Source organism: Pseudomonas putida (assembly GCF_022627325.1).
GTDB classification, from domain to species: Bacteria; Pseudomonadota; Gammaproteobacteria; order Pseudomonadales; family Pseudomonadaceae; genus Aquipseudomonas; species Aquipseudomonas putida_X.
In genome coordinates, this window is the sequence record NZ_JAETZZ010000007.1 from 168367 (window position 1) to 223852 (window position 55486).

55 protein-coding genes (2 of these 55 running past the window's edge) are annotated in these 55486 nt (G+C 63.1%); 26 read left to right on the forward strand and 29 right to left on the reverse strand.

Going from position 1 to position 55486, the window contains the following annotated elements; all coding sequences use genetic code 11:
• Window positions 1-888, reverse strand: partial view of an L-cystine transporter gene (locus JNA92_RS13175; RefSeq protein ID WP_241805064.1) — the 5' portion only. The gene continues 504 nt to the left of window position 1, outside the view; the window shows 888 of its 1392 coding nt (coding positions 1-888); it begins with the start codon at window positions 886-888; the stop codon falls past the left edge of the window.
• A gap of 241 nt (window positions 889-1129) precedes the next feature.
• Here JNA92_RS13175 and JNA92_RS13180 point away from each other — a divergent pair, with 241 nt between their 5' ends.
• Window positions 1130-2185: a haloacid dehalogenase-like hydrolase gene (locus JNA92_RS13180; protein ID WP_241805065.1), complete on the forward strand. Its 1056-nt coding sequence runs from the start codon at window positions 1130-1132 to the stop codon at window positions 2183-2185.
• Between the two features lie 126 nt (window positions 2186-2311).
• Here the strand turns inward: JNA92_RS13180 and ilvD are convergent, their stop codons facing one another.
• Window positions 2312-4153 (reverse strand): dihydroxy-acid dehydratase, encoded by a 1842-nt coding sequence (ilvD, locus tag JNA92_RS13185; RefSeq protein WP_016393334.1) that lies wholly within the window; start codon window positions 4151-4153, stop codon window positions 2312-2314.
• Window positions 4154-4632: 479 nt separating this feature from the next.
• Here ilvD and mgtE point away from each other — a divergent pair, with 479 nt between their 5' ends.
• Complete coding sequence (gene mgtE / locus JNA92_RS13190; protein ID WP_241805066.1) at window positions 4633-5688, forward strand: magnesium transporter; 1056 nt, start codon at window positions 4633-4635, stop codon at window positions 5686-5688.
• Between the two features lie 39 nt (window positions 5689-5727).
• Here mgtE and JNA92_RS13195 read toward each other — a convergent pair whose 3' ends face one another.
• A complete protein-coding gene (locus JNA92_RS13195; protein ID WP_046787023.1) occupies window positions 5728-6924 on the reverse strand; it encodes a class I SAM-dependent rRNA methyltransferase in 1197 nt (398 codons plus the stop codon).
• Window positions 6925-7133: 209 nt separating this feature from the next.
• On the opposite strand from JNA92_RS13195, the gene JNA92_RS13200 reads away from it, so the two are divergent.
• Both JNA92_RS13200 and mutM read left to right on the forward strand, forming a co-directional pair.
• Window positions 7134-7952 carry an HDOD domain-containing protein gene (locus tag JNA92_RS13200; RefSeq protein ID WP_241805187.1) on the forward strand — a complete coding sequence of 273 codons (819 nt, stop codon included), beginning with the start codon at window positions 7134-7136 and terminating at the stop codon, window positions 7950-7952.
• Between the two features lie 3 nt (window positions 7953-7955).
• Complete coding sequence (gene mutM / locus JNA92_RS13205; RefSeq protein ID WP_241805067.1) at window positions 7956-8768, forward strand: bifunctional DNA-formamidopyrimidine glycosylase/DNA-(apurinic or apyrimidinic site) lyase; 813 nt, start codon at window positions 7956-7958, stop codon at window positions 8766-8768.
• A gap of 58 nt (window positions 8769-8826) precedes the next feature.
• On the opposite strand, the gene JNA92_RS13210 is transcribed toward mutM, so the two are convergent.
• From JNA92_RS13210 to JNA92_RS13230, 5 genes are all read right to left on the reverse strand, one after another.
• Window positions 8827-9078 (reverse strand): YfhL family 4Fe-4S dicluster ferredoxin, encoded by a 252-nt coding sequence (locus tag JNA92_RS13210; RefSeq protein ID WP_009683359.1) that lies wholly within the window; start codon window positions 9076-9078, stop codon window positions 8827-8829.
• A gap of 107 nt (window positions 9079-9185) precedes the next feature.
• Window positions 9186-9665 (reverse strand): pantetheine-phosphate adenylyltransferase, encoded by a 480-nt coding sequence (coaD, locus tag JNA92_RS13215; RefSeq protein WP_039601221.1) that lies wholly within the window; start codon window positions 9663-9665, stop codon window positions 9186-9188.
• Between the two features lie 111 nt (window positions 9666-9776).
• Window positions 9777-11375, reverse strand: coding sequence for a GMC family oxidoreductase (locus JNA92_RS13220; RefSeq protein WP_241805068.1), 1599 nt, complete (start codon window positions 11373-11375; stop codon window positions 9777-9779).
• A gap of 42 nt (window positions 11376-11417) precedes the next feature.
• Complete coding sequence (locus JNA92_RS13225; protein WP_241805069.1) at window positions 11418-11903, reverse strand: twin-arginine translocation pathway signal protein; 486 nt, start codon at window positions 11901-11903, stop codon at window positions 11418-11420.
• Between the two features lie 10 nt (window positions 11904-11913).
• Window positions 11914-13344 (reverse strand): coniferyl aldehyde dehydrogenase, encoded by a 1431-nt coding sequence (locus JNA92_RS13230; RefSeq protein WP_241805070.1) that lies wholly within the window; start codon window positions 13342-13344, stop codon window positions 11914-11916.
• Window positions 13345-13495: 151 nt separating this feature from the next.
• On the opposite strand from JNA92_RS13230, the gene JNA92_RS13235 reads away from it, so the two are divergent.
• Entirely contained in the window at window positions 13496-14161 is a 666-nt protein-coding gene (locus tag JNA92_RS13235) for a TetR/AcrR family transcriptional regulator (protein WP_241805071.1), read from the forward strand.
• A gap of 35 nt (window positions 14162-14196) precedes the next feature.
• A complete protein-coding gene (locus JNA92_RS13240) occupies window positions 14197-15051 on the forward strand; it encodes a sulfurtransferase (RefSeq protein WP_241805072.1) in 855 nt (284 codons plus the stop codon).
• Window positions 15052-15060: 9 nt separating this feature from the next.
• On the opposite strand, the gene JNA92_RS13245 is transcribed toward JNA92_RS13240, so the two are convergent.
• The 6 genes from JNA92_RS13245 to JNA92_RS13270 form a co-directional block, all read right to left on the reverse strand.
• Window positions 15061-16053 carry a hydrolase gene (locus JNA92_RS13245; protein WP_241805073.1) on the reverse strand — a complete coding sequence of 331 codons (993 nt, stop codon included), beginning with the start codon at window positions 16051-16053 and terminating at the stop codon, window positions 15061-15063.
• Window positions 16054-16124: 71 nt separating this feature from the next.
• Window positions 16125-17519, reverse strand: a complete 1395-nt coding sequence (locus JNA92_RS13250; RefSeq protein ID WP_241805074.1) for a M16 family metallopeptidase — start codon at window positions 17517-17519, stop codon at window positions 16125-16127.
• On the reverse strand, window positions 17516-18856 hold the full coding sequence (locus JNA92_RS13255) for a M16 family metallopeptidase (protein ID WP_241805075.1): 1341 nt from the start codon (window positions 18854-18856) through the stop codon (window positions 17516-17518). Before JNA92_RS13255 ends, JNA92_RS13250 begins: the two co-directional genes overlap by 4 nt.
• An 84-nt stretch (window positions 18857-18940) precedes the next feature.
• Window positions 18941-19543, reverse strand: a complete 603-nt coding sequence (rsmD, locus tag JNA92_RS13260) for a 16S rRNA (guanine(966)-N(2))-methyltransferase RsmD (protein WP_241805076.1) — start codon at window positions 19541-19543, stop codon at window positions 18941-18943.
• Entirely contained in the window at window positions 19543-21027 is a 1485-nt protein-coding gene (locus JNA92_RS13265) for a M16 family metallopeptidase (RefSeq protein ID WP_241805077.1), read from the reverse strand. Before JNA92_RS13265 ends, rsmD begins: the two co-directional genes overlap by 1 nt.
• Entirely contained in the window at window positions 21020-22375 is a 1356-nt protein-coding gene (locus JNA92_RS13270; protein WP_241805078.1) for a M16 family metallopeptidase, read from the reverse strand. The genes JNA92_RS13265 and JNA92_RS13270 overlap by 8 nt, the downstream gene beginning before the upstream one ends.
• Window positions 22376-22607: 232 nt before the next feature.
• Here JNA92_RS13270 and ftsY point away from each other — a divergent pair, with 232 nt between their 5' ends.
• The 4 genes from ftsY (at window position 22608) to rpoH (ending at window position 26826) form a co-directional block, all read left to right on the forward strand.
• The gene (gene ftsY, locus JNA92_RS13275) at window positions 22608-24170 is read left to right on the forward strand and encodes a signal recognition particle-docking protein FtsY (protein WP_241805079.1); all 1563 of its coding nucleotides are present in this window, start codon (window positions 22608-22610) and stop codon (window positions 24168-24170) included.
• Window positions 24167-24838, forward strand: coding sequence for a cell division ATP-binding protein FtsE (gene ftsE, locus JNA92_RS13280; protein ID WP_241805080.1), 672 nt, complete (start codon window positions 24167-24169; stop codon window positions 24836-24838). The genes ftsY and ftsE overlap by 4 nt, the downstream gene beginning before the upstream one ends.
• On the forward strand, window positions 24835-25860 hold the full coding sequence (ftsX, locus tag JNA92_RS13285; protein ID WP_241805081.1) for a permease-like cell division protein FtsX: 1026 nt from the start codon (window positions 24835-24837) through the stop codon (window positions 25858-25860). The genes ftsE and ftsX overlap by 4 nt, the downstream gene beginning before the upstream one ends.
• A 111-nt stretch (window positions 25861-25971) precedes the next feature.
• Window positions 25972-26826: an RNA polymerase sigma factor RpoH gene (gene rpoH, locus JNA92_RS13290; protein WP_012312302.1), complete on the forward strand. Its 855-nt coding sequence runs from the start codon at window positions 25972-25974 to the stop codon at window positions 26824-26826.
• Window positions 26827-26937: 111 nt separating this feature from the next.
• On the opposite strand, the gene mtgA is transcribed toward rpoH, so the two are convergent.
• A complete protein-coding gene (gene mtgA / locus JNA92_RS13295; RefSeq protein ID WP_241805188.1) occupies window positions 26938-27648 on the reverse strand; it encodes a monofunctional biosynthetic peptidoglycan transglycosylase in 711 nt (236 codons plus the stop codon).
• A gap of 64 nt (window positions 27649-27712) precedes the next feature.
• Here mtgA and JNA92_RS13300 point away from each other — a divergent pair, with 64 nt between their 5' ends.
• The 4 genes from JNA92_RS13300 (at window position 27713) to trmB (ending at window position 29969) form a co-directional block, all read left to right on the forward strand.
• Window positions 27713-28084 (forward strand): DUF423 domain-containing protein, encoded by a 372-nt coding sequence (locus JNA92_RS13300; RefSeq protein ID WP_241805082.1) that lies wholly within the window; start codon window positions 27713-27715, stop codon window positions 28082-28084.
• Between the two features lie 103 nt (window positions 28085-28187).
• Window positions 28188-28388: a sulfur carrier protein ThiS gene (thiS, locus tag JNA92_RS13305; RefSeq protein ID WP_012312305.1), complete on the forward strand. Its 201-nt coding sequence runs from the start codon at window positions 28188-28190 to the stop codon at window positions 28386-28388.
• 54 nt (window positions 28389-28442) lie between these two features.
• A complete protein-coding gene (locus JNA92_RS13310) occupies window positions 28443-29237 on the forward strand; it encodes a thiazole synthase (protein WP_008092966.1) in 795 nt (264 codons plus the stop codon).
• Between the two features lie 9 nt (window positions 29238-29246).
• Window positions 29247-29969, forward strand: a complete 723-nt coding sequence (gene trmB, locus JNA92_RS13315; RefSeq protein WP_241805083.1) for a tRNA (guanosine(46)-N7)-methyltransferase TrmB — start codon at window positions 29247-29249, stop codon at window positions 29967-29969.
• Between the two features lie 167 nt (window positions 29970-30136).
• On the opposite strand, the gene JNA92_RS13320 is transcribed toward trmB, so the two are convergent.
• From JNA92_RS13320 to JNA92_RS13360, 9 genes are all read right to left on the reverse strand, one after another.
• A complete protein-coding gene (locus tag JNA92_RS13320) occupies window positions 30137-30463 on the reverse strand; it encodes a DUF3392 family protein (RefSeq protein WP_241805084.1) in 327 nt (108 codons plus the stop codon).
• 9 nt (window positions 30464-30472) lie between these two features.
• Window positions 30473-31660 (reverse strand): radical SAM family heme chaperone HemW, encoded by a 1188-nt coding sequence (hemW, locus tag JNA92_RS13325; protein WP_241805085.1) that lies wholly within the window; start codon window positions 31658-31660, stop codon window positions 30473-30475.
• The gene (gene rdgB, locus JNA92_RS13330; RefSeq protein ID WP_046787037.1) at window positions 31657-32253 is read right to left on the reverse strand and encodes an RdgB/HAM1 family non-canonical purine NTP pyrophosphatase; all 597 of its coding nucleotides are present in this window, start codon (window positions 32251-32253) and stop codon (window positions 31657-31659) included. The genes hemW and rdgB overlap by 4 nt, the downstream gene beginning before the upstream one ends.
• Window positions 32250-32684 (reverse strand): DUF4426 domain-containing protein, encoded by a 435-nt coding sequence (locus tag JNA92_RS13335; RefSeq protein ID WP_241805086.1) that lies wholly within the window; start codon window positions 32682-32684, stop codon window positions 32250-32252. The genes rdgB and JNA92_RS13335 overlap by 4 nt, the downstream gene beginning before the upstream one ends.
• 22 nt (window positions 32685-32706) lie before the next feature.
• Entirely contained in the window at window positions 32707-33327 is a 621-nt protein-coding gene (gene metW, locus JNA92_RS13340) for a methionine biosynthesis protein MetW (protein ID WP_241805087.1), read from the reverse strand.
• Window positions 33328-33334: 7 nt separating this feature from the next.
• Window positions 33335-34474 carry a homoserine O-succinyltransferase MetX gene (gene metX, locus JNA92_RS13345; protein ID WP_241805088.1) on the reverse strand — a complete coding sequence of 380 codons (1140 nt, stop codon included), beginning with the start codon at window positions 34472-34474 and terminating at the stop codon, window positions 33335-33337.
• An 88-nt stretch (window positions 34475-34562) separates the two neighbouring features.
• The gene (locus JNA92_RS13350; RefSeq protein WP_012312312.1) at window positions 34563-35153 is read right to left on the reverse strand and encodes a YggT family protein; all 591 of its coding nucleotides are present in this window, start codon (window positions 35151-35153) and stop codon (window positions 34563-34565) included.
• Window positions 35154-35163: 10 nt separating this feature from the next.
• A complete protein-coding gene (gene proC, locus JNA92_RS13355) occupies window positions 35164-35982 on the reverse strand; it encodes a pyrroline-5-carboxylate reductase (RefSeq protein WP_241805089.1) in 819 nt (272 codons plus the stop codon).
• 38 nt (window positions 35983-36020) lie between these two features.
• On the reverse strand, window positions 36021-36707 hold the full coding sequence (locus JNA92_RS13360; RefSeq protein WP_241805090.1) for a YggS family pyridoxal phosphate-dependent enzyme: 687 nt from the start codon (window positions 36705-36707) through the stop codon (window positions 36021-36023).
• 65 nt (window positions 36708-36772) lie between these two features.
• Here JNA92_RS13360 and JNA92_RS13365 point away from each other — a divergent pair, with 65 nt between their 5' ends.
• Window positions 36773-37771 (forward strand): type IV pilus twitching motility protein PilT, encoded by a 999-nt coding sequence (locus tag JNA92_RS13365; protein ID WP_241805091.1) that lies wholly within the window; start codon window positions 36773-36775, stop codon window positions 37769-37771.
• 35 nt (window positions 37772-37806) lie between these two features.
• On the opposite strand, the gene JNA92_RS13370 is transcribed toward JNA92_RS13365, so the two are convergent.
• Window positions 37807-38433 (reverse strand): C40 family peptidase, encoded by a 627-nt coding sequence (locus JNA92_RS13370; protein ID WP_241805092.1) that lies wholly within the window; start codon window positions 38431-38433, stop codon window positions 37807-37809.
• 176 nt (window positions 38434-38609) lie between these two features.
• Between JNA92_RS13370 and JNA92_RS13375 the strand changes: the two genes are divergently transcribed.
• Window positions 38610-39029 carry an NINE protein gene (locus JNA92_RS13375; RefSeq protein WP_241805093.1) on the forward strand — a complete coding sequence of 140 codons (420 nt, stop codon included), beginning with the start codon at window positions 38610-38612 and terminating at the stop codon, window positions 39027-39029.
• A 43-nt stretch (window positions 39030-39072) separates the two neighbouring features.
• Here the strand turns inward: JNA92_RS13375 and JNA92_RS13380 are convergent, their stop codons facing one another.
• From JNA92_RS13380 to JNA92_RS13390, 3 genes are all read right to left on the reverse strand, one after another.
• Window positions 39073-39771 (reverse strand): SPOR domain-containing protein, encoded by a 699-nt coding sequence (locus tag JNA92_RS13380; protein ID WP_241805094.1) that lies wholly within the window; start codon window positions 39769-39771, stop codon window positions 39073-39075.
• 1 nt (window position 39772) lies between these two features.
• Window positions 39773-41509: an arginine--tRNA ligase gene (gene argS / locus JNA92_RS13385; RefSeq protein WP_241805095.1), complete on the reverse strand. Its 1737-nt coding sequence runs from the start codon at window positions 41507-41509 to the stop codon at window positions 39773-39775.
• Between the two features lie 223 nt (window positions 41510-41732).
• Complete coding sequence (locus tag JNA92_RS13390; protein ID WP_241805099.1) at window positions 41733-43952, reverse strand: primosomal protein N'; 2220 nt, start codon at window positions 43950-43952, stop codon at window positions 41733-41735.
• Between the two features lie 167 nt (window positions 43953-44119).
• Here JNA92_RS13390 and rpmE point away from each other — a divergent pair, with 167 nt between their 5' ends.
• The 3 genes from rpmE (at window position 44120) to JNA92_RS13405 (ending at window position 46607) form a co-directional block, all read left to right on the forward strand.
• The gene (gene rpmE, locus JNA92_RS13395; protein WP_039603147.1) at window positions 44120-44335 is read left to right on the forward strand and encodes a 50S ribosomal protein L31; all 216 of its coding nucleotides are present in this window, start codon (window positions 44120-44122) and stop codon (window positions 44333-44335) included.
• Between the two features lie 2 nt (window positions 44336-44337).
• A complete protein-coding gene (locus JNA92_RS13400) occupies window positions 44338-45159 on the forward strand; it encodes a thermonuclease family protein (protein ID WP_241805101.1) in 822 nt (273 codons plus the stop codon).
• A gap of 179 nt (window positions 45160-45338) precedes the next feature.
• Window positions 45339-46607: a malic enzyme-like NAD(P)-binding protein gene (locus JNA92_RS13405; protein ID WP_241805102.1), complete on the forward strand. Its 1269-nt coding sequence runs from the start codon at window positions 45339-45341 to the stop codon at window positions 46605-46607.
• 176 nt (window positions 46608-46783) lie between these two features.
• On the opposite strand, the gene JNA92_RS13410 is transcribed toward JNA92_RS13405, so the two are convergent.
• A complete protein-coding gene (locus JNA92_RS13410; protein ID WP_241805103.1) occupies window positions 46784-49237 on the reverse strand; it encodes a penicillin-binding protein 1A in 2454 nt (817 codons plus the stop codon).
• 179 nt (window positions 49238-49416) lie between these two features.
• On the opposite strand from JNA92_RS13410, the gene pilM reads away from it, so the two are divergent.
• The 7 genes from pilM to JNA92_RS13445 form a co-directional block, all read left to right on the forward strand.
• Window positions 49417-50265: a type IV pilus biogenesis protein PilM gene (gene pilM / locus JNA92_RS13415; protein ID WP_241805104.1), complete on the forward strand. Its 849-nt coding sequence runs from the start codon at window positions 49417-49419 to the stop codon at window positions 50263-50265.
• Entirely contained in the window at window positions 50265-50801 is a 537-nt protein-coding gene (locus JNA92_RS13420; protein WP_241805105.1) for a PilN domain-containing protein, read from the forward strand. The genes pilM and JNA92_RS13420 overlap by 1 nt, the downstream gene beginning before the upstream one ends.
• On the forward strand, window positions 50798-51814 hold the full coding sequence (locus JNA92_RS13425) for a pilus assembly protein PilP (RefSeq protein WP_241805106.1): 1017 nt from the start codon (window positions 50798-50800) through the stop codon (window positions 51812-51814). The genes JNA92_RS13420 and JNA92_RS13425 overlap by 4 nt, the downstream gene beginning before the upstream one ends.
• A complete protein-coding gene (locus JNA92_RS13430; RefSeq protein WP_241805108.1) occupies window positions 51738-53006 on the forward strand; it encodes a type IV pilus secretin PilQ in 1269 nt (422 codons plus the stop codon). Before JNA92_RS13425 ends, JNA92_RS13430 begins: the two co-directional genes overlap by 77 nt.
• A 4-nt stretch (window positions 53007-53010) precedes the next feature.
• Entirely contained in the window at window positions 53011-53529 is a 519-nt protein-coding gene (aroK, locus tag JNA92_RS13435) for a shikimate kinase AroK (protein ID WP_241805111.1), read from the forward strand.
• A gap of 94 nt (window positions 53530-53623) precedes the next feature.
• Window positions 53624-54721, forward strand: a complete 1098-nt coding sequence (gene aroB / locus JNA92_RS13440; RefSeq protein WP_241805113.1) for a 3-dehydroquinate synthase — start codon at window positions 53624-53626, stop codon at window positions 54719-54721.
• Window positions 54722-54736: 15 nt separating this feature from the next.
• Window positions 54737-55486, forward strand: the 5' portion of a protein-coding gene (locus tag JNA92_RS13445; protein WP_241805115.1) for an SPOR domain-containing protein. The gene runs 843 nt beyond the window's last position; the window shows 750 of its 1593 coding nt (coding positions 1-750); it begins with the start codon at window positions 54737-54739; its stop codon lies off the right edge, out of view.

The window sequence follows — 55486 nt, forward strand, 5'->3', positions numbered from 1 at the left end:
GACCTTGCGGAAGAAGCGCAGCGGGCTGACGCCGGTGGCGGCGAGGATGATGCCGTGCACCACGAACATCAGGCCCAGGCCGATGTACGACACCACCACGAAGCTGCCCAGTTTGAGGATGTCATCCAGGTTGGAGCTGGCCACGACCTTGGTCATCAGCGCCAGCACGCCATAGGGGGTGAGCTTCATCACTACGCGCACCAGGCGCATCACCCAGGCTTGCAGGGTGTCGATGGCCGACAAGGCCCGCTGGCCCTTTTCGGCATCGTCCTTGATCAGCTGCAACGCGGCCAGCCCGACGAACACGGCGAAGATCACCACGCTGATGATCGAGGTCGGTTTGGCCCGCGCCAGGTCGCCTACCGGGTTGCTGGGGATGAACGACAGCAGCAATTGCGGGATGTTGAGGTCGGCGACCTTGCCCGCGTAATCGCTGTGGATAACGTGCATGCGTGCACTTTCCTGGGCACCGGCGACCAGGCCTTCGGCGCTCAGGCCGAACAGGTTGGTCAGGACGATGCCGATCAGCGCAGCGATGGCGGTGGTCAGCAGCAGGGTGCCGATGCTCAGCACGCTGATGCGGCCCAGTGAAGAGGCATTGTGCAGGCGGGCCACGGCGCTGAGGATCGAGGCGAAGATCAGCGGCATGACGATCATCTGCAGCAAGCCGACGTAGCCGTTGCCGACCAGGTCGAGCCAGCCGATGGTGGCTTTGAGGACCGGGTGGCCTGCACCGTAGATCGTGTGCAGGACCAAGCCGAAACCTACGCCCAGTGCCAGGCCCAGCAGGACTTTCTTGGCCAGGCTCCAGTCAGTATGGCGAGTTTGCGCCAGGCCCAGCAGCAAGGCCAGGAACACCAGCAGGTTGAGAGACAGCGGCAGGTTCATTGAAGCTCCAGGAAAAAGCAGAAGAGGCATCGCCTCTGTGAGCGATTGCGAACGGAAATGCTAACAGCCTGAAAACAAACGAATTTATACCCAAAAGTAATTGGATTAGTCGTTTATGGAATAACAGGCTGTCGCTAATAGCAATGAACACGACGTTTACCATTGTGTGAACGTCGTAGTGAAAGGGGGCACGGGTGGATTGTTGGTCTAGTTTTTCCCGGTCACTTCAGGAGATTGATATATGAAGTTTGCTCCGAAAGCCTGGGCCATCGGTTTGTCCCTGCTGTTCAGTATCGAAAGCGGAGCCACCGAGCTCAAGCATTGGCCAGCCGAGGCGGCCAAGCAGCTCGACGCGATGATCGCCGCCAATGCCAACAAGGGTAACTACGCGGTGTTCGACATGGACAACACCAGCTACCGCTACGACCTTGAGGAAGCCTTGCTGCCGTTCATGGAAAACAAGGGCCTGCTGAGCCGTGAAAAGCTCGACCCTTCACTCAAGCTGATCCCGTTCAAAGACACCGCAGAGCACAAGGAAAGCCTGTTCAGTTATTACTATCGCCTGTGCGAAATCGACGACATGGTCTGCTACCCGTGGGTGGCTCAGGTGTTCTCGGGCTTCACACTGAAAGAGCTGAAAGTGCAGGTCGATGAGCTGATGGCGTCTGCCAAACCTGTCCCCAGCACCTACTTTGACGGTGACCAGGTAAAAGCCATCGAGGTGCAACCCCCCAAGGTCTTCGCCGGCCAGGCCGAGCTTTACAACAAGCTGATGGAAAATGGCATCGAGGTGTATGTCATTTCGGCCGCCTCCGAAGAGCTGGTACGCATGGTGGCGTCCGACCCCAAGTATGGCTACAACGTGAAACCGCAGAACGTCATTGGCGTCAGCCTGCTGCTCAAGGACCGTACCAACGGCCACTTGACCACCGCACGCAAGCAGATCAGTGAAGGCAAGTACGATGCGACGGCCAACGCTGGCCTGGAACTGACCCCCTACCTATGGACGCCGGCGACATGGATGGCGGGCAAGCAAGCGGCGATCCTCACCTACATCGATGAGTGGAAGAAGCCGGTGCTGGTGGGGGGTGATACCCCGACCAGTGATGGCTACATGCAGTTTCATGGCGTGGACGTTGGCAAGGGCGGCATCCACCTGTGGATAAACCGCAAGGCCAAGTACATGGACCAGTTGAACGGGATGATCGCCAAAAACGCGGCGGCCCAGGCCAAGGCGGGGTTGCCGGTGACAGCAGACAAGAATTGGGTGGTGGTCACACCGGAGCAGATTCAGTAGGCCATTGGGGCTGTGCAACGCCTCGCCGGCAGGCCAGCGCCCCATACCTGTGGGCGCTGGCCTGCCAGCGATGGGCCGCAGAGCGGCCCCAAATCGCTTGACTGACTCGTATCAGCGCTCAGGGCCTCACAGCCCTTCCAGCATCGCCTTGTTGCGCACCGCACCCTTGTCGGCACTGGTCGCCAGCAGGGCGTAGGCCTTCAGCGCGGTGGTCACCTTGCGTGGGCGCACTTCGGCCGGTTTCCAGCCTTTCTTGTCCTGCTCCACGCGGCGCGCAGCCAGCTCTTCATCGCTGACCTGCAGGTTGATCGAACGGTTGGGGATGTCGATCAATACCTTGTCGCCGTCACGTACCAGGCCGATCGCGCCGCCAGCAGCGGCCTCGGGCGAGGCGTGGCCGATCGACAGGCCCGAGGTACCACCCGAGAACCGGCCATCGGTGAGCAACGCACAGGCTTTACCCAGGCCTTTGGATTTCAGGTACGAAGTCGGGTAGAGCATTTCTTGCATGCCCGGGCCGCCTTTCGGGCCTTCATAGCGGATGATGACGATGTCACCAGCCTTCACTTCGTCGGCGAGGATGCCGCGCACGGCGCTGTCCTGGCTTTCGAAGATCTTGGCGTTGCCTTCGAACACATGGATCGACTCATCGACACCTGCGGTTTTCACCACGCAGCCATCCAGGGCGATGTTGCCGTACAGCACGGCCAGCCCGCCTTCCTGTGAGTAAGCGTGTTCGAAGCTGCGAATGCAGCCGTTTTCACGGTCGTCGTCCAGGGTTTCCCAACGGGTCGACTGGCTGAAGGCCGTCTGGGTCGGGATACCCGCCGGGCCGGCTTTGAAGAAGGTGTGCACCGCTTCATCGTCGGTTTGGGTGATATCCCACTTGGCGATGGCTTCTTCCATGCTGCGGCTGTGAACCGTCGGCAGGTCGGTGTGCAGCAGGCCGCCACGGGCCAGCGAACCGAGGATGCTGAAGATGCCGCCGGCGCGGTGCACGTCTTCCATGTGGTACTTCTGGATGTTCGGCGCCACTTTGCACAGCTGCGGCACTTTGCGCGACAGGCGGTCGATGTCGCGCAGGTCGAACGCCACTTCGCCTTCCTGGGCTGCGGCCAGCAGGTGCAGGATGGTGTTGGTCGAGCCGCCCATGGCGATGTCGAGCATCATGGCGTTTTCGAACGCCTTGAAGTTGGCGATGCTGCGCGGCAGGACCGATTCGTCGTTCTCGCCGTAGTAGCGCTTGCACAGCTCGACGATGGTGCGCCCGGCAGTGAGGAACAACTGCTCACGGTCGGCGTGGGTGGCCAGGGTCGAGCCGTTGCCCGGCAGGGCCAGGCCCAGGGCCTCGGTCAGGCAGTTCATCGAGTTGGCGGTGAACATGCCGGAGCACGAACCGCAGGTCGGGCAGGCGCTGCGCTCGTATTCGGCGACTTTTTCGTCGGACGCCGTGGAGTCCGCGGCGATGACCATGGCGTCGACCAGGTCCAGGCCGTGGCTGGCCAGTTTGGTCTTGCCGGCTTCCATCGGGCCACCGGAAACGAAGATCACCGGGATGTTCAGGCGCAGGGCAGCCATCAGCATGCCGGGGGTGATCTTGTCGCAGTTGGAGATGCACACGATGGCGTCGGCGCAGTGGGCGTTGACCATGTATTCCACGGCGTCGGCAATGATCTCGCGGCTTGGCAGCGAGTACAGCATGCCGTCGTGGCCCATGGCGATGCCGTCATCGACCGCGATCGTGTTGAATTCCTTGGCCACGCCACCGGCGCGTTCGATTTCGCGGGCGACCAGCTGGCCCAGGTCCTTCAGGTGCACGTGCCCCGGGACGAACTGGGTGAACGAGTTGGCGATGGCGATGATCGGTTTCTTGAAGTCTTCGTCCTTCATCCCGGTGGCGCGCCACAGGGCACGGGCGCCGGCCATGTTGCGGCCTTGGGTGGAAGTCTTGGAACGATAATCAGGCATGAAGCACTCCTGGCGGCTTAATCAGGTCACAAAAAGGGGAGTGAGCTTCTCTTTTCCTATGCGCCTCAGGCCGGTTGCCACTGGCACGGATGGGGCCGAAGACACTACGGGATCGCCGCGTGCTCGACCAGAGCTCATAAACCCGCCGGGGATGACTGGCGATGAATAGCCCGATTCTACACCGCTGGCGCGGTGAGGGAATGGCGATGTGTCTGGGCGGTGGTTCGGGAAGTGTGACCGGCACTTTGTAGGACCCATCCGAAAAGCCCGATGCGCTGCTGACAGGTGCGTCCTGGCTGCTTATGATCCGCCGCGCCGCATGTGCGGCTTCACGAGACACTACCTCAATGGACCTTCCCAGTTTCAGTTCTTACAGAACCTGCAAATTGGCGCTGAGCGCGCCGTCGTCAGGGCTTGCGAAGGCTTGAGTCGATCAGGCTGAGGTTCGCGGGTGCCTGTGTCGGCGCCTGGAGAATCTCATGCAACACACGTCCGATTTCGTCGTTTCCCCGCTCGACCTGCGTCAGGCTGCCCAGGCGCGGCGTGATGGCCTGCTTCATCCTGAAGGCTACGTCGAAGGCACTGCCGGCTACCTGATGACCAGCGAGTATTCGTGCCTGGATGCCGGCCTCACTGCCAGCCAGGCGATCGACATGCTGCGCCGTGAGGCTGCAGATGCCGAAACCATCTATCAGTCCTATGTGCTCGACGAGAGCCGCAACCTGCTGGGTACGCTTTCCCTGCGCGAGCTGATCCTTGCCGCGCCTGAACAGCCGATCGAGCAACTCATGGTGCGCAAGGTCATCTACGTATTCACCTCGACCCGTCAGGAGGAAGTGGCGCGGTTGATCCGCGAGCACGACCTGCTGGCGCTGCCGGTGCTGGATCAGGCCGGCCGGCTGGTGGGCCTGGTGACCTGCGATGACGCACTCGATGTGGTTGTCGAAGAGGCTACCGAAGACTTCCACAAGGGCGCATCCATCACCAACCACGTGGGCAACCTCAGGGACGCCACTGTCAGCCTGCTGTACCGCAAGCGGGTGCTGTGGCTGGTGCTGCTGGTGTTTGGCAATCTGTTTTCGGGGGCGGGGATCGCGGCATTCGAGGAAACCATCGCCGCGCATATCGTCCTGGTGTTCTTCCTGCCCCTGTTGGTGGACAGCGGTGGCAACGCGGGCGCGCAATCGGCGACTTTGATGGTGCGTGGCCTGGCGACGGGCGAGGTGGTGATGCGCGACTGGTTGCGCATGCTGGCACGTGAATGCGCGGTGGCGCTGGCGCTGGGCGGCACCATGGCGGTGGCGGTGGCATCGCTGGGGGCGCTGCGCGGTGGGACGGAGGTCGCCTTGATCGTTGCCAGCAGCATGCTGGTGATCGTCCTGCTAGGCAGCCTGATTGGCATGAGCCTGCCCTTCATGTTCACCAGGCTCAAGCTTGACCCGGCCACTGCCAGCGGGCCGCTGGTGACTTCGATCGCCGATGCGGCAGGGGTACTGGTGTACTTCGGTATCGCTTCTTACGTGCTGGGCATCTGAGGCACCCAGGGGGCGGCAACGCGGCCCCCTGGGCGTGAATCAGCTGTTGGGCAGCAGCCGGCAGGTAATGCTCTTGATGTAGCGGGTTTCCGCGATGGCCGGGTGAACCGGGTGGTCCGGGCCTTGGCCGCCGCGCTCGAGCATTTGCAGGTTGCGGTCCAAGTGGCGGGCGCTGGTCAGCAGGATGTTGTTCAGGTCGTCCTCGGGCAAGTGCATCGAGCACGAGGCGCTGACCAGGATGCCATCCTTGGTCAGCATGCGCATGGCCTGTTCGTTGAGGCGGCGGTAAGCGGCCTCGCCGTTTTTCAGGTCTTTCTTGCGCTTGATGAACGCGGGTGGGTCGGCAATGATCACGTCGAAGCGCTCTTCTGCGGCCTTCAGCTCGCGCAGTGCCTCGAATACATCACCTTCGATGCAGGTCAGTTTTTCGCTGATGCCATTGAGCGCGGCATTACGTTCCACGCCATCCAGGGCAAAGCCTGAGGCATCCACACAGAACACTTCGCTGGCGCCGAATGCGCCGGCCTGCACGCCCCAGCCACCGATGTAGCTGAACAGGTCGAGCACACGCTTGCCTTTGACGTAGGGCGCCAGGCGTGCGCGGTTCATGCGGTGGTCATAGAACCAGCCGGTCTTCTGGCCTTCGCGTACCGGCGCTTCGAACTTCACGCCGTTTTCTTCCAGCGGGACCCAGTCCGGCACTTCGCCGTAGACGGTTTCGACATAACGCTGCAAGCCTTCGGCGTCACGGGCGGCGGAGTCGTTCTTGAACAGGATGCCGCTGGGCTTGAGCACCTGGACCAGGGCGGCGATCACGTCGTCCTTGTGCAGCTCCATGGTGGCGGAGGCCAGCTGTACCACGAGAATGTCGAAGAAGCGGTCGACCACCAGGCCCGGCAGCAGGTCAGAATCACCGTAGACCAGGCGGTAGCACGGCTGGTCGAACAGGCGCTGGCGCAGGGACAGGGCGACGTTGAGGCGGTGTACCAGCAGCGACTTGTCCAGCGGCAGCTTGGCATCGCGCGACAGCAGGCGGGCGCAGATCAGGTTGTTCGGGCTCAGCGCCACGATGCCCAGCGGCTTGCCGTTGGCAGCCTCGAGAATTGCCTGTTGGCCGGCCTGAAAGCCCTGCAGCGGCGTCGCGGTGACATCGACTTCGTTGCTGTAGACCCACAGGTGGCCGGCGCGCAGGCGGCGGTCGGCATTGGCTTTGAGGCGAAGGCTGGGCAGGGACATGACGTCGCTCCGGGAAAAAAGAGCGGGAGTATAACCGGTTGGCCCTTGATTCGGTGCAGGGCACGACAAAGTGCCCTGCCTGTTCGCCAGCACAAGCGCTACAAGTCGAGCGAGCTACAGGGTTAGAATCGCTCGTCCACAAAGAGTATGTACGTATGTCCCAAGAACTCAGCGCCGAACAGATCCAGCAAGCCTTGCAAGGCATTACCATCCCGCCGCAACCGCAGATCATGGTCGACCTGCAGTTCGAGCAGTACATGCCCGACCCGGACCTGGAAACCATCGCCAAGCTGATTTCCCAGGATCCGGGCCTGTCCGGTGCCTTGCTCAAGCTGGTCAACTCGCCGCACTTCGGGCTGTCCAACAAGATCGGTTCGATCCAGCGTGCGGTGAACCTGCTGGGTAGCCGTTCGATCATCAACCTGATCAACGCCCAGTCGATCAAGGGCGAGATGAGCGACGAGACCATCGTTACCCTCAACCGCTTCTGGGACACTGCCCAGGATGTGGCCATGACCTGCCTGACACTGGCCAAGCGCACCGGCATCCAGGCGGCGGACGAGGCCTACACCCTGGGGCTGTTCCATGATTGCGGCATCCCGCTGATGCTCAAGCGTTTCCCCAGCTACATGGATGTCCTGGAGGAGGCTTACGCCAAGGCTGATGCGCAAACCCGGGTGGTCGACACCGAGAACCGTGCATTCAATACCAATCATTCGGTGGTCGGCTATTTCACCGCCAAGTCCTGGCGGCTGCCGGAGCACATCAGCGCGGCCATCGCCAACCACCACAATGCCTTGGCCGTGTTCCGCGAGGAGTCGCTGCGCAACACCCAGAGCCAGCTGAAGAACCTGCTGGCGGTGCTCAAGATGGCCGAACACATCTGCGCGTCCTACCGTGTGTTGGGCAACCAGCCTGTCGACCACGAGTGGCATGCGGTCGGCCCGCTGGTACTGGACTATATCGGTTTGTCGGAGTACGACTTCGAGAACCTCAAACAGACCATTCGCGAGCTGGGCGGGCACTGATTCATGCCGGAATTACCCGAAGTCGAAACCACGCGGCGCGGTATCGCGCCGCATCTGGAAGGCCAGCGGGTCAGCCGCGTGGTGGTGCGAGACCGGCGCTTGCGCTGGCCAATCCCCGAGGACCTGGACGTGCGTTTGTCCGGGCAGCGTATTCTCAGCGTCGAGCGGCGCGCCAAATACCTGCTGATCAACGCCGAGGTGGGCACCTTGATCAGCCATCTGGGCATGTCGGGCAACCTGCGCCTGGTGCAGATGGGGCTACCGGCGGCCAAGCATGAGCACGTCGACATCGAGCTGGAGTCAGGGCTGGTGCTGCGCTACACCGATCCGCGTCGTTTCGGCGCCATGCTCTGGAGCCTCGACCCGCTCAATCATGAGTTGCTGCTGCGCCTGGGCCCAGAGCCGTTGACCGACCTGTTCGATGGCGAGCGCCTGTTCCAGCTGTCCCGCGGGCGGACGATGGCAGTCAAGCCGTTCATCATGGATAACGCGGTGGTGGTGGGTGTGGGCAATATCTACGCGACCGAGGCGTTGTTCGCCGCCGGTATCGACCCGCGCCGTGAGGCGGGTGGGATATCCCGTAGCCGCTACCTGAAGCTGGCCATCGAGATCAAGCGCGTGCTGGCGGCTGCCATCGAGCAAGGGGGCACGACGTTGCGCGACTTCATTGGCGGCGACGGGCAGCCGGGTTACTTCCAGCAGGAACTGTTCGTCTACGGCCGGGGCGGGCTGCCGTGCAAGCTGTGCGGCACTACCTTGCGTGAGGCCAAGCTTGGGCAACGGGCCAGCGTTTACTGCCCACGTTGCCAGCGGTGAATGGTATGGCCCAATCGCCGGTTTAGCAGCGATTGGGCCATACGCAGCAGCGCAGCGATCACGCCTTGCCGGTGATCCGGCGGTACTTGGCCATCAACTGCTCTTCGGTTTCCGGGTGCGCCTCATCCAGCGGGATGCAGTCGACCGGGCAGACCTGCTGGCACTGCGGCTCGTCATAATGACCCACGCACTGGGTGCACAGGTTCGGATCGATCACGTAGATCTCTTCGCCTTGGGAGATGGCCTCGTTCGGGCACTCGGGTTCGCAGACGTCGCAGTTGATGCAATCGTCGGTGATAATCAGGGACATGGGGACTCCGGCCGGGGCTCACCGCCCGGGCATGTTCAACGCAATGGGCACAATTGTGCCGCATTCGCGCCCGCAGTGCACGCGGGCGCGATAATCAGCGCTCAGGCTTACTTCTTGAAGCGTTCAGTTAACGCTTCGGCCACCACTGGGTGCACGAATTTGGTGATGTCGCCTCCCAGCGCAGCGATTTCCCGGACCAAGGTCGAAGAAATGAACGAATAGCGCTCCGACGGCGTGAGGAACAGGCTTTCGACCTCAGGCGCGAGTTGCCGATTCATGTTCGCCAACTGGAACTCGTATTCGAAGTCGGACACCGCCCGCAGCCCCCGCAAGAAGACGTTGGCGCCCTGTTCCTTGGCAAAATGCGCAAGCAGGGTGGAGAAGCCGATGACTTCGACATTGGGCAAGTGCCTGGTGACCTCACGGGCCAGCGCTACACGTTGCTCCAGCGGGAACAGCGGGTTCTTCTTCGGGCTGGCTGCCACAGCGATGATCACGTGGTCGAACAGCCGCGAGGCGCGCTCGACCAGGTCGCCATGGCCCTTGGTAATAGGGTCGAAAGTACCCGGGTACAACACTCGGTTCATCGCGTCATCCTGGCTGGAGTGCGTTGGGGAGTCGGATGGTAGCGCAGCGTTTGCGCCCGGCCAAGTCATGCGGCCGGCTGATGGCACTATAGACAGCAGGGGCATTTGTTGTCATGCACTGTGTGCCAGGCGGGTTATCAGGGCGTCGGTGAGCTTCGCGCTGATGGCGTAGACCGACAGTTGTGGGTTGGCACCGATGCTGGTCGGGAACAACGAGCCGTCGTGAATCGACAGGTTTTCCAGCTGATGGTGACGGCCCAGGCTATCGCACACCGCATGCTGTGGATCTTCGCCCATTGCGCAGCCGCCCATCACGTGGGCGCTGCCCAACCGCGTATGGAACGGCTCCAGGCGCAAACCGTCGATCATGCGTTGGGCCTGCGCCAGGCGGGTAGCTGCGCGGGCATCGCTGTGCGCGGGTGTCACCTGCGTGGCGCCCGCGGCGAACTGGATCTGCGCCATGCTGTGAAAGGCACGGCGCAGGCCGTCTCGCAAGTAGTCGGTGACCGGGTAATCGAGCACCGGTGAGCCATCGCCACGCAGCTCCACCGTGCCACCTGGGCTTTCGGGATGGAACCCGTCGCGCAACAGCGCAAGCATGACGTGGGTGTGCGGCAGCTCGGCCATGCGCTGGGCATTTTCGACACCCTCGCCACCGAGCAGGGTGCTGGCCAGCGCCGGGTGCAGGGGCGGCACTTCAAGTTTGTAGCCGACCGCGCCATCGACGCCGTCCTGCCATTGGAAGTGGTCACTGTAGATGGACTGCGGGGCGCCGTAATAGGGGTCGATGCGTGCGTCGAAGCGGGCCGCGCTGAAGTTGACCAGGTGCAGGAAGGTCCGTTTGCCCAGGCGCTCGTGGGGGTCAGGAGCCTTGGAGCGCAGTAGCAGGGCGGGGCTGTTGATGCCGCCGCCCGCGAGGATGTAGTGGCGGGCGCGCACCGTGATGCTGCGCCCGTTGGGGTGTAGGCCTTGCGCGTCCAGGCCTTGGCAGCGCAGCTGCGCAATGCGTTCGCCGTCATGCTCGAAGCGTTCGGCCCGGGCCAGGTACAGCAGCTCGCCGCCCTTGTCGAGCAGGGCTGGAATGCGCGTCACCAGCATCGATTGCTTGGCGTTGACCGGGCAACCCATGCCGCAATAGCCAAGATTCCAGCACCCCCTGACATTGCGTGGGATCACCGCCCATCGGTAGCCGAGCTGTTCACACCCACGGCGCAGTACGTCGTTGTTGGCGTTTGCCGGCATCGCCCAAGGGGTGATGCCGAGGTCTTGCTCGATGCGATCGAACCAGGGGCGCAGTGCGTCGTCGCCCAGCCCTTTGACGTTGTGGGCCGTGGCCCAGTGGGCCAAGGTCGGCGCGGGTGTGCGAAAGCTGGAGGTCCAGTTGACCAGTGTGGTGCCGCCCACCGCGCGGCCCTGCAGAATGGTGATGGCGCCGTCCTTGCTCATCCTGCCCAGGCCTTCCTGGTAGAGACTGGCGTAGGCCTCATTCTCTAGCAGGTGGAAGTCACTGCTGGTCTTGAGCGGGCCTTCCTCGATCAGCAGTACCTTGAAGCCTGCAGCGCTGAGCATCTGCGCGCTGGTGGCACCGCCGGCGCCGCTGCCTATCACGGCGATGTCGGCTTGCACGCTGAGGTCCTGCCCCAGGCGCGAGGCGTCATGGGTGATCCAGCCGCGTTCGAGGCCTTGGCGAAACGGGTCGATGACAGGCATTGAAAGTGCTCTTGTTGTTGTTGTTGTTGTTGTTGTTGTTGTTCAGATTTTCGGTGGCCCCGGGTAGCCACAGGCGGCCCAGCTTTCCGGGCATTCATACCAGGCCATCGTCAGCAGTTGCACGATCGACGCGTGCCCCATGCGCAGCAGGTTCAGGGAACTGCTCTGCCAGCGTTGCAGAAACGCCGCTATCTGCGGTTCACCCGCCAGGTCCCAGGCACCCCAGACCCCCGTCAGTGGGCCACGGGTCAGCGGCAGGCTGAGCACATCGAACAGTTGCCGGGTGAGCTTGAGCATTGGCGGGGACAGTGCCGCCAGTTTGTCGTCCAGCCTGGGCAGCACGAGTGTTGCGCTTGCCGAAGTACCGGCAAGCACCACCGGGATCAGTGCCCGTAGCAATGGCAGGTCGTCATCGCGCAGTACCTGGTACCCGGTAGCACGCCCCTGCGGGCTGCAGCCGACCAGGCTGGCACTGGCCAGAAACACGCTGGCGCCCAGACTGAAGCGCAGAAGGTCACGACGTTGCATGGCCCAGACCTCAGCGGATGAACAGTGTGTAGACCAGGCGCTGCAGCGCCTTGCCATATGGCGGGTAAATCAGGCGCGCGGCGTTCAGGCGCTGCTTGGCCAGCACCGCCTTGGCCTTGCTGAAGGTCAGGAAGCCGTCACGGCCGTGGTAGTGGCCCATGCCCGAAGGGCCGATGCCGCCGAACGGCAGGTCGTCCTGAGCGACATGCAGCAGTGTGTCGTTGATACAGACGCCACCGGAGTGGCTGCGCTGCAGCACATGCTCTTGCTCGGCATGGTCGTAGCCGAAGTAGTACAGCGCCAGTGGGCGTGGCCGTTCATTGATGTAGGCCAGTGCACCGTCGAGGCTGTCATAGGGCACTACCGGCAGCAGCGGGCCAAAGATTTCGTCCTGCATCACCTGCATGCTGTCATTCACCTCCAGCAGCACGTGCGGCGGCAGGCGCCTGCCCTGGCGAGGCTCGTCCGGGTACAGGTCGATGACCTGCGCGCCCTTGCTGCTGGCGTCGTCCACCAGCTGTTGCAGGCGCTGCAATTGCCTCGGATTGATGATGGCGCTGTAGTCGGGGTTGTCGGCGATGCGCGGGTACAGCCGGTGGACCGCCCTGCGGTAGGCCTCGCTGAAGGCGTTCAGGCGCTCGCGTGGCACCAGGACGTAGTCTGGGGCGACGCAGGTCTGGCCGGCATTGAGGGTCTTGCCGAATGCGATACGCTCGGCGGCGCTATCGAGCGGCACGCTGGACGAAATGATGGCCGGTGACTTGCCGCCGAGTTCCAGTGTGACCGGGGTCAGGTTCTGTGCAGCCGCCAGCATGATCTGGCGGCCGACGCTGGTGGCGCCGGTGAACAGCAGATGGTCGAAGGGCAGCCGGGCAAATGCCTGGCCGACTTCCACATCACCCAGCACCACGCTGACCAGGTCGTGGGGGAATACCTGCTCAAGCAAGGCTTTGAGCGCCAGGGCGCTGGCAGGGGTGGCCTCACTGAGCTTGAGCATCACGCGGTTGCCGGCCGCCAGGGCGCACGTCAGCGGGCCGATGGCGAGAAACAGCGGGTAGTTCCACGGCACGATGATGCCCACTACTCCCAGCGGCTGGTACAGCACGCGGGCGCTGGCCGGCTGGAAGGCCAGGCCGACGGCTCGCCTGGCGGGTCGCATCCAGCCCTTGAGGTGGCGTTCGGCATGGCGAATCCCCTGTACGGAGGGCAGTAGCTCGGCCAACAGGGTTTCGTCGGCGCTGCGCCCGGAAAAATCCGCATCGATCGCCTCTATCAGCCGTTGTCGATCCGCCAGCAATGCTTCGCGCAGGCTTTTCAGCCACTGCCGGCGTTGGGCCAGCGGCGGCATGGGGTTGCCGGCAAATGCCTTGCGCTGGGCAGTGAATGTGCTTGTCAATTCAGTGTCGAACTGCAGAGGGGGCGAGGCGATAGGAGAAGTCACGGCGGCTCCCATAGGGGCTGAGAATCTCTAGAGCCTATACTCTAATCGGTACGATGGTGCGAATTTTTTCGCGCCAGCGCACGGTGCATCCGGGCCCTGTTACACCGTAAGATGAACCACTTACCGAAAGCCTGCAGACTGGGAGCTGAGCATGGCCCCGCGCATCAAGACCCGAGAGCGCATCGTGCAGAACAGCCTTGAACTGTTCAATCAACAAGGCGAGCGTAGCGTGAGCACCAACCACATTGCCGCGCACATGGAGATTTCGCCCGGCAACCTCTACTACCACTTCCCCAACAAGCAGGCGATCATCGCACTGTTGTTCAGCCAGTATGAGGAATTGGTGGACAGCTTCCTGCGCCCCCCGCAGGGCCGCGCCGCTACCGTCGAAGACAAGCGCTTCTACCTCAAGGCATTGCTCGCAGCGATGTGGAACTACCGGTTCCTGCACCGTGATCTCGAGCACCTGCTCGACAGCGACCCTGAGCTGGCTGCCCGTTACCGACGCTTTTCCGAACGTTGCCTGCGCCAGGGCCAGGCGATCTACCGGGGCTTCGTCGAGGCCGGCATTCTGGTCATGGCCCCTGCCCAGATCGAATCGCTGACCATCAACGCCTGGATCGTACTGACCTCTTGGGTCCGTTTTCTCAGCACCACGCGGGAGCACTCCGCTCATCTGGGTGAAGAAGCCTTCAAGCGTGGGGTGTATCAGGTGCTGGTACTGGAACTCGGCTTCGTCACCGCCAACGCCCGCAGTGCCGTGGATGCCCTGTGCCATGAATTCCATGTTCCGTTCAACCAGGCCCTGGAGCGTTAGCCCAGAGCCTTCGTGCCATCGATCAGGAGATTGTCATGCCTCTTGCGCAATTGATCACCCCGCAGCAACTGGCCGAGCGTCTGGGCTCGCCCAAGCTGGTGATCCTCGATTGTCGGTTTGCCTTGGAAGACGCGGATTATGGCCAGCGCAGCTATGCCGAGGGGCATATAGCCGGGGCCCACTTCGCCGACCTGGAGCGCGACCTGAGTGGCCCGGTAATCAAGGGCCAGACCGGCCGCCATCCCTTGCCTGATCCGCAGCGGCTGGTCGAGCGCTTGCGTGAGTGGGGGCTGGACAATGACAGCGAGGTGGTGCTGTACGACGACGGGCCTGGTGCCTTTGCCGCCCGTGCCTGGTGGCTGTTGGCCTGGTTGGGCAAACGCACCGGTGTGGCCATTCTCGACGGAGGCCTCAAGGCCTGGCACGCCGCGGGCCAGCCATTGAGCCTGGACGCGCCGGCACGGTACGAGGGGACGTTCAGCGGCAAACCGGATACCAAGCTGCTGATTGACGCCGAGCACGTGGTCACCGAGCTTGCAAGCCCCGAGCTGACGTTGATCGATGCGCGTGCCTTGCCGCGTTTTCGTGGGGATGTGGAGCCGATCGACCCGGTGGCCGGGCATATACCCGGCGCTCAGTGCGCAGCTTTCACCGACAATCTGAACGAAGAGGGGCGCTTCTTGGCGCCAGAGCAGCTCAGGCAGCGCTTTGCCGAGAAGCTGGCGGGGCGTTCAGCGGAACGTTTGGTGGCCTATTGCGGCTCGGGCGTGACGGCTTGCCATAACCTGTTTGCCCTGGCGTTGGCGGGGTATCCACTGGGCAGGCTGTATGCCGGATCGTGGAGTGAGTGGATCAATGATCCCGCGCATCAGGTTGCCACGGGCGACTGAGCCGCGGGTTCATCGCCCATCCACCAGCCACTGCGGAATCCGCCGCTCAAGGTAATACCCCGGGTTTCGCAGGCTGCCCTCGACAAAGCCCACATGCCCACCCCGCTCATGCAGCTCGAACTGAGTCTGCGGTGCCAGCTCGCTCGGCGTGGGCTGGCTGTGGCGGGATACGAACGGATCATCGTTTGCGTGGATGATCAGCGTCGGCGTGCGGTTCTCCCCGAGGTAGTAGCGGCTCGATGAGCGACGATAGTAGTCGTGTACATCGTCAAAGCCGTTGAGTGGCGCGGTCACTTTGCCGTCAAAATCCCAGAAGGTCCGCAGTTTGCGCAACGATCCGAGGCGGTCGAGTGCGGCAAGCCCTTCATGATGGCCCTGGGCACGAAAATGCCGCTGCTTCACCTGCACATAGGCCATCATTTCGCGCATGAAATGTGCCTGATAGACCTTCGAAAAGCCTTGGCCGATGCGGTCGGCGCACTGATCCAGGCGAAACGGCACCGACACCGCCACGGCCGCCTGCAGTTGGCTGGCGCTGCCACTTTCACCCAGGTACTTGAGCAGTACATTGCCGCCCAGCGAATAGCCGACGGCGTACAGAGGGGCCAGCGGGCGTTGGGCACGCAGGTGGGCGACCACCTCGGCCAGGTCCCCGCTGGCCCCGGAATGGTAACTGCGTGGCAGCAGGTTCGGCTCGCCCGAGCAGCCGCGCCAGTTCACCGCAACGCTGGCCCAGCCGCGGGCATCGAGCGCCTGCTGCAGGCCTTTGACATAAGGCGAATGGGACGAGCCCGTCAGGCCGTGCAGCACCAGCACCAGCGGTGTATCTGGCTGGTGCGGCCCGTGCCAGTCGAGGTCGATGAAGTCACCATCGGCCAGCCACAGGCGCTCGCGTTTGCGTTCAAGCACAGGCAGCTTGCGCCACAGCGGGCCCCAAAGGGTTTGCAGGTGAGGGTTGGATAGCCCGGTGGCCGGGCGGAACGTGGCGGTAAGGCTGGGCATGCTGGGCGACTCGTGTTGTGCCGTCCTAGATTGCCATGAAATACCGCCGTTGTACCCGCGCTATTGGTCGGTCAGCCCGGTTCGGGCAAAGGTTGTTGCGCAGGGGCCGGGCCGACAGTGATGAATACTTCCTGCGCAGGGGTCAGCCATATCCGGGCGGCTTCGCGAATGTCCATGGGTGTCAGCGCTGCCAGGCGCTGGACATAGGTCGCAAAGTGATCGGCGGGTTGCCCCAGGTGGCTTGAGGTTGCCAGGCTCTTGGCCAGCTCTGCGTTGCTCACCAGGGTGCGATGCAACCTGCCTGCTATCTGGTTGCGCGCCATGTCGCACTCCGCCTGGCTTGGGCCATGCTCGCGCAGGCAAGCCAGCATCCCTGAAACCAGCTCACGTGAGGCATCTCGGTATTCGGGTGCGATGTCCCATTGAATCTGCAGCAGGCTCGCCGCATCGAAGGGGGTGAGCGATGAGTGGATGCTGTAGGTCAAGGCACGTCGGCCTCGCAGCTCTTGTGTAAGGCGCGACTCGTAGCCGCTGCCGAGGATTTCATCGAGCATGGTCAGCGCTGCATACCCCGGCTTGTCGGGGGATGTGGGCAACAGCAGCGCCAGCGTGGCCAGTGTGGTACTTGCGGTGTGTGGTTGATGCCGGGTGAGGGGCTCTGGCAACGGCGCCGGTGGTGGGGCCTGTCCCGCCCAGTGTTGCGGTAGCGCCTGAAGGAGTTCAGTGATGAGGGTTTGCGCCTCGTCACGCGACAGGTCGCCCACCAGGCCGATAGCGAGGTTGTTGGCAGAGTAGGCGCGTCGGTGGAAAGCCCGCATTTGCTGCTCGTCGATCCGCTCGAGGCTTTCAGGCGTGCCAGCCCAGTGGGTGGCGTAGGGATGGCCATCGAACACATGGCTCATGATCGCCGGTGACACCCCATAGACCGCGCTCGACGCGATTGCGCGAGCGTGATTGAGCAGTCGTTCGCGGATGCCTGCGACGGCTTTCTCGCGGAAGGCGGGGCGTGCCAGCATTTGGGTGAGCAGTTGCAGGGCGCTTGTACGAAGCGCCGGCAGGCTCAGGCAGCGCAGCGTAATCACCGCCTCATCCTGATTCACCCGCCTTGCCATGATCGCACCGAGCCCCTCCATAGCCTGAGCGAACTGGGCGGCGTCCAGAAGCTCGCTACCCTGATCGAGGCTGTAAAGGACAAGGGCGGCGAGGCCCGGGCTGTCGCCATCGAGTGCACTACCAGCGCGAAAGCGCAGCGCCAGGTCGAAGATCGGGCGGCCATGGGACGGGCTGAAGCTGACCCTGGCGCCTTCGTCGGTCTGCCATTGCTGTATCTGGGCCGGCACCTGCTGCAGCTGCTCCAGGTCAAGGCCTTGCGCGGACTCCAGCCTGGCCATTGCCGCCACAGCGGTATCGCTCACGGGGCCTTTGCAAATCAGAGGCATGTTGCGGGTGGTAAGCGATGTGTTCATGCCGGTGCTCCTGCCTGCAGGTGGGTGATGGTCAGCCTCTCGCGGCTCAGGTAGTCGAACGCTACCTGCTGTAATGTCGCGCTATCGAGGTGGCGGATACTGTGGGCTTCTTGATCGATCAGCGAGGGGGGCAGGCCAGCGGTCGCTGCTGCGCCGATGCGGTCAGCTTGCAGGCTGATGCTGTCGTGGCTGAACAGGCGACGGGTGAGCATGCGCAGTTTCGCGCGCTTGAGCTCCTGGGTGGAAAGCGGCGTATGGCGCAGGGCATCGATCGCGGTATAGATCGCCTCCTCGGCCTGCTCGTGCGTAGACTTTTGACTGTTGATGTAGGTTGAAAGGGTCAACAGCGTGTCACCACGCGCCAGTGGCTCATATGCCAGGGTGAGGCCCTTGAGCAGCCGTCGGTCTCGCACCAACTCGCTGTAGAGCCTTGCGCTGAACCCTTTGCCAAGCACCTCGCAGAGCAGGCCCAGGGCAGGCACTGTCGTTGCGTCGGTGGCCGTGGCGTGGCTGGGTACATTGAAGGACATGAACAAGCCATCACGGCCTGGCAGTGTCAGCTTCTGGCTTCGCGCCTGCAGGTGCGCGTCGTGCCGGGGGACGGGTACTGCGTCAAGCGCAGCCCTGGCAATGCTGGCGAAATACCGGCTCACGTGCTGGCCAAGCGTGGCAAGATCGACGGCACCCACCACCACGAGGGTGGCGTTATTGGGCCGATACCACTTTTGATACCAGGCGCGCACGGTCTCCACGCTCAAGTTGCGCAAATCTGCCGGGTTGCCGAACGTCGCCGTTGCATAAGGGCTGCTGCCGTGTGCAAGTGCATTGTGTCGTTCAGCTGCCTGCTGGGCAGGGACGTTGTCAACTTTGAGCCGGCGCTCGTCTTCGATGGCTTTGGCTGCCCGTTCCAGGGCTGCCTGGCCAAAGGTCGCGCCCTCCATGGCATCGGCCATTATTTCCAGCGCAACCGGTAGCCGTGCCGCAGGTAACAGCATTTCGTAGACCGTTGCATCATCGATGGTAGTGGCATTGGCCTCTCCGCCGAGCCGGGCTATCACCTGGCTGTATCGGCCCGCCTCAAGTTTGCGGCTGCCTTCGAATATCAGGTGTTCCAGCAGGTGCGAGATGTTGGTATGGCCGGCTGACTCATGGCTGGTGCCCACGTGGTACCGGAGCTGAATTGCGGCGAGCGGGGTGCTGTGGTCTTCACGCAGGTAGACAGCCAGGCCGTTGTCCAGTGTGAAGTGCTGCAACGGGGGCTGGGTGGCATCGGCGATGGACTCGATGCCGGCTGACAGGGTTGTGTCGTCGAGGGTGAACGGTGGAGTCGATGGCATTGCTCAAGTGCTCCTGGTTGGGTGACCAGGAGCAGCTTCGGTGAGATTCTGCGCTTGCCTGCGTTACATAATTACGGCTTGCCGTCAGGCGCGCTGCCACAGCGCGTAATGCACCTGGCCGGTCTTTTTTTCGCGGTGCAGGCGCCAGTTGCCTGGCATTTGCAGGGTAGAGGGTGCCGCTTCGCTCTCGGTGTAGATCCACGCCTGCTCGCGCAGCCACTGGTTCTGCTCCAGCAGGTTGCAGGTGTTGGCCAGCAGGTCCTGATGGAACGGTGGGTCGAGAAACACGACGTCGAACTGTTGCTTGGCCGGTGCTTGCAAGTAGCGCTGGGCGTCGGTCTGAAGGATTTGCCCGCGCGGGCAGCGCAGGATCTCCAGGTTGTTCTTCAGGTTGCTGATAGCCGCTGGGTTGCTGTCCAGCGCAACGGCATCTGCAGCACCGCGGGACAACGCTTCGAGCACCAGGGCGCCACTGCCGGTGAAGGCATCCAGCACCCGGGCGCCTTCGATGTAGGGTGCCAGCCAGTTGAACAGGGTTTCCCGCACGCGGTCGGTGGTCGGCCGCAGTCCGTCGCCTTCAGGCACCGCCAGGCGGCGGCTGCGCCACTCGCCGGCGATGATGCGCAGGTGGCCCTGGCCCTTGCTTTGGCCCTGCTGAGAGCGGGCGGGAGGGGTGGATCTAGGCATTAGTGCTCCGGTACGCCGAGGGGCTGCTCGGCGGGTTTGTCAGTGGGGGCTGGCAGCGATTTTTGCGGCACGCTCGGGCCGACGGTAACGATCACCAGTTTATCGGCGGCCAAGTGCTTGTTCATGGCTGCCTTGACCTGCTCGACGGTCAGTGCCTGGGACTGCTGCATGAAGTCTTCCAGCCAGGTCAAGGGCAGGTCGTAGAAGCCGATGGCGCCCAATTGGCCGACGATGCTCGCATTGCTGGCGTTCGACAGCGGGAAGCTACCGGCCAGTTCGCGCTTGGCGTCGTCCAGTTCCTGCTGGGTCGGGCCGCTCTTGAGGTAGTCGGCAAGAATGCCTTGCACCAGCTTGAGGGTGCCCTCGCTGAGTTCGGCACGGGTCTGCAGGTTGATCATGAAGGGGCCGCGCACCTGCATCGGGCTGAATACCGAGTATACGCCGTAGGTCAGGCCGCGTTTTTCCCGCACTTCGCTCATCAGGCGCGTACCGAAGGCGCCACCGCCGAGAATCTGGTTGCCCAGCGACAGGGCTGGCCAGTCCGGGTCTTGGCGGTCGATGCCCAGTTCGGCCAGCATCAGGTGGGTCTGCTTGGATGGGAAGTCTATGTGGGTCGCGCCAGCCTTGGGCTCGACGGGTTGCGCAGGCTTGGCCAGTGCCGGGCCTTTGGGCAGGGCGGCGGAGACCTGGGCGGCAATCGCCTCGGCCTCTTCACGGCTGAGGTCGCCGACCAGGGCGATTACCGCGTTGCCCGCTGCATAGGCTTTGGCGTGGAATGCGCGCAGCTGCTCCAGGGTGATGCCCGGGATGCTTTCAGCGGTGCCGTCGCTTGGATGGCCGTACGGGTGTTCGCCATAAAGGTTGCTCAACAACGCCTTGCCGGCGATCTTGCTGGGGTTCTGCTTCTCGTATTCGAAACCTGCCAGCAGCTGGTTCTTGATGCGCTTGAGTGCGTCCTCTGGGAAGGTCGGCTTGCCGGTCACTTCAGCGAACAGCTTCAGGGCCGGCTCGCGCTTGTCCTTGGCACTGAGGCTACGCAACGAGGCCACTGCCATGTCGCGGTAGGAGCCGTTGCCGAAGTCTGCGCCGAGCCCTTCGAAACCTTCGGCGATGGCGGTCACATCCTTGCCGGCAATGCCCTCGTTGAGCATGGCGTTGGTCAGGGTGGCCAGGCCCGGCGTGTTGCCGTCCTGGCTGCTGCCGGCGGCGAAGGTCAGGCGCAGGTCGAACATCGGTAGCTCGCGGGCTTCGACGAACAGCACGCGTGCACCTTCGGCGGTGGTCCAGTTCTGGATGTTCAGCTGGCGCCGGCTGGGGGCTTTGCCGTCCAGTTCGGCCAGCGATTGCAGGGTATTGGCGGGGCGGGCTGCGGTGCTGTCGGCTTCGGAATGCGCGGGGCGCGCCAGCACGGCGGCAAGCGCCACCACCAGGGCGATGATGCCTGTGCCGATCAGGGTGTAGCGTGGTGCGCTGCGATCACTCATGAGCGGACTCCTCAGGCAGTACATGGGCAACGCTCAGGCGTTCGCGGGTGAAATAGGTGCGTGCGGCGGCCTGGATGTCCTCTGGGGTCACACGCTTGAGTTCGTCCAGTTCGCTGTCGATCAGTTTCCAGGACAGGCCGACCGTTTCCAGCTGGCCAATGGTGGTGGCCTGGCTGCTGATGGAGTCGCGGTCGTAGACCAGGCCAGCGATCACCTGGGCACGTACACGTTCCAGTTCCTCGGCGCTCGGTGGGGTCGTCTTGAGCTCATCGAGCAACTGCCAGACGCCTTTCTCGACATCGGCGAGGGTCTTTTGCTTCTGCACGTTAGGGGTAGCCGAGATCAGGAACAGGCTGTCGCCGCGGGTGAAGGCGTTGTAGCTGGACGAGGCGCCGGCCACCAGTTCCTGACCGCGCTCCAGGCGCGCCGGCAGGCGGGCGCTGTAGCCGCCGTCGAGCAAGGCCGAGATCAGCCGCAGGGCGTGCGCGGTGCGTGGGTCCTTGGCGGTCGCAAGGCCCGGTACGTTGAAGCCGTAGATCAGGCTGGGCAGTTGGGTGCGCACGTGCAGGGTCAGCTGACGCCGGCCTGGCTCGGTCAGCTCCAGCGGCAGCTTTGCCGGCGGAACAGCGCGCTTGGGGATACTGCCGAAGTATTTCTGCGCCAGGCCTTTGACCTCGGCGGCGGTAACATCGCCGACCACCACCAGGGTGGCGTTGTTCGGCGCGTACCAGGACTCGTACCAGTGGCGCAGCTCCTCGACTTTCATGCGTTCGAGGTCGGCCATCCAGCCGATGGTCGGGGTGTGGTAGCCGCTGGCCGGGTAGGCCATGGCGCGGAACAGTTCGAATGCTTTGGCGCTTGGCTGATCGTCGGTACGCAAGCGGCGCTCTTCCTTGATCACCTCGATTTCGCGGCTGAACTCATCGGCCGGCAGGCGCAGGCTGGCCAGCCGGTCGGCCTCCAGCTCCAGCGCCACCGGCAGACGGTCGCGGGCCAGAACCTGGTAGTAGGCGGTGTAGTCGTCGCTGGTGAAGGCGTTCTCTTCCGCGCCCAGGTCGCGCAGGATGCGCGAAGCTTCGCCGGGGCCGACCTTGGCGCTGCCCTTGAACATCATGTGCTCCAGGGCGTGAGACAGCCCGGTCTGGCCGGGGGTCTCGTAGCTGGAGCCGACCTTGTACCAGATCTGCGAAACCACCACTGGCGCGCGGTGGTCCTCGCGCACGACCACTTTCAGGCCGTTGTCGAGGATGAATTCGTGGGTGGGTTGCACATCGGCGGCAAAGGCTGCGAGCGGCAGGCAGAGCGTGCCGAGCAACACGCCAGCGGCGCGGCGGGCTAGAGCATTCATAAGGTGTTTAACCTGTTCGGCGGCCTGCAGGGTTTAGCGTCGGCGGGCCAGGAGGTGCTAGGATACTGATCCGGTTGCCTGGCGACCATGCCTGTCGCCGTTCTGGCCTGCAGGTCCATTAAGACAAAACATTGCGCATGAACCAGCCGGCTTCAAAATAGTCTGTTCTGCGTTTAGAGAATTCCAGATGAGCCGCTGCTGGCCCATCGCTACCCTGAGATAGCCGTCTTCCATGTTTGGTTCAAACGACGACAAAAAAGCGCCGGCCGAGGCTGGCGAGAAAAAAGGCCTGTTCAGCTGGTTTCGCAAGAAGCCGCAGCAACCTGTCGCCGAACAGCCACAAGCCCCTGATGCGCAGGCAGTAGAGCCGGTATCGCCGCAGCCTGCTGCCGAGCAGCCTGAGCCGGTTGCGGCCGAGCCGGTGGCTGGCGAAGCGCCCACGCCTGCCGTTGAGCCGGTAAGGCCCGCCGAGCCGGTGCTGGCCCCGCAGCCTGCGCCTGTCGTTGCCCCCGCACCGGCCCAAGCGCTCGCGCCGGTGCCTGAGCCGGCCCCGGCTCCTGAAGTGGCCCCGCTCCCTGAGCCTGCTCCGGTCCCTGAGCCAGTGCCGGTTCCCGAGCCTGCTGCGGCCCCTGTGCGGGTGGACCTGCCGGCACGTTCCGAGCCTGCTGCCGCTCCGCTCGAAAGCCCTGCTCCAGTGGCCGCAGCCCCCGAAGCCCCGGTCAGCAACCTGGTCCTGCCGGTTGCCGAAGAGCCGGTCGCCCTGGTTCCAGACCTGGAGCCCAAGGCCCCGCCAGCGATTCCCGAGCGCCCGGCCCCCGAACAGGCCGTCGCGGCCATCACCCCAGCCGATGCCGAACCTGCCAAACCCGGCTTCTTCGCTCGCCTCAAGCAGGGCCTGTCGAAGACCAGTGCCAGCATTGGCGAAGGCATGGCCAGCCTGTTCCTGGGCAAGAAAGTCATCGATGACGACCTGTTGGACGAGATCGAAACACGCTTGCTGACCGCTGACGTCGGCGTTGAGGCGACCTCGATCATCGTTCAGAACCTGACCCAGAAGGTTGCGCGTAAACAGCTGGCCGATGCCGATGCCCTGTACAAGTCGCTGCAGGAAGAACTGGCCGCGCTGCTTCGCCCGGTCGAGCAGCCGCTGAAGATCCAGGCGCAGAACAAGCCCTATGTGATCCTCGTCGTCGGCGTCAACGGCGCCGGCAAGACCACCACGATCGGCAAGCTGGCCAAGAAGCTGCAGCTCGAGGGCAAGAAGGTCATGCTGGCGGCGGGTGACACATTCCGAGCTGCTGCAGTCGAGCAGTTGCAGGTCTGGGGCGAGCGCAACCAGATTCCGGTGATCGCTCAGCACACCGGTGCCGATTCCGCGTCGGTGATCTTCGATGCCGTGCAGGCCGCCAAGGCCCGTGGCGTCGATGTGCTGATCGCCGATACCGCCGGGCGGCTGCACACCAAAGACAACTTGATGGAAGAGCTGAAGAAGGTTCGCCGGGTCATTGGCAAGCTTGACGCCGAGGCGCCCCACGAGGTGCTGCTGGTGCTCGATGCCGGTACTGGCCAGAACGCCATCAGCCAGGCCAAGTACTTCAATCAGAGCGTCGAGCTGACCGGCCTGGCCCTGACCAAGCTGGATGGCACCGCCAAGGGCGGGGTGATCTTCGCCCTTGCCAAGCAGTTCAACATCCCGATCCGCTTCATCGGCGTGGGTGAAGGCATCGACGATCTGCGCACCTTCGAAGCCGAGCCGTTCGTCAAGGCTCTGTTTGCCGAGCGAGAGCACCCATGATCCGATTCGAACAGGTTGCCAAGCGCTACCCCAACGGCCATGTTGGCTTGCATGAGCTGAGTTTCCGGGCGCGCCGGGGCGAATTCCTGTTCGTCACCGGCCATTCCGGGGCCGGCAAGAGCACCTTGCTGCGCCTGTTGCTGGCCATGGAGCGCCCGACCAGCGGCAAGTTGATGCTGGCCGGGCAGGACCTGGGCCAGATCAGCAATGCGCAGATCCCGTTCCTGCGTCGGCAGATCGGGGTGGTGTTCCAGAATCACCAGTTGCTGTTCGACCGCACCGTTTTCAACAACATCGCCCTGCCGCTGCAGATTCTCGGCCTGTCCAAGGCAGAGATCGCCAAGCGCGTGGATTCGGCGCTGGAGCGTGTGTCGCTGGTCGACAAGGGGGAGCTGTACCCGGCCGACCTGTCCACTGGCCAGCAGCAGCGGGTCGGTATCGCCCGTGCGATCGTCCACCAGCCCGCCTTGCTGCTGGCCGACGAACCCACCGGTAACCTTGACCCGCGCCTTGCCGCAGAGATCATGGGGGTGTTCGAGGACATCAACCGCCTGGGCACCACGGTGTTGATCGCCAGCCATGACCTGGCACTGATTGCGCGCATGCGCCACCGCATGCTGACCTTGCAGCGCGGCCGTCTGATCGGCGATGGGGAGGCCGGGCAATGAGCACTACACGTACACCCAAGGTTTCCGAGCGTGTCGCGCCCAAGGCGGCCGACGCGGATACCCGCAAAAAGCGCGGCGAGCATGATGATGACGGCCCGGACTTCCGCACGCTGTTGCATGCCTGGCTGGACAGCCACCGTGCCAGTCTGGCCGACAGCCTACGCCGTCTGGGCAAGCAGCCAATCGGCAGCTTCTTCACCTGCCTGGTGATGGCCGTGGCGCTGAGCATGCCCATGGGCTTGTCGCTGCTGTTGAAGAACGTCGAGAAGCTGGGGGGCTCCTGGCAGCGCGCCGCGCAGATTTCCCTGTACCTGAAGCTCGACGCGGGCAGCAAGGAAGGCGAGGCCCTGCGCGAAGAGATCAAAGGCATGCCTGGGGTGGCCGATGCCTTGTACATCAGCCCAGGGCAGGCGCTGGAAGAGTTCCAGCAGCAGTCGGGGCTGGGCGAAGCCTTGCGTGAATTGCCCGACAACCCGCTGCCTGGTGTCGTGGTGGTAACCCCGACCGAAGTCGATAAGCCCGCCCTGGAAGCGCTGCGTCAGCGTCTGGCCGAGCTGCCTCGGGTTGAAAACGCACAACTTGACCTGGTGTGGGTGGAGCGCCTGGCGGCGATCCTGAAACTGGGCGACCGGTTCGTCTTCGGTCTGGCGGTGATGCTGATTTCTGCCTTGCTGTTAGTAATCGGTAACACAATTCGTCTACATATCGAAAACCGCCGTACCGAGATCGAAGTCATCAAGCTGGTAGGCGGCACCGACAGCTACGTACGGCGGCCTTTCCTGTACATGGGCGCGTTGTATGGCCTGGGTGCGGGCCTGCTGGCCTGGGGTATCCTGGCATTCGGCCTGAACTGGCTGAACGAGGCCGTGGTAGGGCTGTCCGGGCTCTACGGCAGCGACTTCTCCCTGGGCGGGGTGCCAGCATCCGATGGTCTGTCGCTCTTGATCGGAGCGGTGCTGTTGGGGTATATCGGTGCATGGATTGCGGTGGCTCGCCATTTGAACGAGCTGGCCCCGCGATAGTTTTTCTGAGCCAGCATTGACAATTTTTCATCTTTGGAACTTGCACCTTGGTTCCAGGTCTATGTTGGCAGTGCTCACAAGGCACGAGTCTGGTAAGTCGGAGGTTCTTGAATGACCACATCGTTGCAACCTGCCTATGCCCTGGTTCCCGGTGCAAACCTGGAAGCCTATGTGCACACGGTCAACAGCATCCCGCTGCTGACTGTCGAGCAGGAGCGTGATCTGGCCGAGCGTCTCTATTATGAGCAGGATCTTGAGGCCGCTCGGCAAATGGTGATGGCCCACCTGCGCTTCGTCGTACATATCGCCCGTAGCTATGCTGGCTACGGCTTGGCCCAGGCCGACCTGATTCAGGAAGGCAACGTCGGCCTGATGAAAGCGGTCAAGCGCTTCAACCCGGAAATGGGTGTGCGCCTGGTGTCGTTCGCCGTGCACTGGATCAAGGCTGAAATCCACGAATTCATCCTGCGCAACTGGCGCATCGTCAAGGTGGCTACCACCAAGGCCCAGCGCAAGCTGTTCTTCAACCTGCGCAGCCAGAAGAAACGCCTGGCCTGGTTGAACAACGATGAAGTTCACCGCGTGGCCGAAAGCCTCGGCGTCGAGCCGCGTGAAGTGCGTGAAATGGAAAGCCGCCTGAGTGGCCAGGACATGGCCTTCGACCCGGCAGCAGAGGCGGATGACGACAGCGCCTTCCAGTCGCCTGCACATTACCTGGAAGACCATCGCTACGACCCGGCTGTGCAGCTCGAAGATGCTGACTGGAGCGACAACTCCACCAGCAACCTGCATGAAGCCCTGCAGGGCCTGGACGAGCGTAGCCGCGACATTCTCTACCAGCGTTGGTTGGCTGAAGAGAAAGCCACATTGCATGAGCTGGCGGACAAGTACAGCGTTTCGGCTGAGCGTATTCGCCAGTTGGAAAAGAATGCAATGAACAAGGTAAAAGCGTTGATCGCAGCCTGATTGGCGCCTGATGCCTGAAAAAGCCGCTGACCCGTAGCAGGGTGAGCGGCTTTTTTGTTCGTGCAGGCTTTACCGGCTTGTGGAAGGGGCAGTTAGAGCCCGCGTCTCCATTCAGGGCTTGCGCGAAGCATCCAGTTGCATCAGGTAGCTCGGCCCACCCAGCTGGCTCATCTGCCGGCGAATCCAGCCTGCTCGGCTTGCCACGTAGGCGCTCGGCCGGCTGGCGCTCCACTTGATGGGGCTGGGCAGCACGGCAGCCAATTGAGCCGCCTGCTGGCGGCTCAGCCGACTTGCATCGACACCAAAGTGGTAGCGCGCCGCAGCTTGCGCACCGAACACCCCTTTGCCCCATTCGGCACTGTTCAGGTAGACCTCAAGGATCCGCTCTTTCGACCAGAACAGCTCGATCAGCGCCGTGAACCAGGCTTCCAGGCCCTTGCGCAGCCAACTGCGGCCCGGCCACAGGAACAAGTTCTTGGCCACTTGCTGGGTCAATGTGCTGGCACCCCGGATGCTGCCGCCGCGCTCGTTATAGGCCAGTGCCGCCTGAATGGCAGGGATGTCGAACCCCCAGTGGTTGGCGAACTTCTGGTCCTCACCGGCGATGACCGCGACTTTGAGGTCGTCGGAAATATTCTCCCACGGCTGCCAGTCGCGCTGCAGGTCGATCGGCTCGCCACTGACCCACGACTGCACCTTGCGCTCGACCATCAATGCCGTGCCGGGAGGCGGCACCCAGCGGAACACCAGCACCAGTACGATGCTGCCGGCAGCGAACCAGAGCAGGGCGCGGGCGAGGCGGCGGAGTAGGGATGACAGCATGGCGATGGCTTGGCCGGACCGATGGAACGGGCCATTATACAGACCCGATCCCAGGAGTCGTCCCATGCTTCGCACCTTCCTCATGCTCGCCGCCTTTTTTGGCTTTACCGGCGTCGGCCTGGGCGCATTCGCCGCCCACGGCCTGAAAAACCGTCTGAGCGCAGATTACCTGGCCATCTTCCAAACCGGGGTGACCTATCAACTGGTGCATGCCTTGGCAATCTTCGGTGTCGCGCTGCTCGCCGCGCACTTGCCGGGGCGTCTGGTTGGCTGGGCCGGTGGTCTGTTCGCCCTGGGCATCGTGCTGTTCTCCGGTAGCCTGTACCTGCTGACCCTGAGCGGGCTGGGCAAGCTTGGCATCATCACCCCTATCGGTGGCTTGTGCTTCCTGGCCGGCTGGCTCTGCCTGGGCATGGCGGCATGGCGCTTAGGCTGACCAAGCGGTCCACAATCACGACTAATGGCGTGCACTACCCTTGGGTTAACGCGTTGATCGGCGCTAGAATGCTGGCCCCCAACGCACAATGGTGGCCGTGCGCATGCGCATTCAATTGAACGGTGAACCCTACGAATTGCCCGCTGGCGAAAGCGTCGCGGCGCTGCTGACCCGCCTGGAACTTACCGGGCGCCGGGTGGCAGTGGAATTGAACCTGGATATCGTGCCGCGCAGTCAGCACGACAGCACGCAGCTCAACGACGGCGACCAGGTCGAAGTGGTGCACGCCATTGGTGGCGGCTGATTCCGGCCTGGTGATTCACCTGCAAGCCCAGCAATCTATTCCAGAGGATCTCTGATGAGCAACGTTCGTAGCGACAAGCCCTTTACCCTGGCCGGGCGCACTTTCCAGTCGCGCCTGCTGGTTGGCACCGGCAAGTACCGTGACATGGAAGAAACCCGCCTGGCCATCGAGGCCTCGGGCGCTGAAATCGTCACTGTCGCCGTGCGCCGCACCAACCTCGGCCAGAACCCGGGCGAGCCGAACCTGCTCGACGTGTTGCCGCCGGACCGCTACACCATTTTGCCGAACACCGCCGGCTGCTATGACGCCGTCGAAGCGGTGCGCACCTGCCGTCTGGCCCGTGAATTGCTCGATGGCCATAACCTGGTCAAGCTGGAAGTCCTGGCAGACCAGAAGACTTTGTTCCCCAACGTGATCGAAACCCTCAAGGCCGCCGAAGTGCTGGTCAAGGACGGCTTCGACGTGATGGTCTACACCAGCGATGACCCGATCATCGCTCGTCAACTGGCCGAAGCAGGCTGCATCGCAGTGATGCCGCTGGCCGGCCTTATCGGCACTGGCCTGGGCATCTGCAACCCGTACAACCTGCAGATCATCCTGGAAGAATCCAAGGTGCCGGTGCTGGTCGATGCCGGCGTGGGTACTGCCTCCGATGCCACCATCGCCATGGAAATGGGCTGTGAAGCGGTGCTGATGAACTCGGCCATCGCCCACGCCCAGCAGCCGGTGCTGATGGCCGAGGCCATGAAACACGCAATCGTCGCCGGGCGCATGGCCTACCTGGCCGGGCGCATGCCGAAGAAACTCTATGCCAGCGCGTCTTCGCCGCTGGATGGTCTGATCAAGTAAGAGCTACTGATGACTGAATCGCAAGATACGCCGATCACCACCGACGGCGAAGCGCGCCCACACCGCCGCATCAAGAGTTTCGTGATGCGCGCCGGGCGCATGACCGAAGGCCAGCAACGTGGCCTGGACCAGGGCGGCCCGCTTTATATCCTGCCGCTGGCCGACAGCCCGGTGGACTACGACCAGGTGTTTGGCCGCTCGGCGCCGCGCACCCTGGAGATCGGCTTCGGCATGGGCCATTCCCTGTTGGAAATGGCCGCCGCCGCACCTGAACAAGACTTCATCGGTGTTGAAGTGCACCGCCCAGGTGTGGGTGCACTGCTCAACGGCGTGCTGACCGAAGGCCTGAAGAACCTGCGGGTCTACGATTGCGACGCCATCGAAGTGCTCAACCGCTGCGTGGCCGATAACAGCCTCGACCGCTTGATGCTGTTCTTCCCGGACCCGTGGCACAAGGCGCGCCACCACAAGCGCCGTATCGTGCAGCTGGAGTTCGCCGAGCTGGTGCGTCGCAAGCTCAAGCCGGGTGGCGTATTCCATATGGCCACCGACTGGGAACCGTATGCCGAATACATGCTGGAAGTGATGAGCGCGGCTCCGGGGTACCGCAACCTGGCAGCGGACGGGGCTTATGTACCGCGTCCCGAAGAACGTCCCATCACCAAGTTCGAGCGCCGTGGTGAGCGCTTGGGCCATGGGGTTTGGGATTTGAAGTTCGAGAAGGTGGATTGATTGGCCGTTTGAGCCTTTCGATTGTGCGCTGATCTGCCTGTGCAAGCCCTTCGGGGCTTGTTTGCATTCAAGGCCCGGGGTGATTTCATGCGGATCACTTCGGCGCACCCTGTATGGGCAGCCCAGTGGTAGGGCTGCCCTGATGCCGGGGCAGCGTCCAGTGAGCGTTATCCCCGCCGATCAGCGACCACGCCAATCAACACCAGCACCACCAACAGCACCGGCGCCAACGCGTAGTTGTTGAACTGGCTCAGGCCCCTCACCACCCACGGCGTGGCATAGATCAACGCCGCGCCGCTGCCGATCATCACCAGCAGCGCCATGAACGGCACCCGCAGGGCTCCTGCCAGGCCGCCCAGCCGTTGTTCCACCCAGCCCTTGATGTCGGTACCAAACAGCACCAGCAGGCAGCCTACCAGGGCCAGCGAAATCTCAGACAGGTTGCTACGGCTCCAGCGGGAAACCGTTGCCAGCAGGTCAAGTACCAGATCCATGGGTCATCCTTAGGTCAAGAAATACTGCAGCAGGTCATTGAGGAACAGCTGGCCGCGTGGCGTGGCCACCAACCGATCCGGTTCGACCTGCAAAAGGCCTTTTTGTTCGGCGGCGCGGCGGGCCTCAGCCAGCTGTGCCAGTGGCAGGCCGGTACGCTGGCTGAACAGCTCGGCTTCCACGCCATCGGTCAGGCGCAGGGCGTTCATCAGGAACTCGAACGGCAGTTCGTCCACCGGCAGCAGCTTCTCGCCGGCCTTGAACGGCTTGGCCAGGTTCAGGTAGTCCTTGGGCAGGCGGGTCTTCCAGGTACGCAGGATGCGCCCATCGGCAAAGGTCAGCTTGCCGTGGGCGCCGGCGCCGATGCCGATGAAATCGCCAAAGCGCCAGTAGTTGAGGTTGTGCTTGGCGGCACGCCCAGCCTGGGCATAGGCCGAAACCTCGTACTGCTTGTAGCCGTGGGCCGCCATCAGGGCCTGGCCAGCCTCCTGGATGTCCCAAAGGATGTCGTCCTCGGGCAGTTCCGGTGGCTGGTTCCAGAACACCGTGTTTGGCTCCACGGTCAGTTGGTACCAGGACAGGTGCGTCGGCCCCAGGTCGATGGCCTGGCGCAGGTCGCCCAGCGCATCGTCCAGCGACTGATCGGGCAGGCCGTGCATCAGGTCCATGTTGAAGTTGTCGAAGCCGGCTGCCCGGGCCATGCCCGCTGCGCGGATCGCTTCGTCGCCATTGTGGATGCGCCCGAGCGCTTGCAGCTTGGCTGGCTGGAAGCTCTGCACGCCAATCGACAGGCGATTGATGCCCGTTTGCCGGTACGCCTTGAACTTCTCCTGCTCGAACGTCCCTGGGTTGGCCTCCAGCGTGATCTCAATGTCGGGGGCGAAGGGGATGCGTTGCTCCACGCCGCGCAGCAGCCTGCCGAGGGCATGGGCGCTGAACAGGCTCGGAGTACCGCCACCGAAGAAGATCGACGAAATCGGCCTCCCCTGAACCGCTGGCAGCTCTTGGTCGAGGTCGGTCAGCAGGGCATCGACATAGGCCTCTTCCGGAAGCTCAGGCCCAGCCGCGTGGGAGTTGAAGTCGCAGTACGGGCATTTGCGTACGCACCACGGAATGTGGATGTACAGCGCCAAAGGCGGCAGCGAGGCGAAACCCGCCACGCCAGGCTGGCGCGGCGGGGTGGGCAGCACTTCGATCATGCCAGGCCCAGACGTTGGCGCAGCAGGACCATGGCCCGCGCGCGGTGGCTGAGTTGGTTCTTGTCGGCAGGCGCGAGATCGGCGCTCGAGCAGTTGCGCTCAGGCACCCAGAACAGCGGGTCATAGCCAAACCCTTGATCGCCGCTGGCTTCGAACATGATGCGCCCATGCCACAGGCCTTCGCAGAGAATGGGCAGTGGGTCGTCGGCATGGCGTACCAGCGCCAGCACACAGACGAACTGGGCGCCGCGCTGATCTTGCGGGACATCCTTGAGTGCTTCGAGCAGTTTGGCGTTGTTTGCTGCATCGCCCTTACCGTCGGCATACCGCGCCGAGTAGATGCCTGGCGCGCCGCCGAGAAAGTCGACCGCCAGCCCGGAGTCGTCAGCCAGTGCCGGCAACCCGGAAATGCGTGCGGCATTACGCGCCTTGAGGATGGCGTTTTCGACGAACGACAGGCCGGTTTCTTCGGGCTCTACCTGGCTGAACTCACCGATCGAGCGCAGTTGTACGGTCTGGCCGAGCATGGCCTGAAGTTCCTTGAGTTTGCCGGCATTGTGGCTGGCCAATACGAGTTGCTGGAGATTCATCATTCGCCTGGGAACACTTCCTGGTTGAAGCTGAGTTTATGACTGATCCCGCCGGTTTCGACATTCAGGTCGAAGGTCAGCGTCTCGGCCTGGTCGATCTTGAACTGGGCGATATAGTAGATCGCGCCGCGATCGTTGAGTTGTTTGAACGACAACGGGTTGCTGCGCCCGGTGAGGTCTTTCACCGTGCCGCTGACCACCGCCATGGCGGGTTTGCTGGCCTTGAGCACGGCAATGTTGAGCACCCCCTGATTCTTGCTGCGTACAAGCCCAGTGGCGGCGGCAATGTCCGGCTGCAGCATGCTGGAGGTGAAGGCGCTGTAGTGCACCGTCACGTCGCCGAACACCTCCTTGCGCTCGGCTTTGGCGGCATCGGCCGCCAGTGCCGGCAGCGCCAGGCACAGGCTGATCAGGAACAGGGCTAGGCGACGCATGGGGCGATTCCTCTGCTGGGCGTCAGACCGCGAGCGGGTGCTCCTGCAGGCCTGGGCTACTGACGCGGTAGATGCCGATTTCCCCTAACAGATTAGGCCAAAGCCGGCCGCCCCACCCGTTGCGGTGCAAGTGGTCGACGGCCAGGCGGTCCAGGACCTTGGCGCGGCGCTCATGGCACAGCTGTTCGAAGTCGGCGAAGGTGCAGAAGTGGATGTTCGGCGTGTTGTACCAGGTGTACGGCATGAAGTCCGAAACCGGCATGCGGCCTTTGGTCGCCAGGTACCAGCGGCAACGCCAGTGGCCGAAGTTGGGGAAGGTGATGATGCACTGGCGGCCCACCCGAAGCATCTCGTCGAGAATGCGGTCGGGGTACTCCACGGCCTGCAGGGCCTGGGTCATGATCACAACGTCGAAGCTGTTGCTGGCGAAGTTGCCCAGGCCTTTGTCCAAGTCCTGTTCGATGACGTTGACGCCTTTGGCCACGCACGCGGCGATGTTGTCGGGGTCGATTTCCAGCCCATAGCCTGTAACCTGCTTGCGGTCACGCAGCGAAGCCAGCAGCTCGCCACTGCCGCAGCCCAGGTCGAGTACCCGGCTGCCGGCGGGAATCCAGTCGTGGATGATTTCCAGATCGGCTCTCATGCTGTCCTCAGATGGCGATGCGGTTCATGTAGTTCGCGAAACCCTGCATGTAGCGAGGCGTGGGGATCAGGAAGGCATCGTGCCCGTAAGGGGAATCGATCTCCAGGTAACAGACGTTCTTGCGTGCCGCCATCAGGGCATTGACGATCTCGCGCGAGCGAGCCGGCGAGAACCGCCAGTCGGTGGTGAACGACATGATGCAGTAGTCGGCTGTGACGTGGGCCAGGGTCGCGGCCAGGTCGCCGCCATTGGCCGCCGCCGGGTCGAAGTAGTCCAGCGCCTTGGTCATCAGCAGGTAGGTGTTGGCGTCGAAGCGCCCGGAGAACTCTTCGCCCTGATAGCGCAGGTAGCTCTCTACCTGGAATTCCACGCTGTGGAAGTCGTAATTGAGCTTGTCGCTCTTGAGCTCCCGGCCAAACTTTTCACCCATCGAGTCGTCGGACAGGTAGGTGATATGCCCGACCATGCGCGCCAGCATCAGACCACGCTTGGGGATCACGCCCTGGTCCTGGAACGAGCCGCCGTGGAATTCAGGGTCGGTGAGGATGGCCTGGCGCGCCACTTCGTTGAAGGCGATGTTCTGCGCCGACAACTTAGGTGCCGAGGCAATGTCGACGCAATGGCGCACGCGGTCGGGGTAGGTCATGGTCCACTGCAGGGCCTGCATGCCGCCGAGGCTTCCGCCGACAATGGCCGCCCACTGCTGGATGCCCAGGCGATCGGCCAGGCGTGCCTGGCTGTGTACCCAGTCTTCTACGGTCAATACCGGGAAATCGGCGCCATACGGCTTGCCGGTGGCGGGGTTGACGCTGCTGGGGCCAGTGCTGCCGTTGCAGCCACCGAGGTTGTTCAGGCTGACCACGAAGAAACGGTTGGTGTCGATCGGCTTGCCGGGGCCGATGCAGCTGTCCCACCAGCCGGGCTTGCGGTCGGTGGCAGCGTGGTAGCCGGCCGCATGATGGTGGCCAGACAGCGCATGGCAGATCAGCACAGCATTGCTGGCGTTGGTATTGAGGGTGCCATAGGTCTCGTAGACCAGCTCGTAGCTGGCCAGAGCGCGGCCACAGGCCAGGGCCAGCGGTTCATCGAACCGGGCTATTTGCGGTGTAACCAGACCGACGGAATCTTCGGGAAGGACAGTGGACATCGACCCTGCTCACGCTTGACGGAGGCGTAAGTCTAAAGAGCGCTACCCCCAGCGGCAAGCAAAGGCTTGCCGCTGAGAACAACCGGGGTCAGATCATCCGCCACAGTTCCTGTGGCATGCCGGCATAGGCTGCCAGCGGGGGCATGACGAACGATTGCAGCACCTGGATGGCGATGAAGGCGAAGATCGGCGAAATGTCCATGCCGCCCAGGTTGGGTACGATGCGGCGGAACGGCGCCAGCACGGGTTCGCTGATCTGGTAGGCCAGCTCGGCCGCTGGGTTGTGGCTGTTCGGCGCGACCCAGGACACGATCACCATGACGATCATCGCGACCCAGAAAATCTTCAGGAACAGCGAGGTGATGCCGATGATCGCCCACATCAGCAGGTGCAGCACATCACCGAAGGTGCCGTAGGTCACCATCAGCACGAAGCCCATCAGCAGAGCCTGGATCACCACTGCCAGCAGCAGCGACGAGGTATCCAGGCCGCCGACGCTTGGGATGATGCGACGGATCGGCTTGAGCAGCGGTTGCGTGGCGCGCACCGCGAATTGGCACAGCGGGTTGTAGAAGTTGGCCTTCACCAGCTGCAGCACGAAACGCAGCAGGACGATCACCAGGTACAGGCTGACCAGGGTTTGCACCACGAAGATCGCGGCGCCGGACAATGCATTCATCTAAGACTCCTTATTTGCCCAATTGCTCGGCCAGCTCGGCAGAACGCTTCGCCGCGGCGGCCAGTGCCTGCTCGACGATGGCTTCGAAACCGTTGCTCTGGAACGACTTGATCGCGGCCTCTGTGGTGCCGGCTGGCGAAGTGACCCGGCGGCGCAGCTCGGCGGCGTCAACGTCGCTGGCCACCGCCATGTGCGCGGCACCCAGTGCGGTCTGCAGGGTCAGCTGGGTAGCGGTTTCGCGTGGCAGGCCAAGCTTCTCGCCGGCGGCAGTCATGGCTTCGATCAGCAGGAAGAAATAGGCCGGACCGCTGCCCGAAACCGCTGTCACGGCATCGAGCTGGTGTTCGTGCTCAAGCCACAAGGCGGTGCCCACGGCCGATAGCAGCTGCTCGGCCTGCTGGTGCTGTGTGCTGGTGACTTCGGCGGTGGCATACAGCCCGCTGACGCCTTGGCGCAGCAGGGCCGGCGTGTTGGGCATGCAACGTACCACCGGGCGGGCGCCTAGCCAGGCCTGAAGGCTGGCGCAGGTGATGCCGGCGGCAATCGAAACGATCAGCTGGCCATCCTGCAGGTTCGGCTGCAGGGCCTCGCAGACGGTTTTCATCACCTGCGGTTTGACTGCCAGGACGATCACGTCGGCCCCGGCGATGGCGTGTGCGTTGTCTTCGAATGCCTCGATACCGTGCTCGGCCTGGACCCGGGTGCGGGTTTCGGCGCCTGGATCGCTGGCGCGGATCTGCGTGGCGTCCAGGCCTTGGGCGCGCAGGCCGCCGATCAGGCTGGCAGCCATGTTGCCGGCGCCGATGAAAGCAATACGTGTCTTGCTCATGTCAGGTCCTTGAGGGAAAGAGTGAGTAAAGCATGGAATCAGACGGGGCCGTAGCTGCGGGCCCCGAACAGGGCGGTGCCGATACGCACCCAGGTCGCACCCTGCGCGATGGCGGCTTCCAAGTCATGGCTCATGCCCATGGACAGGGTATCAAGGCCAAGATTCAGGCCCTCCTGCAGCTGGCGCAGGCTGGCAAAGGCGGCTTCTTGCTCGGCGCGGTCTTCGCTGGGTTCGGGGATGGCCATCAGCCCGCGCAGGCGCAGGTTGGGCAGTGTGGCCACGGCATTGGCCAGGCCCGGCAAGTCCTCGGGCGCACAGCCCGATTTGCTGGCCTCGCCGCTGACATTCACCTGCAGGCAGATGTTCAGTGGCGGCAGGCTGGGTGGGCGCTGTTCAGACAGGCGTTGGGCGATCTTCAGGCGGTCCACGGAGTGTACCCAGTCGAAATGCTCGGCAATGGCTTTGGTCTTGTTCGACTGAATGGGGCCGATGAAGTGCCAGATCAAGGGCAAGTCCTGCAGGTCCTGCTGTTTGGCCAGGGCTTCCTGCAGGTAGTTCTCACCGAAATCGCATACCCCTGCGGCATGCAGCTCGCGGATGGCACTGGCCGGTTTGGTCTTGCTGACTGCCAGCAACGTGAGGCTGGCCGGGTCGCGCCCAGCCGCCTTGGCTGCACTATCGATACGGGCGGCAAGGGCGCGAAGGTTGTCTGCTATGGTGGACATGGATCGATGCCGTTGGCTCAGGAGTCAGCGGCATTCTACCTGCTTGATGGCCGTTGGGGAGTCTCATGGACGTGACTGACCTGTTGGCTCGGGCTGGCGATGCAGGGGCGAGCGACCTGCACCTGGCCGCGGGCGAGATACCGATGCTGCGCGTGGAGGGTGAACTGCGGCGCATGGCGCTACCGAGCATGACGCCTGTGGCGTTGACCGATGCCCTGGCGCCGCTGCTCGATGAGCGCCGGCGCCAGCAGTGGGCGCAAGGTGACGAGCAGGACCTGGCACTGGAACTGCCCTCGCTTGGGCGCTTTCGCCTGAACCTGTTTCGCCAGTTGAATGGCCCGGCGGCCACCTTTCGCTTGATCCCGAAGCGGATCGCGACACTCGACGAGCTTGACCTTGAAGATGTGTTTCGTTCTGTTGCGCAGTGGACGGACGGCCTGATTCTGCTCGGCGGGCCTACCGGCAGTGGTAAGTCCAGCACGTTGGCGGCGCTGGTCGATCAGCTGAACCGGCAGCGGCCCTTGCACATCATCACCCTCGAAGACCCTGTTGAAGTTATCCACAGCAGCCAGCGAAGCCTGGTCAATCAGCGTGAGATCGGTCGACACTGCCGCGACTTTTCCCAAGGGTTGCGCAGCGCCTTGCGTCAGGACCCGGACGTGATCGTCATAGGCGAATTGCGCGACCTGGAGACGATTCGCCTGGCGTTGCGGGCTGCGGAGACCGGGCACCTGGTGTTGGCAACCGTACATACGCGCTCGGCTGCCGGTAGTGTCGACCGGCTGGTGGACGTGTTTGCCGCCGAGGAGAAACCGCTGGTGCGGGCGATGTTGGCGGAGTCATTGCGCATGGTCGTTGCGCAGGTGCTGGTCAAGCGTGCCGGGGGCGGGCGGGTGGCAGCCCGGGAGGTGCTGGTGGGTACGCCCGCGGTGCGCAACCTCATCCGCGAGGGGCGCATGGCGCAATTGAATTCGGTGATGCAGGCGGGTGCTGCGCAGGGTATGCGCACGATGGAGGGGGCATTGCAGCGATTGAAGGCCCAGGGATTGATCGGGGCCGTGTAGCGGTGGCCCCAGCAATCGATGGGTCGCCTGGCAGGTCAGCGCTTGGCCAGAGCCAACTGCTGCGGCTGCTTCGGCAACACCCGCTTGGCCACGACGTAATGCTTCTGCCAGTAAGGCTTGCTCAGGTTGTCGATGCTCACCCGCTTGCCGCGGCGCGGTGCGTGGATGAAGCGATCGTTGCCCAGGTAGATGGCGACGTGGTTGACGCGGCGGCTCTTGATGTTGAAAAAGATCAGGTCGCCAGGCTTCAGGTCGCTTTTGGCCACCTTCACGCCGTGGCCCTTGGCCATGGCATTGGAGGTGCGCGGCAGGTCGACGTCAGCCACCTCGTTGAAGGCATACTTGACCAGCCCGCTGCAATCGAACCCTTTTTTAGGGCTGCTGCCGCCCCAAACATAAGGGGTGCCGAGCACATTCACGGCGCGGCTGAGCACGTCGCTGCTCTGTTTCGGCGACATGGCGGCGACCGGCAGGTTGTGTACCTGGCCAGCGTTACTGGAGCGTGCACGCACCGCGGTGTGCTTGCTCGGCGCGCGTTTCACCGTGGCATTGGTGGTATAGCCGGTGAAACCATTTGGAAGACGTTGCTCACGGTTGGTGGCGTGGGCGGCCAGGGGCAATAATAGGCAGAGGGTCAGCCATGTCTTTAACAAAGGCGGCATAGATGAAGCTCTTGTGAAGTTTTAATAGTGGTTTTGGTGTTGGCGCGCAACTTTATAACAGCTTTTCGATCAATTTTTGATCCGTTGGTCGATTGTCATGTTGCCGTGCGTCGGCCTGCGAAGAAAAAGTCACATTTTTTTTTAGAAAATTTTCGGCTAAGCCATGGGGGCTATGAATGAACAGTTATGAACACGGGGCGCCGTTTCACGACACCCACAGCAAGGTCATTGGCTACCTGTTGTGGATTTTCGGCTTCACTGGCTCGCACCGCTTCTACTACGGCAAGCCGATCACCGGGACCCTCTGGTTCTTCACGCTGGGCTTGCTGGGCATAGGCTGGCTGATCGACCTGTTCCTGATCCCGTCGATGGACCGGGAGGCCGACTTGCGCTTCCAGTCTGGACGCATCGACTACAACATTGCCTGGGTACTGCTGACCTTCCTCGGTATTTTTGGCGTGCATCGCCTGTACCAGGGCAAGTGGATCACCGCAATCATCTACTTCTTTACCGGTGGCCTGTTCCTGGTGGGTGTGCTGTATGACTTCTGGACGCTGAACGGCCAGATTTCCCAGGCCAACGCCGAACGCCGTTGAGCACAAAAAAGGCCTTGTCACGCTGAGCGACAAGGCCTTTTCGTTACTGGCGGGTCTGCCGCTGCTGCAGTAGCAGGTTGCTGAACCCTGCGCCGGCCAGTTGCTTCTGCGCACCGGTCAACTGCTCGCGGTTGCTGTAGGGGCCGACCAGCACGCGGTACCAGGTTTCATCCTTGACCGTGCCTGATTCCACCTTCACCGTCTGGCCCAGCAGGATGATCTGCGCCCGCACCTTGTCGGCGTCAGCCTGCTTGCGGAACGAGCCCGCCTGAAGGAAGTACTGCGTGGTGGCTGCCGGTTTGATCACTGGCGGCGCCGGCTGTGGCGTCTGGCCCAGCAGTGCGGCCTGGGCGCGCGCAGTGTCGATTTTCGCCGCTTCGGCAGGTGTGACCGGGGTCACCGGCTGGGCTGGGACAGGCGGGGTCTTCTCAGGCACGGCTTCTGGCGGCACGATCACTTCCGACTCGGGCAGCAGGGTGTAGAAGTCATACTTGGGCTTTACCGGCTGCTGCGTCGTGGCCGTCGCGGTCTTGCCCGCTTCGGCCACTTTCGCGGGCTTCTGCTGCTCGGGCTTGGCGCGCTTGATGTCGCCGCCCCCAGGCTCGAGCTTCATCAGGAAGACGATGAAGGCGCCGACCGTCAGGCCGACCGCCAGCCATATCCAGCCGGGAATCGGCTGTTTGGCCGGTGCCTGGGTGCGGCTTGCGCCGCGCTTGGGAGCTGGTTTTTTCTTGGCAGCCAACTTACATGCGCTCCAGGGTTTCCAGGCCGAGCAGCTCCAGACCTTGCTTCAGGGTGCGCCCCGTCAGGGCCGCCAGGCGCAGACGGCTCTGCTGTTGCTCGGGGGTTTCGGCGGCGAGGATCGGGCAATTCTCGTAGAAGCTGGAGAACAGGCCGGCCAGGTCGTACAGGTAGGTGCACAACACGTGCGGGGTGCCTTTTTCGGCAACGTTGTTGAGGACTTCACCGAACTGCGCCAGGCGTGCAGCCAGGTCCTGCTCGTGGGCAGCCTGCAGCACGATGTGCCCATCCACCTCGTCAAAGCCCTTGCCCAGCTTGCGGAACACGCCGGCCACGCGGGTGTAGGCGTACAGCAGGTAAGGCGCGGTATTGCCTTCGAAGTTGAGCATCAACTCGAAGTTGAAGCTGTAGTCGCTGGTACGGTGCTTCGACAGGTCTGCGTATTTCACCGCGCCGATACCGACCACTTCACCGATGCGGCGCAGTTCGTCCTCGGCCAGGCTCGGGTTTTTCTCCTTGACCAGGGCGTAGGCACGGTCCTTGGCCTCGGTGAGCAGGTCGATCAGCTTCACGGTGCCGCCATCACGGGTCTTGAATGGACGGCCATCGGCGCCGTTCATGGTGCCGAAGCCCATGTGTTCCATCTGCATCGGGTGGCCGACGAAACCGGCGCGGCGCGCCACTTCGAACACCTGGTTGAAATGCAGGGCCTGGCGTTGGTCGACGAAGTACAGCGCGCGGTCGGCCTTGAGCACATTGCTGCGATAGCGCACGGCTGCCAGGTCGGTGGTGGCGTACAGGTAGCCGCCGTCGGCCTTCTGGACGATCACGGGCAAGGGCTCGCCTTCGCTGTTCTTGAACTCTTCGAGGAACACGCACTGGGCGCCTTGGTCCTCGACCAGCAGGCCTTTGGCCTTGAGGTCGGCCACCACGTTGGCGAGGTCGGCGTTGTAGGCGCTTTCGCCCATCACGTCGGCCATGGTCAGTTTGACGTTGAGCAGCTCGTAGGTTTTCTGGCAGTGCGACAGTGAAATGTCCTTGAAGCGCGTCCACAGCGCCATGCACTCGGGGTCGCCGGCCTGCAGCTTGACCACCAGGCCTCGGGCGCGAGTGGCGAATTCCTCGGACTCGTCGAAGCGCTTCTTGGCAGCGCGGTAGAAGTTTTCCAGATCGGACAGCTCGTCGCTGGTGATCGGGTTTTCTTCCAGATAGGCCAGCAGCATGCCGAACTGAGTACCCCAGTCGCCCACGTGGTTCTGGCGGATGACCTCATCACCCAGGAACTCCAGGACGCGGGCGACGCTGTCACCGATGATGGTCGAGCGCAGGTGGCCGACGTGCATCTCCTTGGCCAGGTTCGGCGCCGATAGGTCGATCACGACCTTCTGTGCAGGGCCAGCCTTGCGCGCACCCAGGTGTGCATCGGCCAGGGCGGCGTCCAGGCGGTTGGCCAGGGCGTCGGTGTTCTGGAAGAAGTTGAGGAAACCTGGGCCGGCGATCTCGACCTTGCTGATGTCGGTGCTGGCCGGCAGGGCTGCGATCAGCTTTTCGGCCAGGTCGCGTGGTTTCATGCCGGCCGGTTTGGCCAGCATCATCGCGATGTTGCTGGCGAAGTCGCCGTGGGTCTTGTCCCGGGCGTTTTCCACCTGGATCGCCGGCGACAGCCCTTCAGGCAGCACACCGTCGGTGACGAGTTGGGTGAGGGCTTGCTGGATCAGCTGGCGAATGGTGTCTTTCATTGGGATCTCTTTTCGACCGCTAGCGCGGAGGAGCGCCTGGGTGCGCAGGTGGAAAAACTGGGCATTATCCGTTGCTGGGCTCGGGTTGCCAAGCTTCTAGCTTCAAGCCGCAAGCCTGAAGCTGCAAGCCTCAAGCCTCAAGCCTCAAGCTGCAAGCTGCAAGAAAAAGCGCGATCGCCACCGGCCTGCTCTTGCTTGCCGCTTGTAGCTTGCCGCTTGCCGCTCAATAGAGGTCAACCGGGTCGACATCCAGCGACCAGCGTACTTGCCGGCCGCCTGGAAGCTGCTCCAGCACCAGTAGCCAGGCACTGATCAGACGATGCAGTGGTGCCCGGGTTTCGGCCTGTATCAATAGCTGCGCACGGAAGCGCCCGGCTTTGCGCTCCATCGGAGCAGGCACCGGGCCCAACAGTTCAATGCCAGGCAAGTGTTGCTCCGTCACCAGGCGCTGCGCTGCGCTGCAGGCTTCGTCTAGGAAACCTTCGGCCTGCCCGGGCTTGTGCGCTTCGGCGCGCAGCAGGGCAAGGTGGGAATACGGTGGCAGGCCGGCGGCGCGGCGTTCGTCCAGGGCCTGTTCGGCAAAGGCGAAATAGCCTTGCTCGGTCAACTGCACCAACAGCGGGTGGTCGGCCAGGTGCGTCTGGATGACCACTTTGCCGGGCTCTTCGGCACGCCCGGCGCGCCCGGCGACCTGCACGATCAGTTGTGCCATGCGCTCGGTGGCGCGGAAGTCACCAGAGAATAGTCCGCCATCGGCATCGAGAATCGCGACCAAGGTAACCCGGGGGAAGTGATGCCCCTTGGCCAGCATCTGCGTTCCGACCAGGATGCTCGGCTGGCCGCGCTGGATGGTGCTGAACAAATTGTGCATGGCGTCCTTGCGGGCCGTGCTGTCGCGGTCGACCCGCAGGATCGGGTAATCGGGGAACAATACCTTCAGGCGTTCCTCGGCGCGCTCGGTACCTGCACCTACCGGGCGCAAGTCGACATGGTTGCACTTGGGGCACTGGTGCGGCAGGCGTTCGTCGTAGCCGCAATGGTGGCAGCGCAGTACGCCGGCGCGCTGATGCACGGTCATGCGCGCATCGCAGCGCGGGCATTCGCTGAGCCAGCCGCAGTCGTGGCACAGCAGCGTCGGGGCGAAGCCACGGCGGTTGAGGAAAACCAGCACCTGCTGGCCTGCTTCCAGTGTCTGACGGATGGCCTGTTGCAGCGGGCCGCTGATGCCGCTGTCCAGCGGCAGGCTTTTCACATCCAGGCGGAGCATGCGTGGTGGACGCGCGCCTCCTGCGCGCTGGTTCATGCGCAGCAGGCGGTAGCGGCCGGTCAGGGCATTGTGCAGGGTTTCCAGCGACGGGGTGGCCGAGCCCAGCAGGATCGGGATGTTTTCCTGGTGAGCGCGCACCATCGCCAGGTCGCGGGCGTGGTAGCGCAGGCCTTCCTGCTGTTTATAAGAGCCGTCATGCTCCTCGTCGATGATGATCAGGCCCGGGTTCTTCATCGGCGTGAACAGCGCCGAACGCGTGCCGATGATGATATCGGCCTCGCCATCTCGCGCCGCCAGCCAGGCGTCGAGGCGTTCGCGGTCATTGACGGCCGAATGCACCAGGGCGATGCGTGCGTTGAAACGCTGTTCGAAACGCGCCAGGGTTTGCGGGCCGAGGTTGATTTCCGGGATCAGCACCAGCGCCTGCTTTCCAGCCTCCAGGGTTTCGCGGATCAGTTGCAGGTAGACCTCGGTCTTGCCGCTGCCGGTAACGCCAGCCAGAAGAAACGCATTGAAGCCGTCAAAGCCATCGCGCACGGCCTCGAAGGCCACTCGCTGCTCTTCATTTAGCGGCAGTTCCGGCTGGGCCAGCCAGTGCTCATGGCGCTGTTCCGGCAGGTGGCGGCGTGTTTCGAGCTGAACCAGGTCCTTGGCCAGTAACAGGTCAAGGCTGTCCTTGTTGAGGTTGAGCTTGCTCAGCAGGCTGTGCGCAACGCCGTGCGGGTGTTGCGCCAGCGTTCTGAGCGCGTCCCGCTGGCGCGGTGCGCGCGCGATGCGCGGGTCTTCCAGGCGGGCGCCTGGGGCCACGTGCCAGAAGCGCTCCTGGCGCATCTCGGCCGGCTCGCCTTGGCGCAGCAAGGTCGGCAAGGCCCAGCTCAGGGTGTCGCCGAGGCTGTGCTGGTAGTACTGGGCTGTCCACAGGCACAGCTTGAACAGCGGTGCAGGGACCGGTGAAACCGGGTCGAGCAGGGCGCTGGCCGGCTTCAGCTTGTCGGCAGGGACCTCGCTCTGGTCGCAGACCTCCACCAGCACGCCGATCATTTCGCGGCGGCCGAACGGCACGCGGATACGCATTCCGGGGGTCAGTGCCTGGCGCGCCATGCTCGCCGGCGCCCTGTAATCGAACAGGCGACGCAGGGGGGAAGGCAGGGCAAGGCGTAGAATGACGTCGGACACGCGTAAGGTCTCGCAGGGCGTTTCAAAGACTGGCGAGCCTAGCAGACGACAGTCGGTGCAAGCGACAACTTGCGTCGAGGCGGCGCTCTGGTATTATTCCCCGCCTAATTACGTGCGGTATTCAACAATTGGTGTTGGGTGGCGGCACGCAGCTCGAGGAAGTGACCATGAAAGCTGATATTCATCCGAACTACGAAGCAGTTGCTGTGACCTGCAGCTGCGGCAACAAATTCGAAACCCGTTCGACTCTGGGCAACACCCTGGCGATCGACGTTTGCAACCTGTGCCACCCGTTCTACACCGGTAAGCAGAAAGTGCTGGACACCGGTGGCCGCGTTCAGCGCTTCGCCGATCGCTTCGGTATGTTCGGTACCAAGAAGTAATCATGCGCATGGCGAACCCTTCGGGTTTCGCGTTGTTGCTGAAAAAGGCGCCCCTTGTGGGCGCCTTTTTTGTGGGCGCTCTTTGGCAGATGTCGGCCCTGGCATTTTGCCCATTGCCGGACGGGCCGCAGAGCGCGGCGGTGCGCCAGGTGGTCGATGGCGATACGCTGCGCCTTACCGACGGTCGCAGCGTGCGCATGATTGGCATCAACGCCCCGGAGATCGGGCGTAAGGGGCGCGCCAGCGAGCCTTTTGCAGTGACTGCCAAGCAGCGTTTGCAAGCGCTGGTCAAGGCCAGCGACGGCCGTGTCTGGTTGGTGCCCGGCGTCGAGCCCAAGGACAAGTATGGGCGGACCCTGGCGCACGTTTACGCCCGCAATGGCGACAATCTTGAAGCGCGGTTGCTTAGCGAGGGGCTTGGTTACCGCGTCGCGGTTGCGCCCAATGTGCGCCTGGTGGCCTGCCAACAGGTGGCCGAGCAATCGGCGCGCAAGGCAGGCGCTGGCCTTTGGCGCAGTTCACCGGTGCTGCGCGCCAGCCAGGTCCGCCAGTCGGGCTTTGCGGTGATCGGCGGCAGTATCCGCAATATTGCCCGCAATCGTGGTGGGATCTGGCTGGAACTGGAAGCTGACGTGGTGCTACAGGTTCCCGCTCGTCTGCAACGCAACTTCCCCGTCGGCTTCTTCGATAACCTCAAAGGACGCCAGGTCGAGGCGCGTGGCTGGGTGCTGGATCGTTCCCGCAAGGGTGGGCTCAAGCCGGGGCAGCGACGCTGGGTGTTACCAATCACCGATCCGAGCATGCTTGAACGTATTTCGAGCTGAAAAGATGTAGACATTTCGCTGTTAGATTGTACACACTGTGGTTCGAATGCCCCCGTGTGTTATAGCGTAAAGTCTTAGGCTAAAGGCCTTGACACAAGTGACCGGCCAGTCTTGTGGCTCCCCGGCTCTTTGCGTATCCTCGGCGGTCCGTCAGAACAGTAAATAGCGGAATGCCCACCATGTCAGACCTGAAAACCGCCGCTCTCGAATACCACGCTCAACCTCGTCCGGGGAAACTGAGCGTCGAGCTCTCCAAGCCCACTGCCACCGCCCGTGATCTCGCCCTGGCCTACAGCCCAGGCGTTGCAGAACCGGTGCGTGAAATCGGCCGTGATCCTGAGCTGGCCTACAAATACACTGGCAAGGGCAACCTTGTTGCAGTTATTTCCGATGGCACTGCCATCCTCGGTCTGGGTGACCTTGGCCCACTGGCTTCCAAGCCGGTCATGGAAGGCAAGGGCGTTCTGTTCAAGCGTTTCGCCGGTATCGACGTATTCGATATCGAAGTCGAGTCGGAAAGCCCGCAAGCGTTCATCGACACCGTTCGCCGCATCTCGATTACCTTCGGTGGCATCAACCTCGAAGACATCAAGGCGCCAGAGTGCTTCGAGATCGAGCGCACCCTGATCGAGCAGTGCGACATCCCTGTGTTCCACGATGACCAGCACGGCACCGCTATCGTTACTGCGGCCGGCATGATCAACGCCCTGGAAATCGCGGGCAAGAAGCTCGAAGACGCCAAGATTGTCTGCCTGGGGGCTGGCGCTGCGGCCATCTCTTGCATGAAGCTGCTGGTCAGCATGGGTGCCAAGGTCGAAAACATCTTCATGATCGACCGCAGCGGCGTCATCCACGCTGGCCGTGACGATCTGAACCAGTACAAGGCCCAGTTCGCTCACGCTACCGACAAGCGCACCCTGGCTGATGCCCTGGACGGCGCCGATGTATTCGTTGGCCTGTCCGGCCCGAACCTGCTGAGCGCGGAAGGCCTGAAATCGATGGCTGCCAACCCGATCGTGTTCGCCTGCTCGAACCCGGACCCGGAGATCTCGCCAGAGCTGGCTCATGCCACCCGCAGCGACGTGATCATGGCGACCGGTCGTTCCGACTACCCGAACCAAGTCAACAACGTGCTGGGCTTCCCGTTCATCTTCCGTGGTGCCCTGGACGTTCGCGCCAAGCGTATCAACGAAGAAATGAAGATCGCCGCGGCCATCGCACTGAAGGACCTGGCCAAGCTGCCGGTGCCTAAGGAAGTTTGCGAAGCCTATGGCGTGGAAGGCCTGGAGTTCGGTCGTGAGTACATCATTCCGAAGCCACTGGACGCCCGCCTGATCACCGTCGTTTCCGATGCCGTAGCCAAGGCTGCCATCGAATCCGGCGTAGCTACCCTGCCATATCCGAAGCACTACCCGCTCAACAGCGTGGACGAAGTGTTCAACGGCTGAAGCAAGGCGCAAAAAAGAACCGGCTCATATGAGCCGGTTTTTTTTTGCTTCGAGCTTCAAGCTTCAAGCTACAAGCCTGACCGCGTCAGCATTGACTGGCGCGGTGGGTCAGTCAGCCGAGAACAGCTTGCCGCTTGCAGCTTGAGGCTTGAGGCTTGCGGCTTGCGGCTTGCCGCTTAAAACAGATCCATGGGCGCCGCTTCGTCGGCTGGGAGGGGGCTGCCGGGGGCTGCGCCGTTGCCCAGTTCGTCTACCGAGGGGGGCGAATCTTCAGCTTTGAACAGCTCGAAATAAGCGTTAGGCGTGCTCGGGGAGGCGGCGCGGCCGCTCACCGGGTCGACCCGCAGGCTGAGGATGCCCTCCGGTTCTGCAGGCGGATGGTTGGGTTTGTCCTTGAGCGCCGCGCCCATGAAGCTCATCCAGATCGGCAGTGCAGCCGTCCCGCCATATTCGCGGCGGCCCAGGGTTTCCGGCTGGTCGAAACCTACCCACACGGTAGTGACGTAGTCGGCATTGTAGCCAGAGAACCAGGCATCCTTGGACTCGTTGGTGGTGCCGGTCTTGCCCGCCAGGTCCGTACGGCCCAAGGCCAGGGCACGGCGCCCGGTGCCGCGTTTGATTACGTCCTGCAGCATGCTGGTCAGGATATAGGTGGTCCGGCCATCGATGATCTGCTCGGCGGTTACCGGCACTTGTGGAGCAGGGGCCGGCTGGCTCGCAGCCGACGGCCCCTCACCTGGCAGCGACGCCGTGCTGATCGGTTGCTCGGGTGCCGCGAGGCCCGCATCGTCTTCGGCGCCCTGCGGCACGCGCGCAGGGTTGGCGGTGAACAGCGTCTCACCGTTGCGGCTCTCGATGCGCTCGATCAGGTACGGGTTGATCTTGTAACCACCGTTGGCGAAGGTGCTCCAGCCGGTAGCGATTTCCATCGGCGTCAGGGTCGCGGTGCCCAATGCCAGCGAAAGGTTGGGCGGCAGGTCCTGCTTGTTGAAGCCGAACTTTGTGATGTAGTCGATGGTGCGGCCTACGCCCATGGCCTGCAGCAGACGGATCGATACCAGGTTGCGCGACTTGTACAGCGCTTCGCGCATACGAATCGGGCCGAGGAAGGTGTTGTTGTCATTCTTCGGTCGCCATTCCTTGTCCAGGTACTCGTCGACGAACACGATCGGCGCGTCGTTGACCAAGCTGGAGGCGGTATACCCGCTGTCCAGTGCCGCACTATAGATGAAGGGCTTGAAGCTCGAACCGGGCTGGCGCTTGGCCTGCATGGCGCGGTTGTAGTTGCTCTGCTCGAACGAGAAACCGCCAACCAGTGCACGAATGGCGCCGTTGTAAGGGTCCAGCGTGATCAGCGCGCTCTGCGCTGCCGGCACCTGGCTGAATTTGAGTGTGCCGTCGTCCAGGCGCTGCACGCGTATCAGGTCGCCGACCTGGGCCACGTCCGCCGGCGATTGTGGCGCCCGGCCCTGAGCATTGCTATTGATGAACGGCCGTGCCCACTTCATGGTGTCCCAGGCGACGTCTTCTTCGTTGCCGCCACGGGTCAGCACCTTCAGGCCACTCTTCTCGACCTGGGTGACGATGGCCGGTTCCAGCCCGCCCAAGGTGCGCTGCTTGTTCAATTCCTGCAGCCAGGCAGCCTGACCTTTGCCCGGGAAGCGCGATTCAGGGCCGCGGTAGCCGTGGCGTTCATCATAATCGGACAGACCACCGTGAACGGCCTTGTTGGCCATTTCCTGCATGTCGCTCGGCACGGTGGTGGTGACGCGGAAGCCTTCGGTATACGCCTCGCTGCCATAGCGGCCGACCATTTCAGCTCGGGCCATCTCGGCGATGTAGGGCGCATTCACCTCTGGTGCCGATACGTGGTAGCTGGCGTTGAGCGGTTCGGCCAGGGCGGCCTGGTAGCTCGCCTCGTCGATCTTGCCGAGCTTGTACATGCGGCCCAGGATCCAGTCGCGGCGCTCTTTTGCGCGCGCCGGGTTGGCCAGAGGGTTGAAGCGCGACGGCGCCTTGGGCAGGCCAGCGATCATCGCCATCTGCGCCAGGCTCACGTCACGGATCGACTTGCCATAGTAAACCTGTGCGGCAGCGTCGATGCCGTAGGCGCGGTTGCCCAGGTAGATCTTGTTCACGTACAGCTCAAGGATCTCGTCCTTGGTCAGTTCGCGCTCGATCTGCAGTGCCAGCAGAATCTCGTTGGTCTTGCGCGAGAAGCTGCGCTCGCTGGTGAGGAAGTAGTTCTTCGCCACCTGCATGGTAATTGTGCTGCCGCCGGTCTGTATGTGACCGGTTTTCACCAGTTGGGTCGCGGCGCGCATCAGGCTGCCCGGGTCGACGCCGTAGTGATTGAGGAAATTGTCGTCCTCGGCTGACAGAAGCGCCTGTATGAATTGCGGGGGAATGTCCGCGAAGCGGATGGGCGAGCGGCGCATTTCGCCAAATTCAGCGATCAGCTTGCCATCGCTGCTGTACACCCTCAGGGGTATCTGCAACTGGATGCTTCTGAGCGAATCGACCGACGGCAGGTTGGGGCTAAGATACAGAAACGCACCGCTCACACCGAGTACGAGCGCGCAGATGACTGCGACGAAAGACCACCAGAAGAACTTCAGCAGGCGTATCAAGGCTTTTGGGTGTCCAGGTTGAGGGGTGAGTTGCGCACGGAGCCGGCGGACGAAAAAAACGCTGGGCATTATAAGCATTTTTCGCCTCGCCGGGTGACCGGCCGGGCAGCCCGCTGCACCGTCTGGCCATCGAGCCTGGGTGCTGGTGCGGGTTTCAGGGCTGACACAGAGGAGCAGCGATGCTTGGACGCATGGGCAAGGATGCCGGTTCACTGTTGGGGGTTGAAATCGCCGCCGATTCGGTTCGGCTTGTACAACTGCAACGCAGAAAAGGGCGCTGCGAGCGTCTTGCCTGGGAGGCCGAGCCGTTCGAGCCCGTAGGTGCTGGTGAGTGGTGGCAGGTGCCCGATCGCGTAGTGGCGGCGCTGCATCGCGCTTGTCGGCGCAGTGGCAGCCGCCAGCGGCGGGCCGCAGTGGCGCTGCCTGCCTCGCAGGTGATCTGCAAGTTGTGCCAGCTACCGGCCGACCAGCCGGTGGCCGAGATGGAGGCGCAACTCTTGGCTGATGCGGACAGGTTGTTTCCTTTTCCGCTGGAAGACTTGGTGATGGACTTCCAGGTTTTGGGGCCTTCCTGTGGCCAGGCTGACGCGCGTGATGTTCTGGTGGTGGCTTGCCGGCAGACCGTGCTGCAGCCGTTGGAAGCGCTGTTCGACGAGGCCGGCCTGCTGCTGGAGGTCGTGGAGGTCGACAGCATCGCCTTGTGGCGAATGATGCCGCAACCGCGTGCAGACGGCTCCGCGTTGCTGCGCCTCGAACCCGGTAGCGCTACGCTGCATGGCTGGTCTGAAGGTGTGTTGCCGCAGCGGCGCGAAGTGCCCTTGGCCCGGCTGGATGAACTGTTTGTCGATAACCCACAGGTGCAGGACCTGCTTCTGACCGGAAGCCTGCTGCTTGAGCAAGGTCGGCTCGATCAGTTGTGCAGCCAGTTGAATAGGCCTTGCCGGCCATTGCCACAGGTGGCTGGCCTTGTATGCCACGACGGCGACATGGCACTGGCGACTGCCCTGGCGCTGGGGGCTTGGCGCTGATGCTGCGTATCAATCTTCTGCCCTGGCGCGAGCAGCAGCGCCAGGCAGCACTTCGCCGCTTTCAATTCAGGCTGATTGGCGGCGTGGTGCTGGCGCTTTGTGTGGTGTTGTTGATGGACCAGCTGGCACGCCAGCGCGCGCAGCATCAGTTGGCTGCCAACCTGGGCCGGCAGGCCGCCATCGCTGGTCTCGATACGCAGTTGCAGCAGCTTGACGTTATTCACCAGGCCCTCGACGCAGCACAGGCCCAAACCGCTCTGCTGGACGCTCTGTTCGCTGATCGAGGGTATCTGACGGCGCTGTTCAGCGCGCTGGAGCGGGCATTACCCGAGGGCGTTCAGGTGGTCGAACTGAAGGTCGAGGGTGAGCGGTTGCACGTGGTCGGGCTGGCTGCGTCCAGTGCTGTGATAGCGCAATTGATGCGCGATCTCGGGCGCTCCGGGGTACTGCTCGACCTGGAGTTGAAGCGGATCGAGAGCTTGCCTGCTGGTGAGAAGTTTTTGCTGCAGGCGCGGATGTCGGCCTCTTGGTCGTGAAACTGCGCACCCGTCTGGACTGGCAGGCGCTCGTGGCGCGCTCGCGCCTGTTCCGGTGTGCCCTGCCGATAGCTGCGGGGTGCCTGGTCGTTGCGGCAGGCTGCCTGATGCGTTGGCCGGAATGGCGGCAACAGCAGCACACAGCCCAGGCAAACCAAAAGGCCCTTGACGACAAGCACCAGGCCAAGGCTGCCGAGGTATCGGCTCGTGTGCATGCTCCGCAAGCGCTGAGCGACGCCCAGCGCCACTTGGACGATATGCGATGGCGTCTGGCGGCCGGCGGCGAAATCAGCGATCTGCTCGACCAATTGGCCGCATCGGGGCATGTGCATGGGCTGCATTTCGAGCGGCTTGAGGTACTGGATGAGCAGAATCAGCCAGGTTTTGGCCGAACACCGCTGGATGTGCAGGTCGTGGGGCGTTACGCGGCACTGCGAATGTGGCTCGATGATTGGCTTGGGCAGGTTCGCCTGCTGCGTGCCGGTGATATGCATCTGGCCAGTGCTCATGGCAGGCCGGGCGTGTTGAGGTTAAGGCTGCGTGTCGACGCCTTCCACGCCGATGGGGCGGTGGCAGAGCCGGAATCACTGGCTTGGCTGCCTGCGCGTGATCAGGTCAGGCCAGCTGTGGCCGACCCCTTTTCAAGCTGGTCGGGCCGCGCTGTCAGGCAAGGGCTCGCCAACATACCGCTCGCTCAGCTGGAAATGGTCGGCAGCTTGTCCCGAGGCATGCAGCACGAGGCTCTGCTGTTGTCTGCAGGGCGGCTCTATCGCGTGCGTGCCGGTGACCGGCTGGGGCGCGATGAGGGGGTGGTGGTGCGCGTGGACGCGCAACAGGTCGAGGTGTGCGAACGGTTGTTCGTGGGGGGCATTTGGCGCGAGCGCACCACAGTGCTGACACTCAGGAAGGGCGTGGACAGGGAGATCACGCGGGACAATGAACGGGATGATGAAGTGGCTGGTGGCGGCCTTGCTGCCGATGCCTTCGCTGGCAGCGACGCCTTATCAGGGTGAACCGGTTTCGCTGAACTTCCAGGACGTGGAAGTGCGCCTTGTGTTGCAGGTGCTGGCCGATTATGCCGGCATCAACCTGGTCGCCAGCGACACGGTGCAGGGCAGTATCACCTTGCGTCTGCAGGATGTTCCGTGGGATCAGGCACTGGAATTGGTGCTGCGCAGCAAGGGGCTGGCCCGGCGGGAAGAAGGCAAGGTACTGGTGGTGGCGCCAGCGGCTGAGCTGGCCGAGCAGGCGCTGGGGGCGCGTATGGGGTTGGAGTTGGAGGCCCAGTCGCAGCCGTTGCGCCGGGAGTTGCTGCCGATACAACACGCCGCGGCCTCAGAACTTGCCGAGTTGCTGCTGGCTACGTTGGCCGATGACGGCATTCTGACTGGGCGCGGTAGTTTGCATGTGGATGTGCGCACCAATACGCTGGTCGCTCACCAGCCTGAGGACCGGCTTGCCGAGTTGCGCCAGTTGGTTGCGCAGCTGGATGTGCCTGTACGGCAGGTCGAGATCGAGGCCCGCATCGTGGAGGCCAATGTCGATTACGAGCACAGCCTTGGGGTGCGCTGGGGCCCGCGTCTCTATGGCGAAGCCCCTGCGTTGGGCGCGGACGTATTTGTCGATCTTGGGGTGGAGCGGGCCGGTTCCAGCATCGGCTTGGGCGTATTGCGCGGGGGCGTGCTGCTGGACCTTGAGCTCAGCGCCATGGAGAAGACCGGTAATGGCGAAATCATCTCCCAGCCCAAGGTGGTAACGGCCAATAACGAGACTGCCCGTATCCTCAAAGGCACCGAAGTCCCTTACCAGGAGACCTCTAAGAGTGGCGCTACGTCGGTTGCATTCCGCGAGGCGTCGCTGTCGCTGGAGGTCACGCCGCAGATTACGCCGGACGGCAAGGTGATCATGACGGTCAAGGTGACCAAGGACGAGCCTGATTTCGTCAATGCCTTGCACGATGTGCCGCCGATCCGCAAGAACGAGGTCAATGCCAAGGTCCGGGTAGCGGATGGGGAAACCATCGTCATTGGCGGCGTGTACTCGACCACGCAAAACAATGTGGTCGACAAGGTGCCATTTTTCGGCGATCTGCCGTATGTTGGGCGGCTGTTTCGACGCGATGTATTACAAGAGAAAAAATCCGAGCTGCTGGTCTTCCTGACTCCGCGTATCATGAGTGACCAGGCGATTGCTGTGAGTCGTTGATTCTGTGCGAAATTTGATACTTGTAGGGCCCATGGGCGCTGGAAAAAGCACCATCGGGCGCCTGTTGGCCAAAGAGCTGCGCCTGCTGTTCAAAGATTCCGACAAGGAAATCGAACTGCGAACCGGCGCCAATATCCCGTGGATCTTCGACAAAGAAGGCGAGCCGGGTTTCCGTGACCGTGAGCAGGCGATGATCGCCGAGCTCTGCGCGCTCGATGGCGTGGTCGTGGCGACCGGCGGCGGTGCGGTCATGCGCGAGGCCAACCGCCACGCGCTGCACCATGGCGGCCGGGTGATCTACCTGCATGCCTCGGTGGAACAGCAAGTGGGGCGTACTGCGCGCGATCGCAATCGGCCATTGCTGCGTACCGCCAATCCGGAGGCGACCTTGCGCAACCTGCTCGAGGCGCGCGACCCGCTGTACCGTGAGATCGCCGACATCGTGGTGGAAACCGACGAACGGCCGCCGCGCATGGTCGTACTGGATATTCTCGAACGCTTGCAGCAATTGCCGCCCCGGTAGGCCGGGACTATTCTCGGCCAGGGCCGAGGCGAGGTTCAACGTTACCGCGTGGGTCGCTCAGCCGGCGCCGCGCCCAAGTACATTGTGGGGATACATGCAGACACTTAAGGTCGACCTGGGCGAGCGTAGCTACCCGATCTACATTGGCGAAGGCCTGCTTGACCAGCCAGAACTGCTGGCGCCGCATATTGCCGGCCGGCAGGTTGCCATCGTTTCCAACGAGACCGTCGCGCCCCTGTATCTCGAACGTCTGAGCAAGACGCTGGGTGCCTATGCGGTGCTGCCAGTGATCCTTCCGGATGGCGAAGCCCACAAGAACTGGGAAACCCTGCAGTTGATCTTCGACGGCCTGCTGCGCGCCCGGCACGACCGCCGCACCACGGTGGTGGCCCTCGGTGGTGGCGTTATCGGCGACATGGCCGGCTTCGCTGCCGCGTGCTATCAGCGTGGCGTCGATTTCATCCAGGTCCCCACCACCCTGCTTTCCCAGGTCGACTCCTCTGTTGGAGGCAAGACCGGGATCAACCACCCGCTGGGCAAGAACATGGTAGGTGCGTTCTATCAGCCCAATGCCGTGCTGATCGACACCGCCACCCTCAAGACCCTGCCCGAGCGCGAGCTGTCGGCGGGCCTTGCCGAAGTGATCAAGTACGGGCTGATCTGCGACAAGCCCTTCCTCGGTTGGCTCGAGGACAATATCAAGGCCTTGCGCGCCCTTGAACCTGCGGCGCTGACCGAAGCGATCCAGCGCTCATGTGCAGCCAAGGCCGCCGTGGTCGGGGCTGATGAACGTGAGTCCGGTGTGCGCGCGACGCTCAACCTGGGGCATACCTTCGGGCATGCCATCGAAACGCACATGGGCTACGGTGTCTGGTTGCACGGCGAAGCCGTGGCAGCGGGCACGGTGATGGCTCTGGAGATGTCGATGCGCCTGGGCTGGATCGACCAGTCCGAGCGCGATCGCGCAATCCGCCTGCTGCAGGATGCAGGTTTGCCGGTGGTGCCACCACAGGAAATGACCCCGGCGCATTTCATGGAGCATATGGCGGTCGACAAGAAGGTGATCGATGGGCGTTTGCGTCTGGTGCTCCTGCGCCAGATGGGCGAAGCCGTGGTGACCGACGACTATCCGAAAGAGGTTCTTCAGGCCACGCTGTCGGCGGATTACCGCGCGATCGTGGCCCAGCTTTGAGGTTGTGACAGCGCAATGACCAGTTTGCATGCCGATGAGGCGTTTCTCGACCATTACCAGTTGAGCCACGATCCGTTCGCGCCGCGTGTGCCCGGCTTCAAGTTTTTCCCTGCCCAGCGCAAGCCTGTGCTCGGCCAACTGCACCACCTGGCCCGTTACAGCCAGCTGATGCTGGTGGTTACAGGCCCTGTCGGCAGTGGTAAAACCTTGCTGCGCCAGGCCTTGGTGGCCAGCACCAACAAGCAGTCGGTGCAGAGCGTAGTGGTCTCGGCCCGTAGCGCCAGCGATGCCGCCAGTGTGCTGGGCCAGGTGGCCCAGGCGCTTGAGCTGGCCACGGCGGACGTTCAGGCGATCCTCTCCAAGGTAGTCCAGCTTGCCCTCACCGGGCAGGAAGTCTATTTACTGGTGGACGATGCGGAACAACTCGACGAGTCGGCACTCCAAGCGTTGCTGGAGCTGGCTGCAGGTGTCCCGGAGGGGCGCCCGCACGTGTTCCTGTTCGGCGAAGCGTCGCTGATCGCCGGGTTGGACGAGATCCCTGTCGAGGAAGAACGTTTCCACGTCATTGAACTCGCGCCCTACAGCGAGGAAGAGACCCGCGAGTACCTGGAGCAGCGCCTGGAAGGCGCAGGCCGGGGCATCGAGGTGTTCACCCATGAGCAGATCGTCGATATTCACGAACACTCCGACGGGTGGCCCGGCAATATCAACCAGGTCGCCCGCGATACTTTGATCGAAGCCATGATCGCCAGCCGTAGTTCGGCG

Excerpts from the sequence above, each read along its gene's own strand:
- pilM (WP_241805104.1), top strand. The coding sequence starts at position 49,417 with ATGCTTGGACGCATGGGCAAGGATGCCGGTTCACTGTTGGGGGTTGAA.
- JNA92_RS13220 (WP_241805068.1), bottom strand. The coding sequence starts at position 11,375 with ATGCCTGTCATCGACCCGTTTCGCCAAGGCCTCGAACGCGGCTGGATC.
- rdgB (WP_046787037.1), bottom strand. The coding sequence starts at position 32,253 with ATGATGAATCTCCAGCAACTCGTATTGGCCAGCCACAATGCCGGCAAA.
- trmB (WP_241805083.1), top strand. The coding sequence starts at position 29,247 with ATGACTGAATCGCAAGATACGCCGATCACCACCGACGGCGAAGCGCGC.
- mtgA (WP_241805188.1), bottom strand. The coding sequence starts at position 27,648 with ATGCTGTCATCCCTACTCCGCCGCCTCGCCCGCGCCCTGCTCTGGTTC.
- JNA92_RS13430 (WP_241805108.1), top strand. The coding sequence starts at position 51,738 with ATGAACGGGATGATGAAGTGGCTGGTGGCGGCCTTGCTGCCGATGCCT.
- ilvD (WP_016393334.1), bottom strand. The coding sequence starts at position 4,153 with ATGCCTGATTATCGTTCCAAGACTTCCACCCAAGGCCGCAACATGGCC.
- JNA92_RS13370 (WP_241805092.1), bottom strand. The coding sequence starts at position 38,433 with ATGCCGCCTTTGTTAAAGACATGGCTGACCCTCTGCCTATTATTGCCC.
- coaD (WP_039601221.1), bottom strand. The coding sequence starts at position 9,665 with ATGAACCGAGTGTTGTACCCGGGTACTTTCGACCCTATTACCAAGGGC.
- JNA92_RS13270 (WP_241805078.1), bottom strand. The coding sequence starts at position 22,375 with ATGAATGCTCTAGCCCGCCGCGCCGCTGGCGTGTTGCTCGGCACGCTC.
- aroB (WP_241805113.1), top strand. The coding sequence starts at position 53,624 with ATGCAGACACTTAAGGTCGACCTGGGCGAGCGTAGCTACCCGATCTAC.
- hemW (WP_241805085.1), bottom strand. The coding sequence starts at position 31,660 with ATGATCGAAGTGCTGCCCACCCCGCCGCGCCAGCCTGGCGTGGCGGGT.
- JNA92_RS13420 (WP_241805105.1), top strand. The coding sequence starts at position 50,265 with ATGCTGCGTATCAATCTTCTGCCCTGGCGCGAGCAGCAGCGCCAGGCA.
- argS (WP_241805095.1), bottom strand. The coding sequence starts at position 41,509 with ATGAAAGACACCATTCGCCAGCTGATCCAGCAAGCCCTCACCCAACTC.
- JNA92_RS13335 (WP_241805086.1), bottom strand. The coding sequence starts at position 32,684 with ATGCGTCGCCTAGCCCTGTTCCTGATCAGCCTGTGCCTGGCGCTGCCG.
- mgtE (WP_241805066.1), top strand. The coding sequence starts at position 4,633 with ATGCAACACACGTCCGATTTCGTCGTTTCCCCGCTCGACCTGCGTCAG.
- JNA92_RS13210 (WP_009683359.1), bottom strand. The coding sequence starts at position 9,078 with ATGTCCCTGATTATCACCGACGATTGCATCAACTGCGACGTCTGCGAA.
- proC (WP_241805089.1), bottom strand. The coding sequence starts at position 35,982 with ATGAGCAAGACACGTATTGCTTTCATCGGCGCCGGCAACATGGCTGCC.
- rpoH (WP_012312302.1), top strand. The coding sequence starts at position 25,972 with ATGACCACATCGTTGCAACCTGCCTATGCCCTGGTTCCCGGTGCAAAC.
- ftsE (WP_241805080.1), top strand. The coding sequence starts at position 24,167 with ATGATCCGATTCGAACAGGTTGCCAAGCGCTACCCCAACGGCCATGTT.
- JNA92_RS13195 (WP_046787023.1), bottom strand. The coding sequence starts at position 6,924 with ATGTCCCTGCCCAGCCTTCGCCTCAAAGCCAATGCCGACCGCCGCCTG.
- JNA92_RS13250 (WP_241805074.1), bottom strand. The coding sequence starts at position 17,519 with ATGAACACATCGCTTACCACCCGCAACATGCCTCTGATTTGCAAAGGC.
- thiS (WP_012312305.1), top strand. The coding sequence starts at position 28,188 with ATGCGCATTCAATTGAACGGTGAACCCTACGAATTGCCCGCTGGCGAA.
- JNA92_RS13235 (WP_241805071.1), top strand. The coding sequence starts at position 13,496 with ATGGCCCCGCGCATCAAGACCCGAGAGCGCATCGTGCAGAACAGCCTT.
- JNA92_RS13240 (WP_241805072.1), top strand. The coding sequence starts at position 14,197 with ATGCCTCTTGCGCAATTGATCACCCCGCAGCAACTGGCCGAGCGTCTG.
- ftsY (WP_241805079.1), top strand. The coding sequence starts at position 22,608 with ATGTTTGGTTCAAACGACGACAAAAAAGCGCCGGCCGAGGCTGGCGAG.
- JNA92_RS13400 (WP_241805101.1), top strand. The coding sequence starts at position 44,338 with ATGCGCATGGCGAACCCTTCGGGTTTCGCGTTGTTGCTGAAAAAGGCG.
- JNA92_RS13310 (WP_008092966.1), top strand. The coding sequence starts at position 28,443 with ATGAGCAACGTTCGTAGCGACAAGCCCTTTACCCTGGCCGGGCGCACT.
- JNA92_RS13255 (WP_241805075.1), bottom strand. The coding sequence starts at position 18,856 with ATGCCATCGACTCCACCGTTCACCCTCGACGACACAACCCTGTCAGCC.
- metX (WP_241805088.1), bottom strand. The coding sequence starts at position 34,474 with ATGTCCACTGTCCTTCCCGAAGATTCCGTCGGTCTGGTTACACCGCAA.
- JNA92_RS13375 (WP_241805093.1), top strand. The coding sequence starts at position 38,610 with ATGAACAGTTATGAACACGGGGCGCCGTTTCACGACACCCACAGCAAG.
- JNA92_RS13350 (WP_012312312.1), bottom strand. The coding sequence starts at position 35,153 with ATGAATGCATTGTCCGGCGCCGCGATCTTCGTGGTGCAAACCCTGGTC.
- ftsX (WP_241805081.1), top strand. The coding sequence starts at position 24,835 with ATGAGCACTACACGTACACCCAAGGTTTCCGAGCGTGTCGCGCCCAAG.
- JNA92_RS13360 (WP_241805090.1), bottom strand. The coding sequence starts at position 36,707 with ATGTCCACCATAGCAGACAACCTTCGCGCCCTTGCCGCCCGTATCGAT.
- JNA92_RS13320 (WP_241805084.1), bottom strand. The coding sequence starts at position 30,463 with ATGGATCTGGTACTTGACCTGCTGGCAACGGTTTCCCGCTGGAGCCGT.
- JNA92_RS13265 (WP_241805077.1), bottom strand. The coding sequence starts at position 21,027 with ATGAGTGATCGCAGCGCACCACGCTACACCCTGATCGGCACAGGCATC.
- JNA92_RS13365 (WP_241805091.1), top strand. The coding sequence starts at position 36,773 with ATGGACGTGACTGACCTGTTGGCTCGGGCTGGCGATGCAGGGGCGAGC.
- JNA92_RS13225 (WP_241805069.1), bottom strand. The coding sequence starts at position 11,903 with ATGCAACGTCGTGACCTTCTGCGCTTCAGTCTGGGCGCCAGCGTGTTT.
- JNA92_RS13300 (WP_241805082.1), top strand. The coding sequence starts at position 27,713 with ATGCTTCGCACCTTCCTCATGCTCGCCGCCTTTTTTGGCTTTACCGGC.
- JNA92_RS13245 (WP_241805073.1), bottom strand. The coding sequence starts at position 16,053 with ATGCCCAGCCTTACCGCCACGTTCCGCCCGGCCACCGGGCTATCCAAC.
- metW (WP_241805087.1), bottom strand. The coding sequence starts at position 33,327 with ATGAGAGCCGATCTGGAAATCATCCACGACTGGATTCCCGCCGGCAGC.
- JNA92_RS13180 (WP_241805065.1), top strand. The coding sequence starts at position 1,130 with ATGAAGTTTGCTCCGAAAGCCTGGGCCATCGGTTTGTCCCTGCTGTTC.
- rsmD (WP_241805076.1), bottom strand. The coding sequence starts at position 19,543 with ATGCCTAGATCCACCCCTCCCGCCCGCTCTCAGCAGGGCCAAAGCAAG.
- JNA92_RS13405 (WP_241805102.1), top strand. The coding sequence starts at position 45,339 with ATGTCAGACCTGAAAACCGCCGCTCTCGAATACCACGCTCAACCTCGT.
- rpmE (WP_039603147.1), top strand. The coding sequence starts at position 44,120 with ATGAAAGCTGATATTCATCCGAACTACGAAGCAGTTGCTGTGACCTGC.
- mutM (WP_241805067.1), top strand. The coding sequence starts at position 7,956 with ATGCCGGAATTACCCGAAGTCGAAACCACGCGGCGCGGTATCGCGCCG.